The sequence below is a fragment of the Colwellia sp. BRX10-4 genome (assembly GCF_014077465.1).
Classification (GTDB): domain Bacteria; phylum Pseudomonadota; class Gammaproteobacteria; order Enterobacterales; family Alteromonadaceae; genus Colwellia_A.
The window spans coordinates 1-57671 of the sequence record NZ_JACGVZ010000019.1; the positions used below are offsets into that span (position 1 = coordinate 1).

At 36.9% G+C, this 57671-nt stretch carries 56 protein-coding genes, 1 other RNA gene and 1 pseudogene (1 of these 58 running past the window's edge); 24 read left to right on the forward strand and 34 right to left on the reverse strand.

Going from position 1 to position 57671, the window contains the following annotated elements:
* Positions 1-177 precede the first annotated feature (177 nt).
* Both H4J67_RS14205 and H4J67_RS14210 read left to right on the forward strand, forming a co-directional pair.
* Positions 178-4290 carry a hybrid sensor histidine kinase/response regulator gene (locus H4J67_RS14205; protein ID WP_182204088.1) on the forward strand — a complete coding sequence of 1371 codons (4113 nt, stop codon included), beginning with the start codon at positions 178-180 and terminating at the stop codon, positions 4288-4290.
* 55 nt (positions 4291-4345) lie between these two features.
* Positions 4346-4738, forward strand: coding sequence for a response regulator (locus tag H4J67_RS14210; RefSeq protein ID WP_182179237.1), 393 nt, complete (start codon positions 4346-4348; stop codon positions 4736-4738).
* A gap of 862 nt (positions 4739-5600) precedes the next feature.
* Here H4J67_RS14210 and H4J67_RS14215 read toward each other — a convergent pair.
* Positions 5601-5960 carry a recombinase family protein gene (locus tag H4J67_RS14215; protein WP_182204134.1) on the reverse strand — a complete coding sequence of 120 codons (360 nt, stop codon included), beginning with the start codon at positions 5958-5960 and terminating at the stop codon, positions 5601-5603.
* 716 nt (positions 5961-6676) lie between these two features.
* Between H4J67_RS14215 and H4J67_RS14220 the strand changes: the two are divergent.
* A pseudogene (locus tag H4J67_RS14220) lies at positions 6677-6994 on the forward strand (integrase core domain-containing protein); the annotation flags it as partial.
* Between the two features lie 248 nt (positions 6995-7242).
* Here the strand turns inward: H4J67_RS14220 and rnpB are convergent.
* An RNA gene (rnpB, locus tag H4J67_RS14225) (RNase P RNA component class A) lies at positions 7243-7676 on the reverse strand.
* An 80-nt stretch (positions 7677-7756) separates the two neighbouring features.
* The gene (gene rsmI, locus H4J67_RS14230) at positions 7757-8605 is read right to left on the reverse strand and encodes a 16S rRNA (cytidine(1402)-2'-O)-methyltransferase (RefSeq protein ID WP_182169325.1); all 849 of its coding nucleotides are present in this window, start codon (positions 8603-8605) and stop codon (positions 7757-7759) included.
* 76 nt (positions 8606-8681) lie between these two features.
* Between rsmI and H4J67_RS14235 the strand changes: the two genes are divergently transcribed.
* Genes H4J67_RS14235 through dolP form a run of 4 tightly spaced genes read left to right on the forward strand, consistent with a single transcriptional unit; the run spans position 8682 to position 12109 of the window.
* Positions 8682-10559, forward strand: a complete 1878-nt coding sequence (locus tag H4J67_RS14235; RefSeq protein WP_182204090.1) for a penicillin-binding protein activator — start codon at positions 8682-8684, stop codon at positions 10557-10559.
* Positions 10546-10920, forward strand: coding sequence for a YraN family protein (locus H4J67_RS14240; protein WP_259368613.1), 375 nt, complete (start codon positions 10546-10548; stop codon positions 10918-10920). The genes H4J67_RS14235 and H4J67_RS14240 overlap by 14 nt, the downstream gene beginning before the upstream one ends.
* 27 nt (positions 10921-10947) lie before the next feature.
* Positions 10948-11538 (forward strand): phosphoheptose isomerase, encoded by a 591-nt coding sequence (locus H4J67_RS14245; protein ID WP_070375790.1) that lies wholly within the window; start codon positions 10948-10950, stop codon positions 11536-11538.
* 4 nt (positions 11539-11542) lie between these two features.
* Complete coding sequence (gene dolP / locus H4J67_RS14250) at positions 11543-12109, forward strand: division/outer membrane stress-associated lipid-binding lipoprotein (RefSeq protein WP_182169362.1); 567 nt, start codon at positions 11543-11545, stop codon at positions 12107-12109.
* Between the two features lie 163 nt (positions 12110-12272).
* On the opposite strand, the gene H4J67_RS14255 is transcribed toward dolP, so the two are convergent.
* The 8 genes from H4J67_RS14255 to zapE form a co-directional block, all read right to left on the reverse strand.
* Positions 12273-12725, reverse strand: coding sequence for a ClpXP protease specificity-enhancing factor (locus H4J67_RS14255; protein ID WP_182204136.1), 453 nt, complete (start codon positions 12723-12725; stop codon positions 12273-12275).
* Between the two features lie 17 nt (positions 12726-12742).
* Positions 12743-13381, reverse strand: a complete 639-nt coding sequence (gene sspA, locus H4J67_RS14260; RefSeq protein ID WP_070375788.1) for a stringent starvation protein SspA — start codon at positions 13379-13381, stop codon at positions 12743-12745.
* 85 nt (positions 13382-13466) lie between these two features.
* Entirely contained in the window at positions 13467-14180 is a 714-nt protein-coding gene (locus H4J67_RS14265; protein ID WP_182204091.1) for a cytochrome c1, read from the reverse strand.
* Positions 14180-15445 carry a cytochrome bc complex cytochrome b subunit gene (locus H4J67_RS14270; RefSeq protein WP_182169317.1) on the reverse strand — a complete coding sequence of 422 codons (1266 nt, stop codon included), beginning with the start codon at positions 15443-15445 and terminating at the stop codon, positions 14180-14182. Before H4J67_RS14270 ends, H4J67_RS14265 begins: the two co-directional genes overlap by 1 nt.
* Complete coding sequence (gene petA / locus H4J67_RS14275; protein WP_182169315.1) at positions 15445-16035, reverse strand: ubiquinol-cytochrome c reductase iron-sulfur subunit; 591 nt, start codon at positions 16033-16035, stop codon at positions 15445-15447. Before petA ends, H4J67_RS14270 begins: the two co-directional genes overlap by 1 nt.
* A gap of 569 nt (positions 16036-16604) precedes the next feature.
* Positions 16605-16997 (reverse strand): 30S ribosomal protein S9, encoded by a 393-nt coding sequence (gene rpsI, locus H4J67_RS14280; protein ID WP_182169313.1) that lies wholly within the window; start codon positions 16995-16997, stop codon positions 16605-16607.
* A gap of 3 nt (positions 16998-17000) precedes the next feature.
* A complete protein-coding gene (gene rplM / locus H4J67_RS14285) occupies positions 17001-17429 on the reverse strand; it encodes a 50S ribosomal protein L13 (protein ID WP_070375783.1) in 429 nt (142 codons plus the stop codon).
* Positions 17430-18105: 676 nt separating this feature from the next.
* Positions 18106-19221 (reverse strand): cell division protein ZapE, encoded by a 1116-nt coding sequence (zapE, locus tag H4J67_RS14290; protein ID WP_182204093.1) that lies wholly within the window; start codon positions 19219-19221, stop codon positions 18106-18108.
* Between the two features lie 176 nt (positions 19222-19397).
* Here zapE and H4J67_RS14295 point away from each other — a divergent pair, with 176 nt between their 5' ends.
* The 3 genes from H4J67_RS14295 (at position 19398) to H4J67_RS14305 (ending at position 22476) form a co-directional block, all read left to right on the forward strand.
* Positions 19398-19853: a YhcB family protein gene (locus tag H4J67_RS14295; protein ID WP_182169309.1), complete on the forward strand. Its 456-nt coding sequence runs from the start codon at positions 19398-19400 to the stop codon at positions 19851-19853.
* Positions 19854-19944: 91 nt separating this feature from the next.
* A complete protein-coding gene (locus H4J67_RS14300; protein ID WP_182169307.1) occupies positions 19945-21300 on the forward strand; it encodes a Do family serine endopeptidase in 1356 nt (451 codons plus the stop codon).
* Between the two features lie 126 nt (positions 21301-21426).
* Entirely contained in the window at positions 21427-22476 is a 1050-nt protein-coding gene (locus H4J67_RS14305) for a trypsin-like peptidase domain-containing protein (protein ID WP_259368614.1), read from the forward strand.
* 321 nt (positions 22477-22797) lie between these two features.
* Here the strand turns inward: H4J67_RS14305 and H4J67_RS14310 are convergent, their stop codons facing one another.
* Positions 22798-23709, reverse strand: coding sequence for a diguanylate cyclase domain-containing protein (locus H4J67_RS14310; RefSeq protein ID WP_182204095.1), 912 nt, complete (start codon positions 23707-23709; stop codon positions 22798-22800).
* Positions 23710-23792: 83 nt separating this feature from the next.
* Positions 23793-29894, reverse strand: a complete 6102-nt coding sequence (locus H4J67_RS14315) for a response regulator (RefSeq protein WP_182204096.1) — start codon at positions 29892-29894, stop codon at positions 23793-23795.
* A gap of 193 nt (positions 29895-30087) precedes the next feature.
* Here H4J67_RS14315 and H4J67_RS14320 point away from each other — a divergent pair, with 193 nt between their 5' ends.
* Complete coding sequence (locus H4J67_RS14320) at positions 30088-30270, forward strand: hypothetical protein (RefSeq protein WP_182169301.1); 183 nt, start codon at positions 30088-30090, stop codon at positions 30268-30270.
* Positions 30270-30959, forward strand: coding sequence for an iron-containing redox enzyme family protein (locus H4J67_RS14325; RefSeq protein WP_182169299.1), 690 nt, complete (start codon positions 30270-30272; stop codon positions 30957-30959). Before H4J67_RS14320 ends, H4J67_RS14325 begins: the two co-directional genes overlap by 1 nt.
* Positions 30960-31005: 46 nt before the next feature.
* Here the strand turns inward: H4J67_RS14325 and H4J67_RS14330 are convergent, their stop codons facing one another.
* Positions 31006-32961, reverse strand: a complete 1956-nt coding sequence (locus H4J67_RS14330) for a RiPP maturation radical SAM C-methyltransferase (protein WP_259368615.1) — start codon at positions 32959-32961, stop codon at positions 31006-31008.
* 173 nt (positions 32962-33134) lie between these two features.
* Here H4J67_RS14330 and H4J67_RS14335 point away from each other — a divergent pair, with 173 nt between their 5' ends.
* On the forward strand, positions 33135-34112 hold the full coding sequence (locus tag H4J67_RS14335; RefSeq protein ID WP_182169295.1) for a C1 family peptidase: 978 nt from the start codon (positions 33135-33137) through the stop codon (positions 34110-34112).
* Positions 34113-34207: 95 nt separating this feature from the next.
* Here H4J67_RS14335 and H4J67_RS14340 read toward each other — a convergent pair whose 3' ends face one another.
* From H4J67_RS14340 to H4J67_RS14375, 8 genes are all read right to left on the reverse strand, one after another.
* A complete protein-coding gene (locus H4J67_RS14340) occupies positions 34208-34552 on the reverse strand; it encodes an OsmC family protein (protein WP_259368616.1) in 345 nt (114 codons plus the stop codon).
* Between the two features lie 180 nt (positions 34553-34732).
* Positions 34733-34933 carry a DsbA family protein gene (locus tag H4J67_RS14345; RefSeq protein ID WP_182169293.1) on the reverse strand — a complete coding sequence of 67 codons (201 nt, stop codon included), beginning with the start codon at positions 34931-34933 and terminating at the stop codon, positions 34733-34735.
* Between the two features lie 54 nt (positions 34934-34987).
* Complete coding sequence (locus H4J67_RS14350) at positions 34988-35470, reverse strand: DoxX family protein (protein ID WP_070375773.1); 483 nt, start codon at positions 35468-35470, stop codon at positions 34988-34990.
* A 2-nt stretch (positions 35471-35472) separates the two neighbouring features.
* Positions 35473-36300 (reverse strand): DNA-binding domain-containing protein, encoded by an 828-nt coding sequence (locus H4J67_RS14355; protein WP_182169291.1) that lies wholly within the window; start codon positions 36298-36300, stop codon positions 35473-35475.
* Positions 36297-37175 (reverse strand): DUF692 family multinuclear iron-containing protein, encoded by an 879-nt coding sequence (locus H4J67_RS14360; protein WP_259368617.1) that lies wholly within the window; start codon positions 37173-37175, stop codon positions 36297-36299. Before H4J67_RS14360 ends, H4J67_RS14355 begins: the two co-directional genes overlap by 4 nt.
* Positions 37176-37178: 3 nt before the next feature.
* Positions 37179-37463, reverse strand: a complete 285-nt coding sequence (locus H4J67_RS14365; RefSeq protein ID WP_070375771.1) for a DUF2282 domain-containing protein — start codon at positions 37461-37463, stop codon at positions 37179-37181.
* 30 nt (positions 37464-37493) lie between these two features.
* On the reverse strand, positions 37494-37811 hold the full coding sequence (locus H4J67_RS14370; protein WP_182169289.1) for a co-chaperone YbbN: 318 nt from the start codon (positions 37809-37811) through the stop codon (positions 37494-37496).
* Between the two features lie 24 nt (positions 37812-37835).
* A complete protein-coding gene (locus H4J67_RS14375) occupies positions 37836-38321 on the reverse strand; it encodes a YHS domain-containing (seleno)protein (protein ID WP_070375769.1) in 486 nt (161 codons plus the stop codon).
* 162 nt (positions 38322-38483) lie between these two features.
* On the opposite strand from H4J67_RS14375, the gene H4J67_RS14380 reads away from it, so the two are divergent.
* Positions 38484-39305: an AraC family transcriptional regulator gene (locus H4J67_RS14380; RefSeq protein ID WP_182204098.1), complete on the forward strand. Its 822-nt coding sequence runs from the start codon at positions 38484-38486 to the stop codon at positions 39303-39305.
* A 322-nt stretch (positions 39306-39627) separates the two neighbouring features.
* Positions 39628-40731: an aldose epimerase family protein gene (locus H4J67_RS14385; RefSeq protein WP_182204099.1), complete on the forward strand. Its 1104-nt coding sequence runs from the start codon at positions 39628-39630 to the stop codon at positions 40729-40731.
* Between the two features lie 59 nt (positions 40732-40790).
* Here H4J67_RS14385 and H4J67_RS14390 read toward each other — a convergent pair whose 3' ends face one another.
* The 3 genes from H4J67_RS14390 to argR form a co-directional block, all read right to left on the reverse strand.
* A complete protein-coding gene (locus tag H4J67_RS14390; protein ID WP_182204101.1) occupies positions 40791-41105 on the reverse strand; it encodes a helix-turn-helix domain-containing protein in 315 nt (104 codons plus the stop codon).
* Between the two features lies 1 nt (position 41106).
* On the reverse strand, positions 41107-41592 hold the full coding sequence (locus H4J67_RS14395) for a hypothetical protein (protein ID WP_182169282.1): 486 nt from the start codon (positions 41590-41592) through the stop codon (positions 41107-41109).
* A 207-nt stretch (positions 41593-41799) separates the two neighbouring features.
* Positions 41800-42270 (reverse strand): transcriptional regulator ArgR, encoded by a 471-nt coding sequence (gene argR / locus H4J67_RS14400; protein WP_070375764.1) that lies wholly within the window; start codon positions 42268-42270, stop codon positions 41800-41802.
* 492 nt (positions 42271-42762) lie between these two features.
* On the opposite strand from argR, the gene H4J67_RS14405 reads away from it, so the two are divergent.
* The 7 genes from H4J67_RS14405 to H4J67_RS14435 all read left to right on the forward strand — a co-directional run bounded on the left by H4J67_RS14405 (position 42763) and on the right by H4J67_RS14435 (position 48654).
* Complete coding sequence (locus H4J67_RS14405; RefSeq protein ID WP_182204102.1) at positions 42763-43626, forward strand: MipA/OmpV family protein; 864 nt, start codon at positions 42763-42765, stop codon at positions 43624-43626.
* Positions 43616-44086, forward strand: coding sequence for a DUF3019 domain-containing protein (locus H4J67_RS14410; protein ID WP_182169279.1), 471 nt, complete (start codon positions 43616-43618; stop codon positions 44084-44086). Before H4J67_RS14405 ends, H4J67_RS14410 begins: the two co-directional genes overlap by 11 nt.
* Before the next feature lie 31 nt (positions 44087-44117).
* Positions 44118-44813 (forward strand): response regulator transcription factor, encoded by a 696-nt coding sequence (locus tag H4J67_RS14415; RefSeq protein WP_182169277.1) that lies wholly within the window; start codon positions 44118-44120, stop codon positions 44811-44813.
* Between the two features lie 3 nt (positions 44814-44816).
* Positions 44817-46127, forward strand: a complete 1311-nt coding sequence (locus H4J67_RS14420) for an ATP-binding protein (protein WP_182169275.1) — start codon at positions 44817-44819, stop codon at positions 46125-46127.
* Positions 46128-46435: 308 nt separating this feature from the next.
* Entirely contained in the window at positions 46436-47536 is a 1101-nt protein-coding gene (locus H4J67_RS14425) for a phosphotransferase enzyme family protein (RefSeq protein ID WP_182169273.1), read from the forward strand.
* Positions 47537-47803: 267 nt separating this feature from the next.
* A complete protein-coding gene (locus H4J67_RS14430) occupies positions 47804-48217 on the forward strand; it encodes a FecR family protein (RefSeq protein WP_182204104.1) in 414 nt (137 codons plus the stop codon).
* The gene (locus tag H4J67_RS14435; RefSeq protein ID WP_182204105.1) at positions 48214-48654 is read left to right on the forward strand and encodes a FecR domain-containing protein; all 441 of its coding nucleotides are present in this window, start codon (positions 48214-48216) and stop codon (positions 48652-48654) included. The genes H4J67_RS14430 and H4J67_RS14435 overlap by 4 nt, the downstream gene beginning before the upstream one ends.
* A gap of 126 nt (positions 48655-48780) precedes the next feature.
* On the opposite strand, the gene H4J67_RS14440 is transcribed toward H4J67_RS14435, so the two are convergent.
* The 7 genes from H4J67_RS14440 to H4J67_RS14470 all read right to left on the reverse strand — a co-directional run bounded on the left by H4J67_RS14440 (position 48781) and on the right by H4J67_RS14470 (position 52251).
* The gene (locus H4J67_RS14440) at positions 48781-48939 is read right to left on the reverse strand and encodes a hypothetical protein (protein WP_182169269.1); all 159 of its coding nucleotides are present in this window, start codon (positions 48937-48939) and stop codon (positions 48781-48783) included.
* Between the two features lie 39 nt (positions 48940-48978).
* Positions 48979-49332, reverse strand: a complete 354-nt coding sequence (gene rraB, locus H4J67_RS14445; protein WP_259368619.1) for a ribonuclease E inhibitor RraB — start codon at positions 49330-49332, stop codon at positions 48979-48981.
* An 11-nt stretch (positions 49333-49343) separates the two neighbouring features.
* Positions 49344-50084, reverse strand: coding sequence for a 1-acylglycerol-3-phosphate O-acyltransferase (locus H4J67_RS14450; protein ID WP_220463151.1), 741 nt, complete (start codon positions 50082-50084; stop codon positions 49344-49346).
* Positions 50085-50264: 180 nt separating this feature from the next.
* Positions 50265-50954 (reverse strand): VacJ family lipoprotein, encoded by a 690-nt coding sequence (locus H4J67_RS14455; protein WP_182204107.1) that lies wholly within the window; start codon positions 50952-50954, stop codon positions 50265-50267.
* A complete protein-coding gene (locus H4J67_RS14460) occupies positions 50951-51229 on the reverse strand; it encodes a hypothetical protein (RefSeq protein ID WP_182169265.1) in 279 nt (92 codons plus the stop codon). Before H4J67_RS14460 ends, H4J67_RS14455 begins: the two co-directional genes overlap by 4 nt.
* A 206-nt stretch (positions 51230-51435) precedes the next feature.
* Positions 51436-51651: a hypothetical protein gene (locus H4J67_RS14465; protein WP_182169263.1), complete on the reverse strand. Its 216-nt coding sequence runs from the start codon at positions 51649-51651 to the stop codon at positions 51436-51438.
* A 204-nt stretch (positions 51652-51855) separates the two neighbouring features.
* Entirely contained in the window at positions 51856-52251 is a 396-nt protein-coding gene (locus H4J67_RS14470) for a hypothetical protein (protein ID WP_182169261.1), read from the reverse strand.
* Positions 52252-52619: 368 nt separating this feature from the next.
* Here H4J67_RS14470 and H4J67_RS14475 point away from each other — a divergent pair, with 368 nt between their 5' ends.
* Positions 52620-53282 (forward strand): hypothetical protein, encoded by a 663-nt coding sequence (locus tag H4J67_RS14475; protein WP_182169259.1) that lies wholly within the window; start codon positions 52620-52622, stop codon positions 53280-53282.
* Between the two features lie 247 nt (positions 53283-53529).
* Here H4J67_RS14475 and H4J67_RS14480 read toward each other — a convergent pair whose 3' ends face one another.
* A complete protein-coding gene (locus H4J67_RS14480; RefSeq protein ID WP_182169257.1) occupies positions 53530-55311 on the reverse strand; it encodes an acyl-CoA dehydrogenase C-terminal domain-containing protein in 1782 nt (593 codons plus the stop codon).
* Between the two features lie 229 nt (positions 55312-55540).
* Here H4J67_RS14480 and H4J67_RS14485 point away from each other — a divergent pair, with 229 nt between their 5' ends.
* A complete protein-coding gene (locus H4J67_RS14485) occupies positions 55541-56548 on the forward strand; it encodes a hypothetical protein (protein WP_182169255.1) in 1008 nt (335 codons plus the stop codon).
* A 42-nt stretch (positions 56549-56590) separates the two neighbouring features.
* Here the strand turns inward: H4J67_RS14485 and H4J67_RS21075 are convergent, their stop codons facing one another.
* Positions 56591-57671, reverse strand: the final stretch of a protein-coding gene (locus tag H4J67_RS21075) for an ATP-binding protein (protein WP_182204108.1). It continues 2204 nt past the right edge of the window; the window shows 1081 of its 3285 coding nt (coding positions 2205-3285); its start codon lies off the right edge, out of view; it ends in the stop codon at positions 56591-56593.

Below are 57671 nucleotides of genomic sequence, written 5' to 3' on the forward strand. Positions count from 1 at the left end.
TGGCGTGATGGTTACATGTGGCGTGATGGTTACATGTGGCGTGATGGTTACATGTGGCGTGATAGCATAAATGATGCTGCTAATATTGATGTTAACGTTTGGGTTGAAGACTAAATTAACCTTACACTTTAAACTTTAATATTTATTTAGAAATAAAATTATGGAACCAATAACTTATTGAATAACATAGTGAGGGTATTTATTAAGCTAATATTAAAATTCAGGTTTTCGCTTAAGTGTGACCTGAATTTATTACTAATTGCCTCACTATTTTTTACTACTCATCTTTACGCTAGCCAAGTTTTAGCAAACAATAACAATATTCGTTTTCAAAAATATTCCCTAAAACAAGGTTTATCTCAACAAGCTGTCTTTTCTATTCTACAAGACCGTCAAGGTTTTATGTGGTTTGCTACTCAGGAAGGTTTAAACCGTTTTGATGGTTATCAATTTCGCGTTTTTAGTCATGAAGCCAACGATAGTAATTCCTTATCTCATGACGCTATTTACACTATGTTTGAGGATCATAATGGTTTATTGTGGTTAGGTACTGATGGCGGTGGTTTAAATCGTTTTGACCCTATATCAGAGACATTTGAACATTTTAGTAAAAAATCTCATAACCTCAGTAGCGATAGAATTAATGTGATTTTTGAAGATAAAGATCACATTCTTTGGATAGGTACAGACGGTGGCGGATTAAATAGGTTTGATCCAACAACTGAAGTATTTCAATCCTTTTTACATGATACAAACAGCAAAGTAACGCTAAATCATAATAATGTTCGTTCTATTCACCAAGGCAAGCAAGGACAATTGTGGTTAGGTACAGATAAAGGCATAAATATATTTGATATTAATACACTGACTTTTACCAATTTTACATTAAAAGATAATATCTCAATAAAGCTGCATGATTACAGTATTAGAAGCTTATTCGTTGATGAACAACAAAGAGTATGGATAGGCACCTATCGCAATGGTTTAATCACCATTGATCAGCAAAATAATGTTACTCAGTATAAGTCTCAAAATGAAGATAAAACAAGCGTGTGTGCTAATACCATACATGATATTTTTCAGGACAATATTGATAATATTTGGCTGGCAACCGACAATGGCCTATGTCTTTGGCAACCCGCAAGTGATAATTTTACGCAATTTCGTCACGATGTTAAAGACTTATACAGCCTAGGTGATAACCGCACAAGAACATTATATCAAGACAATGGTGGTGTACTTTGGCTTGGTACCTTTGGAGGAATAAATAAATGGAGCCCCTCTGACTTTTCTCATTACCGTCAAACCCCCAACAATAAGAATAGCCTATCGAGTAACATCATTACGGCATTTAGTGAGCGTAACAATGGTGATGTTTGGGTAGGCAGTTATGATGGCCTTAATTTATTTAATCCACAAAAAAATACTTTTACCAGATTTAAAGTTGATGAGAGCGCTGCTTCAAGTTTGAGTGACAACCGTATTATGTCTCTTCACAGCGATGCTGATGACTCGCTATGGATTGGCACCCGTGGTAAAGGCCTTGACCACTATAATCCTAAAACAAACTTATTTACTCACTACACCCACAACGAGAAAGAAATAACGAGTTTAAGTGCAAATGGCGTCACTGACATATATCAAGATAATCAAGGGGTATTATGGGTAGCAACATATACCAGTGGTTTAAACCGCTTTGAACCAGCAACAAAAACTTTCAAACACTTTCGTCATGATGTCAACGATGATAAAAGTCTCAGTACCGACCGAATTTTGTCTCTACATCAGGGTAAAAATAATACTTTATGGTTAGGAACAGAGGGTGGAGGTTTAAACCTATTTGATCCTAAAACAGAAACTGTCACTCAATATCTTCATAATAGTAAAGACCCTGATAGTTTAAGTAATAATGTTGCTTGGTCAATACTAGAAGATCCCCAAGGCGATTTATGGGTAGGTACATGGGGAGGTGGTTTGAATCGTTGGGCTGCTGCAGATCGAAAAACAGGTAAGGTGCGCTTTAAACACTATGGAAAGAAACAAGGATTACTCAGTAATGTGATTTACGGTATTGTTGCAGATGGTCAAGGTTTTATATGGCTAAGCACTAACCGTGGTTTAACTCGATTAGACCCACAAACAGAACAACTGAAACAATATGATGTTTCTCATGGCTTACAAGAGAATGAGTTTAATCATAACGCAGCAATGAATAGTCGCCATGGGCAGCTATTTTTTGGTGGTTCTAATGGCTTTAACATGTTTACTCCTGCTGAAATTAAAGAGAATAACAATCAACTGCCCGTATTGTTAACCGGTTTATTGAAAATTAATAAAAAAACCAAATTTGGAGATGCTGTAGCAGGGCTTAACAATATAATATTTGATTACAAAGACTACGTAATAGCGTTTGAATTTGCAGGTTTAGATTACACCACACCAGAAAAAAACAACTATAAATATAAATTAGAAGGCTTTGACCAAAACTGGATCGAAATAGGTAAAGTTCATCGAACTACGTTTACCAACCTCCCTGCGGGCGATTATATTTTTCGGGTAAAAGGCGCTAATAATGATGGTATTTGGAGCGAAAAATCCTTAGCACTGAATATCAAAGTGACACCTGCACCGTGGGAGTCATGGTGGGCTTATAGCTTATACATACTGTTTGTCATTATGATCTTCTTTTTCTATATTCGTGCCTATAAAACCAAATTACACCAAAAAGCTGAATATAGTCGACATTTAGAAAAACAAGTTATACTAAGAACAACTGAACTCACCACCGCTAATCATGCACTTGAAATATCCCAAAAAGCAGCACAGGCAGGAAATCGTGCCAAGGGAGCTTTTATTTCCACCATGAGCCACGAATTACGGACGCCAATGACCTCAATTTTAGGATTTGCCGAAAGCATTTTACAAGATCCTATTGAACCTGAGGAAGAGCATAGAAGGATCAATAAAATCATCAGCAATGGTAATTACTTACTGCAACTAATGAACAATGTTTTAGATATTTCTAAAATTGAAGTTAATTGTTTAGATTTAGAAAATATTGCGGTATCGCCTGTAGAAATAATGCAAGAGTTGGAAGAACTCATTGGGCAACGAGCAACTGAAAAAAAACTGAATTTAACCATTAATTACCTACTACCTATTCCTGGCGTAATCCAAAGTGATCCGACAAGATTAAAGCAAATATTACTTAATTTATGTGGTAACGCGATAAAATTTACTGAAAAAGGTGGGATCACAATAAATATTTCCGCCGATCAGCAGACTAATTTGTTATCTTTCTCTGTTGTTGATACCGGAATAGGTATACCTGAGAATAAGATAGCGTCAGTTTTTGAAGAGTTTACCCAAGTTGACTCATCTACCACTCGTAAGTTTGGTGGTACTGGTTTAGGTTTAAGTATTTCTAAGGAGTTAACCCAAGCGATGGGCGGAGAAATGCACCTCACTAGCCAGGAAGGTATTGGCAGTCAATTTTCATTTAGTATTGGTATGGGAGCGGTTCAAGTGCTGCAATGGCTGAACGAACACTCAGCTATTGATAAAATAAAACATAAGCATAATGCCAAAGAATATAAAATTCCCACGCTTACAGGGAATATTTTATTGGCTGAAGATTGGCCTGATAACCAAGAGTTGATCCGCCTGTATGTTGAACGTACTGGCGCTAAAGTGACCTTAGTAGAAAATGGTCAATTAGCGGTAGAAGTGGCACTGAGTAATGACTTTGATATGGTCTTAATGGATGTACAAATGCCAGAAGTTGATGGTATTGAAGCAACTAAAATACTACGTGCTACTGGATTTTCTAAGCCAATAATCGCATTAACAGCAAATATTTCTAATAACGATATTGAACTTTACCTAAAATCTGGTTTTAGTGGGCATTTAAAAAAACCGATAGAAATCCAGACTTTTTATCAAACCTTAGCAAACATATTACCTACCGCATCAATAGATCTTGAACCGTCAGTAGCAAAAAATATTAAGCAGGTAGAACAACAACAAGTTTTAATCAATACTTTCATTGAAGGCTTGCCAACAATATTAGCTGAAATTCAACAGATGGCAGAAGAAAAAAATTGGTTAAAACTACAAAACTTGTTACATAATTTAAAAGGTTTAGGGGGATCTTTTGGCTTTCCTGAAGTTAGTCAGCAAGCAGATATACTTTATCAATCTTTGCTAACGAAGAAATATAGCCTCATTATTATCCAATTAGATACATTACAGCAAATAACAACTAAAATAACTGATGAAATTAATTTATAATTACCTAGTAAATTCCCGTTAAGCTTTTCCACATATATTCCAAAAAAGAGGTCATATGCCTGATAGAAAATTAAACATCTTGGTTGCCGATGATGAACCTTTGATGTTGAGCCTACTGAGTGAATATTTAACAACTTATGGTAATCATAATGTGATACAAGCATGTAATGGAAAAAAAGCCTTGCAGTTATTTAATACGAATAAAGGTAATATAGATGTTACTTTTCTTGATATTGAAATGCCATATATTAATGGTTTAAAAGTGCTACAAGCCATTCATAGCATCGAACCTTCAGCTTATGTAGTAATTATTAGTGGTTTGGGCAATTTACATAATGTGAAAACAGCGATTTCCGCTGGCGTTAACGGTTTTATTGTCAAACCCTATACTTATGAAAAAGTTGCTGAAGCACTAAATAATTATCTTCATGCTTACTGTACAGAATAATAATATCATCAGTTTTACAATTTACATGAGAGCCAAGTCAGGATTAGCCATTATCAAACTCTCAACTCATATCGAACTTCAGCAGACCAGTGAATTTATCTGAAAGGCGTTTTAGATAAACTACTCATTTTTCATAGTAGACAATAATATTGATGGCTGAAAATCCAAAAAAACGACCTGGAATACGATACCAACCGATTTGACTGGAAAGGAATTCAATGAATTTTTCTTACATATTTCTGACTATGAAGTTGTTACACCTGAAGAGGAAACTGCTGAACCTATCATTACAGATATTAAGTATGGCAGTGTCATTAGGTTCATTCACGAACACACAGGAGATAAAAAAGTACAATTTAATATTTGGTGAACTTATTACGCATGGCTATAATATTGATAAATATGCATTTAAATGGTTATATTCAATTATATCCACCTCTTCCTTCATTGTTTTATCATTAATAATTTACACGAATCATATGGTAGATAAAGCCATTATTTTTAGTATCCCTTTAAAACAAATTGCATTAGTTGTTTTCTTATTATTGTTAACGTTTAACTCTTTATTTTTTGTTACTTAAACTTGGGTAAAATCCGTGCATTTGCGTATGCTAAGAGATTAATAGCTGCTTGTGACCGAATAAACTAAATAAAATGTATTGTGTCATGATGAAGTTTTTCATACCAAATCATCACATACATTTAGCACTATCGCCTTTGGGGCAGAAGATAGTTAACTTAACTGCCCGTGTACGCTATTGCTAAAAATTTTATTCATTGTTGTATGACCACTTAGTCGGATCCAATGCCACTAACTCAGGCATTTAACATAGCCTTTATTGTCTCTATAAATCTTATAAACCTAATTCCTAAAACAACCAATCATATCGGCAATTTCTTGTTTAGTTAAATTAGTATTTTCATCATCAACGAGTTCAACAATACGTTTACGGTCTTTATCAGGGATCTGGCGAGGTTTGCCAAACTTAACACCTTTTGCTCTTACTCGCTCAAGTCCTTTCTGAACTCGCTCATTGATAATGTCTTTATCAAATTCAGCCAATGCACCTAACATGCTAAACATAAGTTTTCCGTTACTGCTTGAAGTATCAACTGCTTGATTAAGAACATTAAGAGTAGCACCTTTCGCTTCAATCATATCAACCAACTTGTGCAAGTCAGTTAATGATCTTGCAAGACGGTCTAACTTTGTAATGACAATACTATCCCCTTACCTTAAATAATCAATTGCACTATGTAACTATAGACGATCACTTTTAACGCTACTCAGTTTTTCCTTAAATATTTTCTCATAACCTTTAAGTTATTCTAGTTGATTATCTAAGTTTTGATTTTGAGTTGAACAGCGAGCATAAGCAATTTTAATACTGTACCTTTATCCCCAGGAGTTAGATTACAAACTTAAAATTAGGATAAAGGTTACACTTAATCGAGGTGATCATGCAAAAATACGGTTGGTAAAACACTGTAACCTAAACTGTAGTATTGATTACAGTGCTAGAGGTTGCCAGTTAGGAGACTAAGCAATCAATCTACCTATTCAAATAATCTGATATAATGTAAGAGTAAAAATGGTGAAAATGTTTAGGGCGCTAATGCCACATTTGAGGCATTTGTGAATAGACATCACTAGTGTAATTTCTAGACATAAAATGAGATTGAGACGTTTTATTTAATATTCACTATTGCCACAAAGCTGTCTAAATTTACGAGTAAAAACACCCCTGTTTATGTTCACTTTGATACGAAGCCAGACATTTCTTGTCTGCCAGCTAAGAAGCGCAGTTCCCAATTTCGGTCACTGGCTTTTTGGTTTTCTAAGCTGCAATATTGACCGTAAAGTGCGGATTAGAGACGTTCTAGCTAGCTTTTTTCTGATTCTATAATTAATCTATACAAGTGACAAATATCACTTAACACTCAGACCGAGGAACGCATTACACCAGCCGAAAGTTTAGGCAACGACTGTGGCGTTATCAAATCACACAAAGCATCAGCCGCCGCGGAAATTGTTGGGATAATGCCACAATGGAACGATATTTTAGAAGTTTAAAAACGCAATGGATACCTTTGATAGGGTATAAGAATTTTAATGAAGCCAAACAAGCAATCATTAATTACATCATGGATTATTACAATAAGACCCGGCCACATACGTATAACGGTGGAATAAGCCCAAATGAATCAGAAAGAAGAGATGAGTTAAGCTACAACACTGTGGCCAATATTACATGACCACTTCAGTTAAGTAAGTTTATGGGGGGAGCAATGACCTGTTACTCAAACCCATCTTTAAAAGATTTTCTTAAATCTAGAAATAAACACTAGGTTATCTTAATCATTACATAATATTTCAAGTTGATATTAATAACCTTTAACGCCAGCGTTATCACCATGTAGCTAACCGTGTAAAATTTCTTGAGCTTAAGCTGATATAAGTACAAAAAAAGCCCCTACATTACTGCAGAGGCTTTTTCTTGAATTAGTCGAGTTGACCGTATAAGCCGGGTTTTGTATCTCTTTCGAAAAAGAGTGACAATCATTCGTCTAGGCCTTAAATCGCTCTAAGGCTCAAGCAACCTACCCGGTTTCCACGCGAACCACGCTTATACTATTTAAACTTACGCTCGAACAGTCATGAAACCCTATTTGGTCTTGCTCCGGGTGGAGTTTACCCTGCAATTACTGTTACCAGCAATCCGGTGCGCTCTTACCGCACCCTTTCAGCCTTACCTGTGAAGTTCCTAAGAACAACCATCGGCGGTCTTCTCTCTGCTGCACTTGTCGTCGGCTCACGCCGCCCAGGCGTTACCTGGCACCCTGCTCATTGGAGCCCGGACTTTCCTCCCCCTCATACCTATATCTTCAGTTTACACATCTGATACAAGGATAAAGCAGCGATTGTCTGGTCAACTCGGCGCGCATTTTACCTTAATTTTTACCGATAGCCAATTGATAATATATTTAGTTACTGACCACTAATAAATAAAGCGTAAATTACTTCATTTCTAGGGCTATTTCATACAAAGCGTTCTTTTTTACTCCGTATATTTCAGCGGTGATCGCACAAGCTGTCTTTGGCTTCATTTCCGCTAACAGTAATTTCAGCGTAGCAATAGCCTTTGCTGGAATAGCGTTCGCATCAATTTTTTTACCTTCTATGATTAAAACCATTTCACCTTTCAGTTGATTTGGATCTTCTTTTAACCAAGCTAATAAGTTTTCAGCGGTATCAGAGTGAATAGTCTCAAACGTTTTTGTTAACTCACGAGAAATAACCACCTGACGTTCCCCCCCCAATACTTTGACAATATCTTCAACGGTATCAATTGCTCTACGTGGCGCATCATAGAACACCATAGTGCGTGGTTCTTCAAGCAAGTTCGCTAATGTTGCTTGCCTAGCACCGGTTTTTGAAGGTAAAAAACCTTCAAAAGAGAAACGATCTGTGGGTAAACCCGCGACAGATAGAGCAGCAATTGCTGCACAAGCACCCGGAATAGGAGAAACAGGTAAATTAAGTTGTCGGCAATGGCGAACCAAATGAAACCCAGGATCACTGATTAAGGGTGTTCCGGCATCTGAAACCAGTGCAATGCTTTTCCCTTCTTGTAAAAGTGTTGCAACATAGTCTTGACGTTGGCGTTCATTATGGTCATGTAATGATAGCGTTTTGTTTTTGATAGAATAAGCAGATAATAATCTTTGAGTATGGCGAGTATCTTCACAGGCAATAATATCCACATGAGTTAACACATCAAGTGCGCGTTGACTGATGTCGGTTAAATTTCCGATGGGTGTGGCGACGATGTAAAGCGTGCCTGATTCTACAAATACTGACGACATAATGAATACTTAAGTTGAGACTGATGAAGATGAAGTTTATTATAAAGCTAACTAATAAAGTACGGATTTATCGCTGGTGAGCCAAACTAATTTTTTGTTTTCTAAAAAAAGCACTCTTTATCGCATTACTACACTCTTTTCTGTCGCTCTACTAACAACGACATTATTGACAAGTTGCGGTACGTCCAAAAATATTGCCGACAATAAAGGCGCAATCGATTCTCGAAATCAACCATTAGAGAGTGCCAATAATAAAATAACCTCACAACAGTTGCTGTTGGCTGCGCAAACACAAGAGGTAAAAATAGCAACCGCCACACTTATTGATGCCAGTGAATTGCTGATTGGTGAGGAAAGTTATAATCAAGCACTATGGTTATCTCAGCAACTCACAGCACTAACTGACAATGCACAAGACAAGTACCGCTTAGCATTGGTAAGCGCAGATAGTTTACTTAAGCTAACTGAGGTTGAATTAGCCTTTAAGCAGCTTGAAGTTGCTAATAAAATTTCAACTGATAATAACGTTATTCATCGCGAAAACTACTACTTCTTACTGGCTGATATACAGCAGCGTAGAGCATTAGAAATTAGTGCGGTCAACGCTAAATTGCATTGGTTTTCCAGCAGTTCAAATACAGACGTTGATGATATCTATGAACTATGGCAAGCATTAACTTTACTGTCTACTTGGCAAGTCAGCCAATTAGCAGCGCTTGACCCGCCTTATATTAAAGGTTGGCAACAACTATTAACTTACGCGCATAAATTTGGTGGTGATATTAACCGTTTTGATGCTTACTTAAGTCAGTGGCAAGGTGATTTTTCTGCGCATCCCGCACAAGCGATTATTGAAACATTAAAAATAACAGAACAAAGCCCACAAGCACTTATTGAAAATATTGCGGTTATTTTACCCCTTTCAGGTAAACAAGCGTCTGCAGGAAAAGCTGCCCAGCAAGGGATCCTAGCCGCTTATAGTAATATTCCCGATAAAAACTTAACCTTTATCGATGCTGATACACTTGATTGGACCTTATTAAATGAGCAGCTAATCGCCTTAAATAGTCATTTTATTATTGGCCCTTTGCTTAAAAATAATGTCGATAAGTTCCTTGCCCAAGGTGAAATTTTGCTACCTAGCTTATTACTTAACACGCCAAAAGTTGAGCAACGGAGCACAGAGCAATTCATTCTGTCGATGCGCCCAGAAGACGAAGCTTACCAAGCAGCAACAACATTGAGTCGTAAAAATTATCGCTCACCAGTCATACTCAGCCATCAAGATACCGCCAGTAAAAGAATTGCCCGAGCCTTTAGCAAACAATGGCAACTGATTAACGGCTATGCTCCTGAAGTTGTTTATTTCGAAAAAGGCAAAATGATGCAAGAGCAACTCAAGGCTAGCTTAGAGGTCGATAGTAGCCAAGCGCGTATCAAGGATTTAAAAATAAGAGTAAAACAGAGTATCGATTCAGAACCAAGAAATCGCCGTGATATTGATATGTTTTACTTAGTGGGTTCACCGGCACAAACAAAATTACTAAAACCGTACATTGATGTTAATACCAGCCCTTTTGCTACTATTATTCCAGTTTATGCTAGCTCTCGCAGTCATAGCAGTAAACAAGATTCAAGTAAGCATAACGATCTTCGTAACCTTATTTTTACCGAAATGCCTTGGCTGTTAAGTAGCCAACAACAAAATGCTCAATTAGCTGATTTAAGTAAAACGCTTTGGCCAAGTCGCAGTGACTCTTTACAACGCATCTTTGCCATGGGTTATGACAGCCTATATTTAGTCGACAAACTGCCCCTGATGAAACAAAAACCTTATGTTCGTCATTATGGTCAAACCGGTATATTAAAATTAAACAGTAATAACACCCTAACGCGAAGCTTATTGTGGGGTATATATCAAGATGGTGAGGTCGCTGAAATTGCCATGGACTAAGCCAGTTACGACTAAAAAAACCGGTGATATTACCGAAAGGTACGCGGGAGATTTTTTGGTGGCACAAGGCTTAATTATCGAAGAAAAAAACTTCACCTCCCGGTTAGGTGAAATTGATATAATCGTCAAAGATGCTGACACTTATGTCTTTGTCGAAGTAAAATATCGTGCTTCGATGTCGTTTGGTGGTGCTATTTCAGCAATATCAACGAAAAAACAGCAAAAAATTAGGAAAACAGCTGCAATTTATCTGCAACAATGTGGTTTAAACGAATATAATACTTCTTGTCGATTTGATGTTATTGCTTTACAAGGTAATATAAACAATCTCGATATTACCTGGCTAAAAAACGCCTTTTAGAGTCAATAAACGGAGCTAATTTCATTTATGTTAGAACGGATCAAAAGTAACTTTACCGAAAGTATCCAAACCAAAATTGCCGCCAGTGAATTACTAGCAGGACCTATTGAGCATGCTGGTATGATAATGGTGCAAAGCTTATTGGCTGGTAATAAAATACTTGCCTGTGGTAACGGCGGTTCAGCGGGTGATGCACAGCACTTTTCAGCGGAGTTATTAAACCGCTATGAAACTGAACGACCACCTTTACCGGCAATAGCCTTAACGACCGACACTTCGACGATTACTTCTATCGGGAATGATTATTCCTTCGATGAAATATTTTCTAAACAAGTGCGAGCATTAGGTAATAATGGGGATGTTTTACTCGCTATTTCTACCAGTGGTAATTCTCGTAATGTCATAAAAGCGATAGAAGCAGCAGTATCTCGCGATATTCCTATTATCGCATTAACCGGCGGTGATGGCGGCGATATTGCAGGTTTACTGGGCGAAAACGATGTAGAAATACGGGTACCTTCTTCACGTACAGCTAGAATTCAAGAAGTACATTTAGTGGTAATACATTGCTTATGCGATATTATTGACACAACTTTATTTCCTCAAGATGCCAATTAATATGATGCGAAAAAAATTATTAATAACCCTAGCAAGTATTTTATTTTTGCAAGGGTGCGTTGCTGCTGCTGTTGTTACTATTGTCGGAGGAGCATCTGCTGCTACCGATGAGCGTAGTATTGGTACACAGTTGGACGACCAAAAAATTGAATTTGAGGCGAATGCTAAGCTTGGCAAACATCAAGCCCTCGCAGACAACACTAATATTCAAGTGATCAGTGTTAACGGTAGTGTCTTAGTTATCGGGCAAGTGCCCAATACCTATTTACGCGATCTGGCGATAAAGTCGATTAATGAAGTTAAACAAGTTGTTCAGCTACATAATCAAATTCGTATCAGTAATACCACTTCTATTACGACCAGAAGTAACGATGTTTGGTTAACGTCTAAGGTTAAAGCGGCTCTTTTTGGCAGTGACAACATCGATGCGACTAATATTAAAGTAGTTACTGAAAATGGCGAAGTCTTTTTAATGGGCTTAATAACACAAGCGCAAGCTAATGAAGCCGTAGAGATAGCCCGTAATGTAAGCGGCGTCAATCGTGTATTCAAAATATTTGAATACATTTAACGATAAGTTACTTACCATAGCGCTCATAAAAAAAGCTTCTCAAGTTAATACTTGTGAAGCTTTTTTATTATTAACCGCTTGCCATAATGACGACTGAAATAAATTTAAAACAATTTCAGCATAACAGCTAATATACCAACAACAGTTATTGTGCTTGTAGTAATTACTTGATCACTTTTAAGCTAGGCTTACCTTTCGCTGAGCCCTTTTCAGACTTGGTTTTTGAAGTGCTGCTCTTATCTGAAGAGACACTAGATAAACCTACTGGCTTTACTGGACTTATTTCTTTATCAAGTTCTGGTTCAGGGTGTTCAATCACAAGCGATGTCCCCGCACCATTTTCTTTTGCATAAATAGCACTAATAGCACCGTAAGGCACGACAAGTTGTTCAAGCTTACCGCCAAAACGTGCGCTTACTTCAATGGCATGATCAGCAAGAGAAATAGAACCAACGGCTGACATTGAAACGTTGAGCACAATTTGCCCATCAGTCACATAAGCTGTTGGAACTAACACACCATAGACACTCGTATCGACAGCAATATATGGTGTGAGGTCGTTATCAGAAATCCACTGATAAAAAGCTCTCACTATATAAGGCTTGTTAGAGGTCATCTCTGGAGATATCAAGGCTAAAACATACCTAAACGTATTTCACGTTCTTCTTCAGTTAACGATGCTTGAAATGACTCACGTTCAAATAACTTCAGCATGTAACCTTTAAATTCTTTAGAGCCTTCACCGTCAAGTTCAATACCTAAAGCAGGTAAACGCCATAATAGTGGTGCTAAGTAACAGTCAACTAAACTGAATTCTTCACTCATAAAGTAAGGCGCTTCATTTAAAATTGGCGCTACACTTAACAAACTTTCTTTAAGTTCTTGACGAGCTTTGCTTGCAGCGTCTGCTGGGCCACTCATAATTATTTTTGCTAGACTGTACCAATCTTGTTCTACGCGATGCATCATCAAACGGCTACGACCACGTGATACCGGATAAACTGGCATTAATGGTGGATGAGGAAAACGCTCATCTAAGTATTCAATAATAATTGATGCTTCGTATAATGCTAATTCACGATCAATTAACGTCGGTACTGTGCCATAGGGATTTAAGTCGAGTAAATCTTCTGGTAAGTTAGCCAAATCAACTAAGTGGATATCAACGCCAACACCTTTTTCAGCGAGTACGATGCGTGTTTGATGACTATACATATCATCAGCATGAGAATATAAATTCATCACTGAACGCTTGTTTGCTGCTACGGCCATAATGCCTCCAAAAATCTGTAATAAAAAACTAACAAAGGGGGCCAAAGCCCCCCATAAATAAAACGCTGTACATTAACAATAATTGTTAATGTACGTCCTTCCAATATTCAACTTTAAGTAAGTAAGCAAAAATAAGGAAAATAAATAAGAAACCTATTACCCAATATCCCATAGCTTCACGCTTAAGCTTACTTGGCTCACCGGTGTACTCTAAGAAATTGGCTAAATCACGAGCAAAGGCATCGTACTCTTCAACGGTCATAGAACCACCCGTTGCTTCACTGAGATTACCATTTTCGTCCATCGTACGAACACCTTGTAACCCCTGTAAAACATGCGGCATACCCGCATTTTTTAATACGGTGTTATTAACGCCAAAGGGACGTTCAGGATCAACGTAGAAAGAACGCAAGTAAGTATAAATATAATCAGGCCCTGGTTTTAAACGCGCCATTAGCGTTAAATCAGGTGGTGTATTACCAAACCATTTAGCCGCATCTTTTGCTGGCATAGTATTAGTAATATGATCACCGACTTTTTCACCCGTATACATATAATTAGCAATACCATCGGCTTCACTAATACCTAAATCCTCAAAAGTACGATTGTATCTTTGGTACTGTAACTGGTGACAACCTAAACAATAATTAATGTAAGATTGAAAACCACGTTTAAGTGACTCTTTGTCACTTAAATCATTACCCGCTTTGTCTAAATGAACACCACTGCTACCAGCAAGTGTGAGCATAGGCACAAGCGCAAAAATTCCAAAAATAAAAGCTCTAATAAATTTATTCATTATCCTGAAACCCTCTCTGGAACGGGCTTAGTTTTTTCGTTCTTACTATATACCCATAAGGCAAGAAAGAAACCAAAATAACCAAACGTAGCGATAGTACCAATTAAGTTGTAGATCGGTGTTGATGGCAACGTACCTAAAATACCCAAAGCAATGAAACAAATAACAAATTGCGATAAGTTAACCGTATGAGCCGTACAACGGAACTTAATAGATTTCACTGTACCACGGTCAAACCAAGGTAATAAGAATAAAACAATGATCGCAGAAAACATACCAACTGCCCCTAATAACTTATCAGGGATTACACGTAAAATGGTATAAAAAGGTCCAAAATACCAAACCGGTGCAATATGCTCTGGTGTTTTCAAACCATTTGCAGGTTCAAAATTTGGCGCTTCCATAAAATAGCCACCGCCTTCAGGGTTAAAAAACATTACCCAAGAGAAAATGATTAAGAAGATAACAATCGCCACTAAATCTTTAACTGTATAATAGGGGTGGAACGGGATCGCATCGACGATATCGTATTTTTTAGTATATTGCTCATGGAAAGTAAATTTACTGTGCTCTTCTAATGGCACACTGCCTTTAGGTTTTTTAATATTTGTGCCTTCAGGGTTGTTCGAACCCACTTCATGAAGTGCAAGAATATGTAAGAAAACTAATACAACTAAAACCAATGGCATTGCAATAACGTGTAAAGCAAAGAAACGGTTTAAGGTAGCACCTGATATAACGTAATCACCGCGTATCCAGAGTGTTAAGTCATCACCTATAATTGGAATAGCACCAAACAGAGAAATAATAACCTGCGCGCCCCAATAAGACATATTACCCCAAGGTAATAAGTAACCCATGAAAGCTTCAGCCATAAGCACTAAAAAGATCAACATACCGAAGATCCAAAGTAATTCACGAGGCTTTTGGTATGAACCGTACATCATGCCACGGAACATATGCATATAAACAACAACAAAAAACGCTGACGCGCCTGTAGAATGCATATAGCGAAGTAACCAGCCGTAATCAACATCACGCATGATGTATTCTACAGAAGCGAACGCACCTTCACCTGATGGTTCATAACTCATTGTTAACCAAACACCCGTTAACAATTGATTGACGAGTACGACACTCGCTAAAACACCAAATACATACCAAAAATTAAAGTTTTTAGGTGCAGGATATTGACCAGCATGCTTGTTTACCGCGTCGGTTAACGGTAAACGTTTATTAATCCACACCATTAAATTAGATAACATTATGCTTCTCCTGTATTAACACCAATTAATAAGGTGTCTGCTGTTGGGAATGAATGCTCAGGAACCACCAAATTTGTTGGTGCAGGAACGCTTTGAAAAACACGTCCAGCCATATCGAATTTAGAGCCGTGACAAGGGCAAAAGAAACCGTCTTTTACACCCTCAACAAACTCTTCAAAATCGCCTTGGTGGTGAGTAGGAGCACAACCCAAATGAGTACAAACGCCTAGAGCAACCATAAACTCAGGCTTAATTGAACGATATGCATTAGTTGCATAAGTAGGTTGTTGGGGCTCTTCTGAACCAGGGTCTTTCAATTGATCGTCATGCGCCGCTAAAGTTGATAATATTTCTTCAGTTCTTCGGACCACATAAACAGGTTTTCCTCGCCATTCAGCGCGAATTAATTGACCTGGTTCTATTTTACTAACATTGACTTCAACCGGAGCACCTGCAGCTTTCGCTCTAGCACTAGGGTTCCAAGAACCAATGAAAGGCACAGCCAAACCGACAACACCAACACCACCTACTACCGAAGTAGCAGCAGTTAAAAAGCGTCGACGGCCGTTATTCACGGGCGCATTGCTCATTTAAAATCTCCAAATAACATTGTTTCAAACAAATTCGAATTATTATTCTCACAGCTTCAGCGAGTTGCGAGAGAAAATACTTTCCAATTGTTCGCCAAAACTTGTGACAAAAATTTTTCTGATAATAAAGAAATAAGCACTTTTTTACAAGTAAAAATAAGCAAAACATCGGTTATATATCTTTATTTCACTGACTTTATCACTTTAGACACACAACTAAATACGAAAGATTATTATTCAAAAAAAACGCACAAAAAAATAGTTTCTCTTTCACTATCTGATAAATTATTTTAATACTTATATAGCTAAGTGTAATGGCTAACCAACAAAAAAGTGTTCAGTAAACAGCTTAATAGTAGGACTATTTTCACCCATATTATTTTTATTGCTGTTCATTGAAAGTTTACCATTTTATTGGAGCTCGCACTGTATTATTTATTATCGCCTAAGGTTATTTTAATGATAAAAAGCCCGCGATTTTACCTTTACTGCGGATGTTGATTTTTCTAAATAACAGATATAAAAAAACCGACATAAAGTCGGTTTTTTGAAAACGTATAAGGTAAATATTAACGTTTTGAAAATTGTGGCTTTTTACGAGCCTTGTGTAAACCAACTTTCTTACGTTCAACTTTACGAGCATCACGAGTTACGAAACCAGCTACACGTAGAGAACCACGTAAAGTTTCATCGAACTCCATTAATGCACGAGTGATACCGTGACGAATTGCGCCAGCTTGACCAGAAATACCACCACCAACAACAGTGATGTTAAAGTCAAACTTTTCTAACATTTCAACTAATTCTAATGGTTGACGAACAACCATACGAGCCGTTTCACGACCAAAGTATACAGAAATGTCACGCTTGTTAATTGTAATTGCACCGTTACCAGCTTTCATGAACACACGAGCAGTTGAGCTCTTGCGACGACCAGTACCGTAATATTGATTATCAGCCATTGCTTAAAGCTCCAAAAGTTGTGGTTGTTGTGCAGTATGCTTATGTTCAGTGCCCGCGTAAACTTTAAGCTTACGGAACATTTCACGACCTAAAGGACCTTTAGGTAACATACCTTTAACTGCGAATTCTAAAACACGCTCTGGAGCTTTTTCAATTAGCTTTTCAAAACTAATTTGCTTAAGACCGCCTGGGAATTCTGTATGCGAGTAGTAAATTTTACCCTTCGCTTTATTACCAGTTACTTTCACTTTCTCAGCGTTAATAACAACGATATAATCGCCAGTATCTACGTGAGGAGTATATTCTGCTTTATGCTTGCCGCGTAAACGGGTTGCAATTTCAGTAGCGATACGTCCTAAAGTCTTATCTTCGGCGTCCACTAAGAACCATTCGCGTTGTACGCTTTCTGGTTTTGCTACAAAAGTTTTCATTAAAAAACCCAATATTTATTATGTTACTTTAAATGATAAATGCTAAGAATTAGCATCACCGGTTAAAAAGACCACGCTCTACCCCTTCGAGTATCGAGTCCATCGCCACTACTTTTCACAAAAGTCAAAAACAGTAGGCATTTGTAACGCAGGGAGCGCGGATTATACAGAAGTTATCTGCTAAGATCACCTATAAATCACAATCAATTGCACTTTTTTTAAACTTTTATCACGAATACAATCGCTAGCTAATAATGAATCACATTTTGAATCGCTGTAATTTAAGCAAATAGCGCAATTGTCTAAGGAGGCTACCGATTTTTGATAACATTTTACACTTTGGCTTGCTGTGGTTGGAAAAGCTAATACCTCACTTCCCTCTTTAACTTTTATTGTTTCGCACTTTTTTCAATGTAGGCTTGCTGGTGGTTATCTTTTTCACTTGTTGGAAACTTAGCTAATGCCTTAAATGTGTTTCAATTTTTTCACTTTATTTATGGTCTATATTACCTATAAAAATAAATGACAAATCCAAAGCTCTACATACTGGATCAAGTTAAATAAAAAACACAACATATAGTTTACTCGCGTAATAATTCTAAAAATTGGCATAAAAAAATGCCGATCGCTAAATCGGCATTTTTATAATTATCTTTAAGTAGAGCCTACTATCTCACTAAGGTAAGTGCTTACTTGCTAAATAATCATGTGACTGCATTTCTTGTAAACGACTTAAACAACGGTTGAACTCAAATTCCAGTCCACCGTGGCTGTATAAATTTTCCATTTCGACTTCAGCGGAAATAATTAATTTTACATTACGCTCATAAAATTCATCAACCAAGGCAATAAATCGACGCGCCGCATCTTCACGATCAACACTCATTTGTTTGACATTGGCTAATAATACCGTGTGATACAAACGACTTATCTCCATATAGTCAGTTTGACTACGTGCGGATTCACACAACACCGAAAAATCAAAGTGTACAATACCGTCGGACTCTTCAATCGCCGATAATGAGCGATTATTTATTTTAACTTCAACATCTTTTTTACCTGGTTTGACCGACAATTGAATAAAATATTGCGCCAGGTTTTCGCTTGCCTCGGCATCAAGTGGAGCATGGTAAATCTCGGCTTGCTTTAGGGTTCGCAAACGGTAATCAATACCGCTATCGACATTTACTACATCACAATGTTTATTGATGAGTTTAATAGCTGGTAAAAAACGTTCACGTTGCAAACCATTACGGTACAAACCGTCAGGTATAATATTTGACGTTGCCACTAAAGTAACATTATGTGCAAATAATTCTTCAAACAAAGCGCCAAGAATCATTGCATCGGTAATGTCGGAAACAAAAAATTCATCAAAACAAATAATGCAGGTTTCATCAGCAAAACGTTTGGCAATTATTTTCAATGGGTCAGCTTGCCCTGTTAATGTTTTTAATTCTTGATGAACACGGTGCATAAAGCGATGAAAGTGAACACGCATTTTATTATCAAAAGGCAAACAATCATAAAAGGTATCAACTAAATAAGTTTTCCCTCGACCAACGCCCCCCCAAAAATAAAGTCCTTGTATGGTTTTAGTTTCAGATGAAGCAACAATGCGCTTCCAGCGATGAAGCACTTTCTTAAACCCTTCAACGGGTAAGGGTTTATTTTGAAGATCTTCATAGAGCCTCTGTAAGTTTTTTACCGCATTTTCCTGCGCATCGTCATGTAAAAAATCATCACGGGTTAAATCTTCATTATACTTATCTAGAGGTGAAAGCTTGATCATTTATTGGCCACTTATATTTTTTTTCACAAAGTCTTTACAGGACTAATGGAATATTTTCTTGAAATTAACAAATTCGCAATCATATTGATTAGGTAAGCGCGAACAGAAGCGCTATTATACAAAATAAGTTCCCATATTTTTACTAATTTTATTGAATATAACGAGGGTTTGACACTATGGATATAGTTTTAGCAATTTTTCTTTTATTAGTTGGTGCGGCAATAGGTTTTGTTGCTAGTCGTTTTTTATCTGCATCAGTCCAAGACAATCAAAAACTTAGTGCACGCGTTAGTAATAGTGAAGACGCTTTAGCACAATATAAACTCGATGTTGCAGAACATTTAGATGACTCAACAATACTGTTGGACAAAATGAATAGCACTTGCCAAACAGCAATGTTGCAAATGGAAAAAAGTACGCAATTATTAAAGCAAGCAACACCTTTAGACGTTGATGGCATGCCTTTTTTCTCAAAAGAAACACAAGAACAACTTGCACAAACGGTCTCATTACGTCATAACAGAGCCGAACGTAAGAGTGAAGAAACAAGCACTGAACCACCACTTGACTATTCAGGCCAAGCGAGTGGACTTTTTGTCGACAAGAAACAAAGTGTTACAAATGTAGGCTAATGTTCTTTGGAACTAACGCACACAGCAGAGGTCTTTAGTTGAGTATAAAATTACATTAATCATTTATGTTTATAAGAAGGTTGTCTCTTTTATGAAAAAACTGTCTGTTTTAGCAACAAATATTCTTCTTTCTAGCTCTATTGCCTTGGCAAGTTTGCCCGTTCAAGCCAATTTACCTTTTTCCGTTAGTGGTCAACAGTTGCCAAGTCTAGCGCCGATGCTAGAAAAGGTCACTCCGGGTGTCGTGCTAATTTCGGTTACCGGTACCCACGAAGATAAATCTACAGTACCAGATGCCTTAAAGTTTTTCTTTGGTAATCCTCAACAAAACCAATCAAGAAAGCGTGAATTTCGAGGTTTAGGCTCAGGGGTCATTATTGATGCTGCACAAGGCTACATAGTCACTAATAATCATGTCATCAGTGAAGCTGATGAAATTCAAATAACGTTAAAAGACGGTCGTCAAATCACCGCAAAAAAAATTGGCTCTGATGCCAGTAGTGATATCGCTTTACTACAAATAGACGCTGAAGATTTAATTGAAGTAAAGTTAGCTGACTCAGATAACATACGGGTTGGAGATTTTGCTGTTGCCATTGGTAGCCCTTTTGGTTTAGGTCAAACCGTCACATCAGGTATTATAAGTGCTTTAGGACGTAGCGGATTAAATGCACAGAATTACGAAGACTTTATTCAAACTGATGCAGCCATTAACAGTGGTAATTCGGGTGGCGCACTCATTAACTTACACGGTAAACTTGTTGGCATTAATACGGCGATATTAGGCCCTAATGGTGGCAATGTGGGTATTGGCTTTGCCATACCCAGTAATATGGTCGATAACATTGTTAAACAATTAATTGAGTTTGGCGAAGTTCGCCGCGGTGTCCTTGGCGTGTTAGGCCGAAGTGTGAATGGTGAAATCGCCAAGGCGCTAGAACTCGAGTCAAGCCAAGGTGGCTTTATCGAGCAAGTCATTGCTGATTCTGCTGCTGCCGATGCCGGTATTGAGTCTGGTGATGTTATTACCAAAGTGAACGGAAAAGTGGTGAAAACGTTTGCCGCCATTCGAGGAAAGATTGGCTCGATCGGTGCAGGCAAGTCTGTTGAATTAACGGTCATCAAAAAAGACGGTTCAGAAAAGACTTATGACGTTACGCTTAAAAAACAAGAAACAGCAAAAGTAGAGGCCGCAAGCATCCACAGAATGTTAGATGGGGCTGAACTTCAAAATAGTACGAATGATCAAGGTATTGATATTAAGTCAGTGGAAGAAGAAAGTCCCGCCGCCGCTATTGGCTTACAAAAAGGTGACGTGATCAGTGGAATAAACCGCACACGTATCAAGTCTATAGGTGAACTACGCAGCTATTTAAATGATAACAAAGGGGTTTTTGCTCTCAATATTGTCAGAGGTAATAGCACATTGTTCTTAATGATCCGCTAATACCACAGGGGTGATATTAGACTTATCTAAAGGCTCTTTATGAGCCTTTTTTATTTTTCAAACTATAAGATTAAAGCAGACCTATGCTATGCTAGCGATATTAAACACTCATCATAAAAATTAATTTTGAACATAATAAACCTAATAAAATACATTGTTCGTCCAGCCAGTTATGGCGTGATGATAGCTGTTACTCTACTTCTGTTAGTACCAGAGTTACGGAACAACACTTTACAAGTACTGCAAAACAATCAACCACAACAACAACCATTATCTTATGCAAGAGCAGTAAGTACTGCCAGTCCTGCTGTTGTTAACATCTATTCAGAAGATATAAGCACTAGCCCTGTCTATGGTGCAAAAGCAAGAAGGTCTACCCGCTTAGGTTCTGGCGTTATCATGGATTCTAACGGCTATATATTAACCAATTTTCACGTCGTACAAAATGCTGATTTAATAAATGTTGATCTGCAAAATGGCCAACGTTTTTCAGCAGAACTTATTGGTTATGATACTTATACTGATTTAGCCGTCCTTAAAGTAGACACGGCTAACCTACCGGTTATTCCACAGAGAGCTGATTTACAATCACTTGCTGGTGATGTGGTATTAGCGATAGGTAATCCACTGAATTTAGGACAAACAGTGACTCAGGGCGTAATTAGTGCCACAGGTCGTAGCGGTTTAAGTGTCATTAATTATTTAGAATTATTACAAATGGACGCGGCCATCAATGATGGTAATTCCGGCGGTGCGCTTATTAATACTAATGGCGAGCTGGTAGGTATTAATTCAAGAAAGTTCATTGATACAGAAAGGAATATTCAGGGAATATTTTTCGCCGTTCCTTATTCACTCGCCCATAAAGTGATGCGAAAAATAATTGCTAATGGTCGGGTAATACGTGGCTACTTAGGCGTAAGTATTAACTCGCTACCAAACAACTTTAAAGGTTTTACTATTGCTGGCGTTGAAAAGAACAGCCCTGCCTTTAGAGCTGGCTTGCAACCGGGTGATATCGTTTATCAGATTAATAATGTCGCCATTAGTTCATTTATACAAGCACAAGATATAGTGGCAGAAACTCAACCTGGCAGCGTATTACCTTTTAAATTAATACGAAAGAAACAGTTAATAGAAATATCTGTCACTATTTCTGAAAAGACAAAAGATTAACCCGTAATAAAATGATAATACCAAATATATTTTATTTCTTGCGCCAAAAGTTAACAAACATTTGGCACTGTTGATAAACAGTTTGCCTAGCTCGTTCAGCTCAGTTCAACAAGACAGTGATTAAATTATAACGCCATGGGTGTTTTATTTCTTGCGCCAAAAGTTAACAAACATTTGTCGCTGTTGATAAACAGTTTGCCTAGCTGGTTCAGTTCAGTTCAACAAGACAATGATTAAATTATAACGCCATGGGTGTTTTGTTTCTTGCGCCAAAAGTTAACAAACACTTGGCGCTGTTGATAAAGAGTTTGCCTAGCTCGTTCAGTTCAGTTCAGTAAGACAGTATTGATTACGGCCATTGTTTTTCGCCTGATAGAGTAAACTGTCCGCTTTTTGCATAACATTAGCGACAACAACAGACTGAGATGACTTAACCACCACAGCACCAACACTGACTGTTAATTGTGGCGACACACTAGAATACTGATGTTTAATTTTTTTATCTTTAATCGCTTGAGCAATATTACTGAGCATAATTTCGGCGCTCGCTTCATCACAATCAGGTAAGATAATAACAAATTCTTCACCACCATAGCGTGCGATAAAGTCTCGTGGTCGTACACAGATCTCACGAAGCGCCTGTCCGACTTGCCTTAAAGCAACATCGCCAGCGCCATGACCGTAACCATCATTATATTGTTTAAAGTAATCGATATCGAGAATTGCCACGAGTAGATTGGTATGCTCATATTTATTTGCTGCAACTTCATCTTTTAAAACAATATCCATCTTGCGCCGGTTATTAACCCCAGTTAAGGCGTCAATATGAGCAATTTCATCTAACATTTTACGTTGACGAATTAATTCTAAATGCATCATCACGCGAGCAATAACAATGTTAGGTTTAAAGGGCTTATATATATAATCACAGCCGCCTAAATTAAAACCACGCTCTTCATCATCATCATTAGCTAAACCTGTGATAAAAATAACCGAGATATTCATTGTCTTAGGGTCATTTTTCAAATAATCGATGACCTCAAAACCAGAAATATCAGGCATAACCACATCTAATAAAATAAGATCAGGAAGATGTTTTATAGCAAGTTCTCTGGCTTGTTTACCATTTTTCGCAAAAATAATTTTTGCTTGTTCCTGCAACAACTCTTTTAGCATTTTACGGTTTGCTTTATCGTCATCAACAATTAAAATGATTTGCTCTAAAGTTTTCATTTTCCGCTATCAACTTTTTCTTTTAAAACAGATAATAATCAAGCTAAACTTGACCCACTCATACTCACTTGCCCTTGAGCCGACTAATAGACAAGTTTATTCCTTAATGCTTCGATAAGGCTTAATGCGCTAGCGTATTCGATATCTTCAACTAATTCGACAATATTATCAACAAGTTCAACGAGGTCACTTCCTCGGGTATATTCGATTAACTGCGGTAATAAGTCTTCGACTTCTGCATCTTCTTTTTTAAGTAAGTCGACAATAGAATTTAACAGTACGAGAAGTAACCCTTTGTTAATGAACATTTTAGGCTCATCAGTTAATAACCTATCTGTATTACTATTAGTCAAGGTCGCTAAGGCTGATAATATCATCTGGTGTTCTGTTATTAGTTGTCTGATGAGTGATAAACAGTTCTCAGGTTGCTCTTTTATTTTCCCTTCCAGCTCTGCTGATAACTCAGCTAAACAGAAGGCACCAATATAAGCAGCATTAGATTTCAAAGAATGAATCATTCGATATAGACTTTCAACATCTTTATCTTGGTAAGCTTGCTCCATTTTTTGAGGGATTTTTAGGGTACTTTTATGAAAGTCGACAACGAGTTTTTGATAAATGTGCTGTCTGCCACCCATCGCCAGCAAGGCTTTCTTACTGTTTAAACAGCTCAGTTGTGCAATGCGATTCATTAATGTTTTTTCAGAGTTATCCGAGATTAACTCAGTAACATCAAGATTTTGCTCTTTAATATCGACAGATTTGTTTACCACGGCATTAATTTTATCACTTAAGTATTTTGCCATTAAACTAAATAACGCATTAGGGTCAATCGGTTTAGTGAAATATTCATTCATACCGGCTGCCAAACATTTATTGAGCTCATCTGGCATCGCGTGAGCTGTCATAGCAATAATAGGCAGTTTTTTAAATTGGGCTTGTTTTCTAATTTCTTGTGTAGCTGTTACCCCATCCATTTCAGGCATTTGAATGTCCATCAAAACCAAGTCATAACTTTTATTGGCTAATTTTTCTAGGGCGACAAGGCCATTCTCTGCAACATCAACATTCGCTTGGGTATCTTCTAAAAACCCTAAGACGACCTGTTGGTTTAACTCATTATCTTCAACTAATAATATGTCGGTTGTTGAAAAATCCATTAAACTTGCATTTTTTATACTGTAAAAGTCTTCATCTGGGGAGATTTTTAATACGTCCATTATCGCCTCTAATAGCAAGCTGGCATTAACAGGTTTCTCTAAGAAGCCATCAATACCTGATGAATGTGCTAACGGCATGGCATCACTTTTATCAAATGCCGTCACCATTAACACTGCTCGAACGTTATATTGATTTTTATCATCTTGTATCGCTTTAGCAAAAGAAATACCGTCCATTTTGGGCATACGCCAATCAGTAATAACCACATCATAAGATTTATTATTACTTTTTGCCGTTGCTAACAATGCTAATGCTGTTTCTGCGCTAGCTACTGCGGTAATTTGACAATGAAACTCTTGTAACAACTCAGTGATAACATTCAAGCAAAGCTCATTGTCATCCACCACTAATATATTAAGCCCTTTAATAGCGTTAATATTTATCAGCTCATTGCCCGGTAAATCGCTTTTTTCACAGACAATATTAAAGCTAAATTTACTGCCTTCTCCTAACGTACTTTCAACCCAAATCTCACCCCCCATTAAACCACTTAACTCTTTACAAATAGATAAGCCTAAACCAGTGCCACCAAATTTTCGGGTAATTGAACTGTCGGCTTGGGTGAACGACTGAAAGAGGTTATTCATTGTTGATTGTTCGAGACCAATACCGGTGTCACTCACACTAAATTCAAGCGTTAGCTGATTACGGTCATCAGCCATTAATGACTGTTTAGCCAGAGCGACTTCAATAAGGATATGTCCTTGTTCGGTAAACTTAATGGCATTACTCACTAAGTTCACTAAAATTTGTTGCAAGCGCACCGGATCAGACTTGATATGCTTTGGCACATCGCTATGTACTTTAACAATAAGCTCTAAATCTTTAGCATGAGCACGCAACGCACAAATATTATTGGTTTTATTAATTAAGCCCCCCATATTCATTGTTATCGACTCTACTGACATTTTACCGGCTTCAATTTTGGAGAAGTCTAGAATATCGTTAATTAGTCCTAAAAGCGCTTGAGAAGCGTCTTGAGTTTTGCTAATTAAGTCTTTTTGATGGGGATTTAAATCAGTTTTCAGGGTTAAATAACCTAAACCAATAATAGCATTCATCGGTGTGCGAATTTCATGACTCATTTTTGCCAAAAACTCACCTTTTGCTTGCATCGCATATTCGAGTTCAACGGTACGCTCAGCAACTTTCGTTTCTAAACTTCGGTTAATATCGAGCAAGGTTAAATGCGTTTCAACACGCGATAATAGTTCGTGTTTTGAAATGGGTTTAGTTAAATAATCATTACCGCCAGCAGAAAAACTTTCAACTAAGTCAACGACTTGGTTTTTAGCCGTTAAAAAGATCACTGGTAATTCATTCACTGAATATTTTTCTCGAAGTTTTCGACAGACTTCATAACCTGAAACTTTTGGCATCATAATATCAAGTAAAATTAAATCAAACGGACGTTCCCCCGCCAACAAGCCTTCACTCGCTTGTTCAATAAGCGCTAAAGCTTGTTCACCACCGTGGGCTTGAAAAAGCTGATAATCCAGTGACAATAAATAGTTATTTAACACTTGACGGTTAATCGGATCATCATCAACGATTAATACTCGAAAATCATTATTCTCCTTATTGGTCGTATTATCTTTTGGTGATAAAATATCAACAGGAAAGTAGTCAATAGTGTCATCTATGGCCTGTAATCGTGATAACTGTTGCTTAGTTTGCTCATGGTTTACATCCCCCACGGCGATAAGTTCACTTAATTCACTATCACTTATATCGTAAATCGGAAGCGTGAAACTAAATATGCTGCCTTTATTCTGTGTCGAGATTACCGTTATAGTACCGCCATGTAACTCAACAAGCTGTTTAGAAACCGCTAAGCCTAAACCTGTGCCACTTGCAGAACGTGTCTCGTTACCAGTAACTTGTTCAAATGATTTAAAAATAGTCGCCAAATTTTCTGTTGCAATACCAATCCCAGTATCACTAATATCAATACAAACAAATTGCTGTTCATCAGTATGGCTATTGCCCACTAATTGCGCAGAAATAGTCACGGTACCTGATGGGGTAAACTTAATGGCATTGCCGACTAAATTAAAAAGAATTTGCTGCAAACGGTCCTCATCAGCTTTGACCGCAGGGAAATCTTTAGCAATATTATTAATTAGTTCAATGTCTTTTGTTTTCAATGTAGCTCGAGATAAAGTAAAGACCACATCAACCATACTGTTAATATCAATTGCAGAGGTGTATATTTGTAAGCCATGATTTTTTAATTTCGAAAAATCTAAGATATCATTCACTAAGTTTGATAACCGTCGACCACTCGCCACCACCATAGACAAGTCATGATTCGCTTTTTCTGGCAACTGCCCAGCAACACCGTCAATTAATGACTCTGCTAAGCCAATAATACCGTTTAAAGGAGTGCGCAACTCATGAGAAGTATTCGCTAGAAATTCATCTTTTAATTTATCAACACGCGTTAAGCGAATATTAATAGCCTGTTCTTTTAAGCGTTGATAATTCAAACGATAAATAAAAGCGACTAATAAGCCAACACCGATAATAAAATAAAGGCTGAACGCCCACCAAGATAGCCAGGGTGCAGGTAATACGGTAACGTTTAACGACTTTCCTTGTTCGTTCCAATAACCGTCGCCGTTACTGGCTTTTACTCGAAAGACATAATCGCCTGCCGGTACATTGGTGTAAGTAGCACGGCGGTTTTTTGCATCGGTATAAACCCATTTCTCATCAAAACCATCAAGTGTGTAAGCATATTTATTACTCATCGGCTCAGAAAAGTGGAGAGCTGAAAATTCAAAAGTGATCAGTTTTTCAAGGTGAGTTAACGTTAGTTGTGTTAATTCATTGATGACAGCATCAAGCATAAATGGCTGTTCAGTTTTATTACTACTTTCTTCATATGAGCCTACTTTAACCGTTTCATTATGTACCAAAAAATTGGTTAGGACGATATTTGGTAACCTGGTGTCGTCTTTAATATCTTGTGGATAAAAATGGTTATAACCATTGACGCCGCCAAAGAAAAACTCACCCGATTTACTTTTGTAATATGAAAGCGTGGCAAACTCCTTTGATTGAAGTCCATCAGTAACATCATAGTTTTTAAAGGTTTCTGTTTCTGGATTAAAGCGTGACAAGCCATTGGTTGTACTCAACCATAAGTGACCTTGTTCATCTTCTAAGATGCCATAAATAGTAGTACTGGCAAGACCATCTTTTTCTTTATAATGGATGAACTTTTCTGTTAATGGGTCAAATTTATTTAAACCATTTGAAGTCCCCAACCATAAAATACCGTCGCTCGTTTGATGGATTGCATCAACAAATTGATTACTAAGGGTATTGTCATTTTTTGGGTCATGCTGAAAGTGCGTAAAAGTCTTCGTTTTAGGGTCAAACTTATTCAGGCCACTAAACATGGTGCCGAGCCAAAGAAAGCCTTTATCGTCTTTATGTATCGCCCATATATTATTACCTGACAAAGAATTTATATTGTTAGGATCGTGCATAAAGCGAGTAAACTTTTTAGTGAGCGTATCAAATTTATTGAGACCACCGCCCCAAGTACCTATCCATAAAGTATGCTCATCCTCTTCAAAAATAAATAATATATTATTATGACTAATACTGTTTGGATCATCAGGGTTATGCATAAAGCGGGTAAAAACTTTTGTTTCAACATCAAAAAGATTTAAACCACCACCAACAGTACCCAGCCAAACACCTTGTTTTTCGTCATTGATTAACCAAGTAACCGTATTCGCTCCTATGCTATTATTATTGGCCGGATCGTGTAAATATTGATGATATTGGCCAGTCGTTTTGTCATATTCATTTAACCCTGATTGATACGTTGAAATTAATAATTTATCGGTAGAGTGTTCCAAAAAATGAAAAAAAGCACCGCCTTGTAAGTGATTTTTTTTTGTTACATCTTGTACTTTATGGTTAAATTGTTCTCTAGATACGTCATATTTATCAATACCATTGATATATGTACCTATCCATAAGTTATTGGCATTATCATTAATAATGGCCCTGATATCATTGTCGATTAGGCTATCAGGTTTTTTCTTGTCTGATTGCAGATGCTCAATACTTTTGCTGATGAGGTTATAACGATAAATCCCCTTATTCCTAGTCGTTATCCATAAGTCATTATTATTCCGTAGTAAAAATGAGGTAATATAGCTACTAGCAAGTTGATTAATTAATGTTTTGTGCTCACTAAGCAAACCGTTTTTCTTGTGGTATAAATACAAACCATTTTCAGTGCCCAACCATAATGTATTATCGTCATATTCTAAAAGGCTGGTGATACTTTGCTCTTTAAGATCTACTTTCACAGCGTTCAGCGTCTTAGCTTTCACATCAAAAAAACTAAGTCCACCTTGCGTACCCAGCCATAAATCATTGTTGCTATCTTCTAGAATAGCTAGAATATTGTTACGTAAGGCATTATTTTCTTCACTCTGGTGGGAGAATAGAGTAAAGCTTTCCCCATTAAATTTATTTAATCCATTTTTGGTGCCAACCCATACGCTACCAAACTTATCAGCAGTCAATGTTTGAACCATATTGTTACTCAAACTATTATTTTGCTTGTTGTCATGTAGAAATGTAGTAAATGACTCCGTACTTTTATTAAACCTATTTAAGCCGCTTACTGTTCCAAACCATAAATTTTCATTGCTGTCTTGGGTAATCGACAACACATTATTATTAGATAAACTATCAAATTTATCGCTATTGCTGCGGTACACTGTAAATTGATAACCGTCAAAGCGATTAAGACCATCAGTAGTTCCAGCCCAAATAAAACCTTGTTTATCGTGATATAGAGCTTGTACTGATGCTTGTGATAACCCTTGGTCACGAGAGAAGTGATCAAAACTATACTGCGAGTTTTCTGCATAGCTGTGTAGCGACGTAGCACATAATATGATGAGGGAAAATAATTGAATTAAGCCGCGCATTTGTTTCTTCTTTTTATAAATAATGATTCAAGTAAGCTGGTATGTAGCTTAAATATAAAGTGTGACATCAACAAGTTATAATTAAAATTATCACTTGACAAGAAATTCAATTAATTACTATGCTATCGCAACTTTATTTCAATGTACTGGTATAAAGTAAGGTAAATAATACCTCTAATTTAAGGATAAAAATATGTCTAATAATAAAAGTAACGTAGATCAACTTCATGACGCTGGAGTTGTCAACAAAGCAGAGCTAAGTGATGAACACCTAAAAGCGATCGATAGTTTATCAAAAGAAGAAGTTGCGCAATTAGAATCTATTCATAAAAGTGCGAACAAAGGCAATGATAAGCCTGTTGGCGTTATTGTTTAATGGAAAAAAAGAATACGTTAATGCATTACCAACGTTTAAATACAAACCTTTTGTTAATGAAAATACGAGCAGGTGCTGTAAATAGTACCTTTACTCAACTTGCTTGTTACCCTGATGTTTGCATAGAACAAGCCATCGTAAATTATAAAATATCAACGACATCTACAGAATTGATGAAAGAAGTTATTCGTTGCGCTGAATTACGTCCTAAAGACCCTATATCAAAACCCCTTATTGCTTACATGGAAAAACATATTCCTGAAGAGCTTAATCATGACGAGTGGTGCTTAGAAGATCTAGAAGTACTTGGGGTACCCAGAGAGTCTGTTATCAATAAAATACCTTCAACCAATTTAGCCGCCTTAATTGGTTCACAATATTACTGGATCCGCCATGCTGACCCGATTGCCTTTATGGGATACTTGGCCTGTTTAGAGGTGAACCACCCTACCGTTGAATATGTTGAAACATTAATTGAAACTTCAGGCCTACCGGCAGCAGGCTTTAATAGTTTAATGCATCATGCCAAAGTTGATCTACATCATAAGCAAGACATTATAGACACAATAAACGCTTTACCATTAACGCAAGAGCAATATAAATTGATGGAACTCAGTGCTTTTCAGACTTATCGCTATGTCGCTTTAGTGATGGAAGATGTTTGTCGGGTAGCACCTGTTCAACAATAAACGAGTACTTAATATCACGATTCGTTATTATTCTTTTGATATCCACTCACCCGATGACAACCGCCTTTACTGCTTTGTCTAAATTCAAATACCCTGAAGGATAATCTTTTACATCGGGTAACTTCGGCGTTTGCCCTTTTAATGCAAGTGCTAAATAACAGTGACTCAATGAGAGCAACAATTTGTTTTTTATCAGTATTGCTAATGCTTTATTCACGTTGATGTCATCATTAGGGAGTGCTAACGCGGCTAACTTACTGATTAAGCGACTTTTTGATACTGGCTCTTCACATAATCTGTAAATACATGCTGTTAAACCTGATAATTGATGGGTAACGTTAGTGGCCACTTTACGGGTGTCAATAACAACAATGTTTTCGCCTTGGTCGCTCATATAAAGTAAAGGTACTGAGCTACCACTCCATTGCTGTGACCATAGCGTAACTTGCTCTTGTAGTAACTTATGGCCCGCTATATTGTGAACATTACCAACCGTTAAACTAAAAATAGCTTTATCTTTTGTTGATTTTTCATCAAAAAAATAGGCGATATTAGCAAGTTCATTTTCTGTTAAAGGATAAATATACTGATAACTTTGTAATGGTTCAAGCGTTAAACCGTACTTTTCAGGGGCTTTAAAGTAAGGGCTAAAGCGCGGATAGCGTATTTTAATCAGCTCATGATAAGGTGGTTGTAAGTGCATAATAAGCGGCAGTATTTCTGCCATTTCATCATACCAATGGTCTTTTTCGTTTGGCGCTCCGCATAACAAATTCCATGAAACTCTCACACCAAAATTTAAGCTCCATTTAAGTGCAGAAACATTTTGAATACCGGTAGCACCTTTAGCAACGAGCTTTAAAAAATCGTCGTGCAAACTTTCAAAGCCAGGTTGTATCCATTTAACCCCAGCATCTGCAAGTTGAGCGACATGCTCTTTTTTCAGGTTAGACTTTGTTTCATAAAAGATATTATATTTTTGCTCCTTACTTAATGCAGGTAGCACTGTTTTCATGTATTCCATCGGTAAAATATTATCGACAATTTCTAATTTATTAATGTTGTATTTTTGATGAAGCTCCTCAAATTCAGCTAATACTGCTGACGAAGACTTTGAACGATGCGTCATGCTAACACCGTTTAAGCCACAAAAAGTGCAATGCTTTTTGGCTCCCCACCAGCATCCTCTCGAGGTTTCAGCTAACAAACCCGGATGAATACTTGCCGTTAAACCTAAATTATTTAACGTACTAAAATAGCTGTCGTAAATGGGGGTAGCCACCTGAGCCATATCTTCAATATAGCCACGTGGTGGCTTAGTAGACACCTTGCTTTGTGAGAGTAGTAAGTCATTATTTTGTTGGCAAATAAAACCATATGGTAAGTTATGCGTGCCAATAAATTCATTACGCATCAGCTTATCAATGAACTTACCGATAACATCGTCACATTCACCTGAAAAAACGTAATCAACCCACGGAAAAGACTCACTAATGGTTTGACCCATAATACTTTCACAGTTCGCTCCTCCCATCATTGTTACTACATTGCTATTTTTTTCTTTGATCATGCGTAGTAACGCCAAAGAGGCACAATTTTGTTGAAAGGTAGAAGTACAGGCAACGACTTTGGGTGAGTTTGCTAGGATGCGATCAGCTAACTCAGCAATATATTGTTCAGCTTTATTCCTAGTGGATAAAAGTTGCTGTTTTATGGTGTCGGTCAAATCAGTAAATAGCCCAAAGAAACCGTCGTCATCAGGTTTTTTTTCTGGAAAAGCACCACGAGAAAATGTCCATTCGCCAATGAGATGTTCAAAAAAAGAGTTGTCTATTTGATCATAAAGTTCAAGGCCAATTTTTGTCGAGAATTCAACATTGCCATATATTGTTTCTACTTGGTGACCATATTTATTAATATAATTTTCAATGAGCCCCAGTGCTAGAGAAGGCCGAGTAATTGAAGAATACGGCATATTGATCAAGTAGATAGTTGAAAGCATGAAAGAGACAGGTCTGATTAAATTTAATTGATCGATATATTAACAACTAAAATTATTTTTCGCTTCCTTTAATCTCTTTGGTATAAAGGACAAAGTTCATACACTCTTATCGACCTAACAAAGCAAATATTGTATCTTTAGTCATTGTTATTGTTTATAAAATTGAAAAAGACATGGAAGCCTTGCATAAAAGAACCATACAACCTGATATCAATGATCATCGTGATCACCAATTTTGTCTGCATCACGGTGACAAATCGCCCCAGTACAACCATATAACTTGCCCAGTTAGATTAAAAGAGCAAATGGCTGAAGATATTCTCCCTAGGGTAGATTTACGCAAAAGTCTTACCTCAGAAATAATTAACCAAGGCTTACTTAATTCATGCTCAGCCTGTGCTATTGCCGTAGCGGCTGAACTTTATTTAGTCAAAGATAATCAGCCTTTTATTAACGAGAACATCAGTAATATCGATGCTTCACAAATGTTCATTTACTACAATGAACGGGTAATAGAAGATAAAGTTGATTTAAATGCCCCCGTTTTTATTCGTAACGGAATTAAATTACTGTTTAAAAACGGTATTTGTTCAGAAATCTCTTGGTCTTATCCTGAAACAACATTACCCAAAAGCATTAAAGATATTATTAGAACAGGCAGCGTTGCAGAAATTGCAGCAGCGATAGCAAAAGCACTAAAAGACAATGAAACCGAGTTACATGCTGCTATTTCACAAAGCCCCTCTGTGCAGGCACTCACACAAGCAAAAAAACATATCATCACCCGTTATTGCAAATTAACCCTAGATAACGGTTTACTCGACCTAAAATTATCTTTGTCGAAAGGCTTTCCCGTTATTTTTAGCATGATGGTGCCGAGAAGTTTTTACTTAACACCGGCGAGTGGTATTTTTACTATGCCAGCCCAAAATGAAGTTATGCTCGGTGGTCATGCCTTACTAGCCGTTGGATATAATGATGCGGCACAGCACTTTATTGTAATAAATTCATGGGGTAAAGAATTTGGTGACCAAGGCTATTGCTATATACCTTATGATTTTTTTATTGGTAAATATAACACCAATCAAATAAGTCAGGCTGAAGAGTCACAAGATAACACCTTTAGCTTTTGGTGTTTGACTCATGACTAATTACTGAGTAACAGGTTATGAGACACAGGGGTGACCATTTAATGGCATTAATCTCAGGTAGAGAAACTTAGCTATATAAACTTAGATACGTTGGCCTAACCATCAATCAATACCGTTAATATTTGCGGATTATTGTGCAATGTTCGATGTACAGGACAACGGTCAGCTATTTCAATTAATTGTTTTTTTTCATTATCACTTAACAGCCCAAACAACTGAACTTTGTGGAGTAATGATTCTATCTTTTGATCATGCTCTGACGCTTTGTCTACATCATTTAAATAATGACGCTCGTGGGATAAAGAAACTTCATCGTGCTGAAGCGATATTTTTTTATGGTCGGCGTACATACGAATGGACATTGCCGTGCAAGTGCCTAAAGCAGCAAGTAAATATTCATAGGGATCTGGACCTGAATTCTTCCCACCTGACTGAGTCAATTCATCTGCATACCAGTGATCAATCAATTTAATTAAATTAAATTAAATCATAGTGAGACTTATGTAAAAACTTATCATTATAAAATTGTACTTGTCGCTCAAATATTAATTCTTTTAAATCATAAGCTTACTTGCGCCACCCTGTGCTAATGCAAATAGCCCTAAACTCATATCCCAAGCCTATCGGTGATTATTCAGGGTGATTAAATGCACTCTAAGACTAACAGGCTTATCTTTATAATGTTCAGACACTGCCAGTAACGTTGGCCAGGTAGTGCGAGAATGTGGGCATTGAATATCAATAAAAGCATCAAGAGTAATGAGTGCCGCTGCATCACCGAGAAGGAAGCCGCTCGGGCAATGAGAAATAGGTATCGTCATTACAAATATTTCCCTGTATGACTTATCATTGATGATTATAGTTAAATAAATTACCTATGAGACTGTTGAAACTTTGCCATTGAATAACTGTTTTTCAACGAGTCGGTCTAACGCAAAACGCCCACCATTAAAGATAACAACCAATGCGAGTAATACTCCCCATAATACATGTTCAGCATAAGCAACTGGCGCAATATCTTCTAAACTTATCACAGCAACAATATTAACAAAAAACAAACCTAAAGCAGAAAATCGACTCGCTAATCCAGCCATTAATAACAAAGGTAAAATAATTTCTGCACCGGTACCTAAATAAGCGGCTAATTCAAACGGTAATACAGGTACTTGATATTCATATTCAAATAACATCAGTGTACTCTCCCAATCTCTGAGCTTTGTTAATCCCGAGGCGAAAAAGGCCCAAGCAACATAAAAACGCGCAGCTAACAATGCGACGGGTTCTAACATACTAATTTTACTGGCAACATTACGATAAAAAAGGCTGGTTTGTAAAAATAGATTTTGTAAAGTATCCATGGTTATTTCTCTTTAAAATAATAAATTAAGTTACATTCAATAGCACTAATAAGCCATTGTTCAAATGAAAATTCGTTGTCATGATTAACCGCATTAAGGGCTTGTTCTAATGATTTACCAGCCAGTAAGTCATTGATAAAACGACCTTCATTTATAGTTAATGTTGTTACTTTGGGCTGATATTCGGGACGGTAAACCATCACAAATTGTTCTAAAGGCTTTACTGATAGTGCTTGCTTTGCATTATTCATTGCCATTTTTCGTTGCTGTTCATCTTCATGATGGTGTGCATAAAAAATATCTTCTAATGGAAATGCTGTTTTCAACACGCGCACATTCTGATTAAATTCAATAAAAATATGCTTAGGTTCACTTTCACCAAGCACTTGCAATGACGTTTGTACCAAGGTCTGATCACGACCATTTAATGCACAATGAATGTGCCAATCTAGAGTGGAACAATCAGAAATATAAGGATAAATCATAGCTATTTTTGTTGTTTCTAAAAAGTGAGAAAAATTTTCTCCCCATAGAGCCCAGTCGCCTTGGTCTGGTGGCGATTTCCTTAAAAATTGATAAACTAGGTCTTCGCCAATATCACTATCTAACAATTCAAATACTGTTGGAAAACTAATCGTTAATGCTCGTTGAGCGTTAGCCAGTAAATTTCGTCGATAAATGTTAATACCTTTAGCATCAAAACCACATTGTTCTAAAACAGTTGAACCTTCATGCCAAATAACGTCTAGCAATATTTGCTGAAGACTTTTATTGAGCTCATTTTTACCTGGTTCATTAATGCATAGTTCAGTTTCAGATTGTTCACTCATGTGCTCTTTCTCACTAATACCGCATCGGCAATATCACGCGCTTTTTTAGCTTCAGCAACCAGTACTGACCACTCGGGCAAGTCGCTATCCCATTCAATAAGTGTCGGCAGTGCCCCAAAACGGGTTAGCGCTTTTTTATAGCCTAACCAAACTTCATCAGAAACAGGGCAAGCATGATCATCAATGGTCAACTCTCCCACCAAAGGTATGCTACAACCGGCTAAGTGAATTTGTGCCACACTCGCCACGGGTAATTCATTAATATAATCAGTGATAGATTGCTGAATATCGCTGTTATCAAAGTTCACACTATTAACGGCAATGTTATTAATATCTAACAATATTTTTGCCCCCGTACGTTGATAGAGCTGCGCTAAAAATTCAGCCTCTGAAAGATGGCTTTCATCAAACTTTATATAAGCAGAAACATTTTCAATAATAAGTTCCCGCCCTAAAAAATCTTGTACTTTTTCAACTTGTTCACACATCGTGGCTAACGTCTGCTGAGTATGTGCAATCGGTAACAGATCACCACTGTGAATAACTTGCCCTTGTTGCTGTCCCCAAGTAAAACAGGCATGTTCAGACATAAGAAATGGGTCAATATTTTCCGCTAATATTTTCAAACGATCCAAGTAATGCTGCGGAATATTCTGTACAGAGCCAAGCCCCATTGACGTTGAATGCAAACTGACTGGGTATTTTTCTCTAACTTGTTTAAGTACAGATAACGCAGCTCCGCCTTGGCCAAAAAAGTTCTCCGAATGTACTTCAATAAAATCAACCTGTTTGGGCTGAGTTAATATGTCGGTAAAATGAGGGTGCCTTAGACCAACGCCTATCATTACATTACTGTTTAATACCGACATACTCATTATTTAAGCGCCTTTCGTTGCTTTATAAAGCTTTTTAGCATCTGCTTTTGAGAGTCCGCCAAGTGTTGAGCAAGTGCCTTTTGTTACTAGCTTCCATTCACCTTTATCATTATCTACTTTTGACTGACCGGCACATGAATGGGTACCTGCTAAATTTGCACAATCGTTTTGTGCCGCTTTTGCTACGCCATAACATTTTTCTTTCTTATCTGCTGCTTCTGCTGGTGCAACAATACCTGTCGAAATTACTGCAGCTAGTGCTGCACTTACTAATAATTTATTATTCATGATTTATCCTATTATTGTTTAAATGAGCAACTAGGTTTGTTGCTCTAACCATTGTATTAATTCTTGTGGTGGTAACCCACCTACACGTTGTTCAATAATGACACTATTTTTCACCAACATCAGCGTTGGTACACTACGTATACCATAATCAGCAGCTACACTTGCCATACTATCGACATCAATTTTAATCGTGTTAAATCTATTCTTCATCAGGTCAGAGGCTTCTTCAACGATGGGATCCATTGTTTTACATGGCCCGCACCATGAAGCAGTAAAATATAACAGTGAATATTGATGCTGAGATAATAGATCATCAATTGAGTCACCTAATGCTAGTTTTTTAATCATCAATCCTTACCTAATGGGTGAGTATTAGTCGTAAATCTTTTCAATTTGCGCTTCTGTTAACCCTTTAATATCGGTCCAATTAGTCTGAGCTGTTTCAATGTAACCCGGAATATCTGTTACCCATTTTTTTTGTACGTCTTTATTGAGGTTTAAATATAATTTGTCACCACGGATATGCCAGGCCATAGGATCTGTATCAAACTTTTTATTCATCGTAACGCCAAAGGCACAGAAACCACCGTACTGTGGTGCATATTTACTGGGCTCAGATTTAAAAAGATCACGGTTATCTGCCGTAGAAAACTGATAAATAGCGCCGTTGTAAGCTGCTGTGAATTGATCTGAGCCTTTCGTTGGTGAGCCTTTAGTAAAATAAGATACGGTATCATAGCCTTTAATCGCTAAATCATTACCATTGGCATTTACTTCAATATTCGCCGCAAAACTTAAACTGCTAACTAATAATGCAGAAGTTGCGAAAGTAGATTTTATCAATGTTGAAATTTTCATTTTGTTGCTCCAGTATTTAATTTTACTGTGTCATGTTCAAGGTTTGTTTATTAATAAGGATGTTTCCTTGATTGATAATATAGGCCTTTCAATTGCCTAAAAGGAATGAGATAGTCCTAACTTTGAACCCAATCGTCCAGAATAGGCATAAAGAGAGATAAAATGGATCAACTTTCAGTCATCTTGCAACGCTTTTCGATGAATACTGAGGTTTTCTTTGCCGGAAATTTATGTGGTATTAGTCATTTTAATCGCGAGCAAAATCAGGGACACCTGCACTTACTTCGCAGTGGAGAGTTAACGCTGATTGATGAGCGAGGTAAACCTCAATTAATTAATGAACCGACCGTGTTATTTTTCCCAACACCTCATGCTCATCGTATTATTGGTAGTGAGCACAATCCCCCTGAATTAGTTTGCGCTAACATCATCTATAACGAAGGCTCCTCTAACCCCATAGCTAATGCTCTGCCTGCGAGAATGCTCTTTACACTTGGCGAAGACGAAAAACTGAAAAAAACTGCAGATTGGTTATTCGAAGAAGCATTTCACGAACGATGTGGACGACTTCCTATGATTAATTCGTTAACCAATATCTTTCTTATTCATGTACTTCGCCATGTACTCGATAATAATATTATGCAGCATGGATTACTCGCAGGATTGGCCCACCCTCAAGTCTCGAGGGTATTATTAGCTATTCATAATACGCCACAGCAACAGTGGAGCTTAGAAGAAATGTCTGAGCTTGCAATGATGTCCCGTTCAAAATTTGCAGATATTTTTAAATGTACTGTTGGTCAAAGTCCAGGAGATTATTTAATTAATTGGCGTATTGTTGTGGCTAAAGGCTTACTAAAACAAGATAAATCTGTGGCATTAGTGGCTAATGCCGTTGGTTATGAAAATGGCTCGGCATTAGCACGGGTATTTAGAAAAAAACTGGGAATATCCCCAAAGCAGTGGCTTGAACAAACACGCTAACTTAATTTGACTATGTGACAGGACTTATTTTTTGGGCAACCAAAATTTGCTGCTATTAACGAGAGAAAGATGATGGAGTGTAAGTGAAGTTTATTGTGTTTTAATAACAAAATACTTTAGCGCTACTAATGAAGTTATCTTTAATAATAAAACCAGCTATTGAAAAATAGATTATAAATAATAATTTATGCAATACTGATGTTGTTTTTATTTAACCGCCAAACCGTAAACTAAAAAACATTACAATTTTTATTTGCTTAAACATTTAGCTTCAATATGATCTATTGATGAGAAGATAGCGGTATATGCAGGGAAATTTTTGGTGAAAGAACATTTAGTCAATAAAAGTAAGGTTAGACGACTAACAAACGCTGATTTTGGTCAATTATCCACGGGTGAATCGACACAACTTTTTACCCTACAAAACAACCTTGGTACTCGGATCAGTATTACTAACTTTGGCGGCATAATTACCGCCATTAACACGCAAGATAACAAGGGTATGATTGCTGATATCGTTTTAGGTTACGATAACATTGAAAGCTACGAACACGACCCTTATTATCTAGGCGCCGTGATTGGTCGCTTCGCTGGTAGAATTGAGCAAGGGACTTTCAGTATTGCTGATGAAACTTTTCAGCTGGCCTTAAATGCTCCTGACAGCCAACTTCATGGAGGAAAAAAAGCCCTTAACAAGCAATTATGGCAGGCCAATAAATTTCAAAATAACAGCTCGGCAAGTGTAGCGCTCACTTATACTAGCCCTGATGGCGAAGAAGGTTTTCCCGGCACCGTTAACTTCAAAGTAATTTATACTTTAGATGACGATAACCAATTCACCCTTGAGTATTTTGCCAGTACCGATAAAGCCACCTTAGTTAATTTAACGCAACACAGTTATTTTAATTTAGCGGGACATAACAGTGGTAATATTTTAGATCATCAAGTTTATATTAATGCTGACCATTTTTTACCTATGTGTGAACGTGTCTATCCGACAGGTGAAAAAAGACCGGTTGCTGGAACGGTTCATGATTTTACCAACGCTACAGACTTACGTACTTTGGGCGATGAAATAAACGGTGAAGATGAACAAATAAAAATTGGCTTGGGTTATGACAATTATTGGCTTTTAAATAAAGAATCTTTAGCGGGGGAAGTGCTTGCAGCACAAGCTGTCGAAAAATACTCTGGGCGTTGCCTAAGTATTTATTCAGACCAACCTAGCTTAATTTTATATACCGCCAATTATATTGACGGTAGCCAAGTAGGTAAAGACCACTGCCGATACCAGTCACGCGCTGCACTTTGTTTAGAAACCCAACGCGCTAATAGCTTGCACAAAGGTTGCTCTATCGACAATGTGCTATTGACCCCTGAAGCAGATTTTTATAGTAAGACTCGCTGGGTTTTTTCTTGTCTTTAGCGTCAAAAGGATAAGCATAGGCATAGAAAGAAGCTTTAATCCTTTCTATGCCTGCTAGCTTATTTAATAATAAACATAATCAAAGCGCCAGCCATTGCACCAAAGATCGCAGCAAAAAATACTTGCTTATTTTGACCACTCCCCTTTTCTACTCCACCGACAAGATCTACTTCAAGCGCTTCAACAACAATGATATTGCTTTGTGCTGTTTCAAAAACTGACGATAGACCAAGTACCGTATCTTGGGAGGCATTCCCGTAACGCTCTACTCGTTGAACCGTTCGTAAACTAATAGCGCAGGCATCGGCTAAATGTTGTTGTGTCCAACCTTTGGCCGTACGTAACTCTTTTATTTTTTTAGCGTTAACGTCCATATTATTTACCAAACAACATAAAGAAGACTTTTGCCAATAAAAATCCCAACAGCCCTCCCGCTAAGAAACAATATGGGATGTACCACCAGAGCTTATCTTTACTGAGTTGGCGACTTTTCTTTAAGGCTTTTTTTATGGTTTTTACATGGACATCATTTTTTATCAAGGTACAGTGAGTTTCACCGGTAAACATATTAACAACATGTAATTCAACTTCATAAGAGTCTGCACCAATAGAAAAATGATGAATTGATTTACGTCTAAACGACCATTTTCCAGAGACCAAGACATCATCAACATAAAGTCGCTCTTTACCATTAACCGCTGAGCAATTTAAGTAAACAGTATGGTCACCCTCAATAAAGCTATAGTTGAAACCTTCGCGAAAACTTATCGTACCTTCCAAATCTTGTTCAGCTGTTATCGTATTCGGCGGTATATTTTTTTCTGTGCTTTTCTTTGTCGTGTTTTCTATATTATTTTCCATAATGTTGCCTTAGTTAGTCTTATTTGTGTGAGGCCAGTAAAACTTTTTTCAGTAATAAAGTCTGCGTCATTGAGGTGACAGTACCCCTAAATGTCATATGACAACATCAGTGTCACAGAAACTAACGTATTGAAAATATTAAACAACACAAAATAAAAGAGGGCAACATAATTGTTGCCCTCTTTTATGCTAAGTCAACCTAGTTAACTATACATCTAATAAATCTTTAATTTGTTGGGTGATTTCATCGATTCTATTAATATCTATCGGGGCAATAAAGATAGTATCATCGCCAGCTAATGTGCCTAAAATTCCGGCGGGTTCACCTAAACTGTCTAGCATTCTCGAAATCAATGGCGCACCACCAATACCGGTTTTCAAAATTATTTGCATATTATTATGCTTAACACTGACCACAACCGACTGAATAGATTGCTTTGATTTAGGTACTGCAAGCTCATCAGGTAAAATATAAACAACTTCAGTATTGGCGTTACGCATTTTAACTGCGCCAAGTTTTGACAACAAACGAGATATTTTCGCTTGTGACATGTTTTTAAAACCTTGCTTATCTAAAGCTTCAGCGAGCTGACTTTGTGAACCGTAGCATTGATCTTTTAATAAGGATTTAAATGCTAAAACTAATTCTGCTTCATTTTTTTTACGGCTAGAAATCATATCTTCGCTGGTACAGTAATTATATTATTTTTTATTTTAAGCGATTAACACTATATTCACCTAGACAAATTTATAAAAACTAGTGTTAACTTGGTATTTTCTCTAAAGAAATAACACCTAAGGATATAACGCCACATGAATCAAGCCTTAGCCCAAAACAAAAAAAAGTAAAAACTGGGCAATAAACAGCTGAATTTAATAACTTTTACGATAGTACTTCGCGAGGGTATACCCTTCTTTTATTCGATTAGTATCCGGGTTTACCCTTCGTTACTTTTGATTTACTGCTGATACGCTAAGCAGCAATTTTACTTTACTTGATAGTCATACATATTTACTTGCTTACAATTTTTAAACATTTTTCAAACGCATATGTCTGACAAAACTTGCTTACATTTGTTAACATTTAGTTATATAAAAAATAATAAGAATTTATCGAAGAATCATGAACAATTATCTTTCAATGACCCATCGCTTAATAGGCTGCAAATAATGTTGAGTAAAAACTTAATAAGAAGTACCTATCAACTGTTGTTTTTATTACTGACATTTATATCAGTACCCGCTTTATCTGCTGATCCACAACATGAAAATGAAACTACGGTATTTGATAAAACATTCAGCTGGCAAGCTATGGGTGGGATCTCAGGTATTTACCAACAGAGTCAATTAATGGGGGTTGAGCCATCAGAATTTGAAGATTACCTTAATATTTCACTGTTACTTGATGTTTATTACAAAGGTTTTTTTATCCAATCAAATCATCGTCGCTCTGATGCTGTCACGCTAGGAGGTGAAATAGGCTACGAACTCATTGTTAAAGACAATTGGGAACTCGATATTATCACCAAAACTTATGTACAGGGTTATCAGCCTAAAGAATTAATAAAAAATAGCGACTCTGGTATCTCCACCTTACTCGGTTTACAAGAAAGAGACTCGGGTGAAGGGTTAGGCTTTCGTTATTCCCACTTTTATGACGATGCTATTTTATCGGTCGATGTCGCCGCACTTATCACCGATGGCTGGGTGGCTGATATCTTTTATAGCAAGTTGCTTCCCTATAGAAATTGGGACATTTATCTTGGCGCAGGTCTTACCCACTATTCATCACAAGTGACTGATTACTTTGTCGGTGTTAATAAAAATGAAGTTTCAGATATGCGTTCTTTTTATAAACCCGGTAGCAGTTATAAAGCACAATTAGAAGTATTTGCTCGCTACCCTATCTCTCAAAAGTGGTCGTTTAATGGTGGTGTAACTCAAAGTTATTATTCTGCTTCTTATAATGACAGCCCTCTAATTGGCCAGCAACACTTAACACAAGTGATGTTAGGGGTACTTTATGTCTTTTAAATTTAGCAAAGGACTTGCTAAAAAGTGGTTATTACTAAGCTGTTTATTCGCAGGGTCGACGTCTAGTGTCGCCGCAGAAATAACACAGGAGAAACAAGTTCAGCTAGTCGAAAAATCGCCAGAAAATCACGTGAGCTTTTCAGCACAACCTGCGAACTGTATTGCTTTGCGATATGGCAGAACCTGTTACGCTAACGTAAAAATAAACTGGTCTAGCGATATTAAGCAAGATTATTGTCTGTTGATTAAACCAGAAAAAACAGCACGAACAGTTCAGCAAAACATAAAATGCTGGAAAAGTAGCAATGGCAACGAAATTATTTTTAATTTTGAATCAAATAATAAAATTGAATTCCAGCTGATGTCCTCTAAAGACAAGCAAGTTATTGCAGAAACCGCAGTAGAAGTAAGCTGGGTGCACGAAGCAACCCCAAGAAAACGTCGCTGGCGTATATTTTAATGCTAACGTCAGATGTAATAAGGATAAAAAAATGACCAGTCGAATCTTATTAGTAGAAGATGATTTAACCTTAGCTGATTGGGTTTGTGAGTATCTTCGCGAACAAAATTTTATTGTTGATCATGTCGCTCGTGGTGACTTAGTCATGGCCGCCATGGCAAAATTTCAACCACAATTGGTATTGCTCGATATTATGTTACCTGGTTTGAATGGTATTGAAGTATGCCGATTGATTCGCCAAGAAAGTCAGTTACCGATAATAATGCTTACCGCTAGAGCGGATGAGTTTGATGAAGTTATAGGCTTAGAGGCCGGCGCTAATGACTATGTAATAAAACCTGTTCGTCCACGTGCCCTACTAGCGAGAATAACGGGTGCGCTTAAGCATAGCGCGCCAACCGAATCATCTACGCAAATAATAACCTTCGGTTCACTCATTATTAATGGTGAAGCTAAGCGAGTCACCTATAAAAATGAAGAGGTGGAATTATCGACCAGTTTATTTGCCTTTTTAACTTTTCTTGCTAGCCATGCTGGCGAAGTTGTTGACAGAGACACCGTATTTAAAGCGTTAAAAAGTCGCGAATATGACGGACAAGATCGCCGTTTTGATGTGATGCTTTCAACACTACGGAAAATATTTAAAGACGATCCACAAAAACCACAAAAATTTAAAACTGTTTGGGGTAAAGGCTATTTATTTGTGGCCGATGCGTGGGCTGAATAAAAAATGAAACGCTTGTATATCAGTATGGTAGTTGCCGTGTTGGGGGCATTATTCATTATAAGTTGGGGACTAGATAAACTGGTCGCAAAACAAGGTAATGAACATGAAAATACAGAGTTAGTGGTTTACCAGAAACTCATTGATGGTTTTGAGCAACAGTTATCAAGCATAAAAGCTGATGAATTATTGGAAAAAACCAATCAATTAGCAAAGAACTTTCAAGTCAATGTTTCACTTGAAAGTACCGATAACATTGCTCTGCCACCCTCTTTACTGGCACAACTCTCACAATCAGGTGGTTTATTACTCGCTTCTCAAGATGATGCTTATTTATTAAGAAAGATATCCTTGTATCCACAAACGCTGATACATTTACAATTACCACCGATGGTGCCAGAAAATGAACAAGAAAATCTACTTTTCACCTTGATCCTCTATCTAGGCATTTGTGGTATTTTACTGCTCTGGCTGTTGCCATTAACTCGTCGCCTTTATTTACTGACATTTGCCGCTGCTAAAATTGGCGCTGGCGATCTATCAATACGTGTTCCTTATAACCGTTTATCTTATATAAACACCTTAGAAAGCAGCTTTAATAATATGGCGGCGCGCATAGAGAAATTGGTTGCTGACAATAAAATTCTTGCCCGCAGTATTTCTCATGATATTCGCACACCTATGTCATGCCTGCGATTTGGCGTTGAAGCAGCATTAGACTGTGATGATTTAAACAAAAAAAATAACTATCTTTTACGTATGGAAAACGAATTGACCCGCATGGAAGATATGACAACTGCTTTTCTTGACTATGCGGGTATGGAACGACAGAGCTTTCATTTAAATACCGAATTAATTGATGTCAATAACCTCATTGAGCTCGTGACCAGCGACTGTCAATCATTAGCAGAGCAACATAATATTAAATTAACTTGTCAGTCGTTAAGCATAGAGAAATTCTATTCTTTAGACTTTCATTGGTGTTATCGCGCCGCATTAAACTTAGTCAGTAATGCTATTCAGCATGCCAATTCACAAGTCATATTATCGGTAGAGCTAACCCAGCAGGGGTTTTCCATTGCGGTAGAAGATGACGGTAAAGGTATTCCAAAAGATAAACGAGACGTCATTTTTTCACCTTTTATAAAACTTGATAGTTCACGTTCACGAGAGCAAGGACACTTTGGTTTAGGGCTTGCTATTAGCGCTAAAGTGATGGATTGGCACCAAGGAACCATTAAAGTCATTGCAGGTCTTCATTTATCAGGGGCACGATTTATTCTACTCTTTCCGGCGCAGAGCCAAATAGAAAAATAATAATCATTTACAATACTTTGTAACAACACAAGGTGTGATCATAATAAAATGAGTATGCTATTATCGTTATCATTTACAGAAAGAATGATTAAGCGGCGACTGCAATTTTGTATAAGTACCCTATTAAGTTAATTACCGTCCCTACTTACGGTAAATATGGGTAATGCTAAAGCTTTAACTTCCTATATTTATAACTTTCTATTAGTATACCGCCTGATTTCATCTTGATAGAATTAACTAAACCCTTTTAAAATAAAGGACTATTTTGTTTTTTATTTTTCAAAACTAAACACTAGCAGTAAATAACTATGAGTAAAGTTGTTAATAACAACCTCCTAAAACAAGTGCTAACGAACTATCGGTGTTCTGTTGATCAATGTAGCGTATCTCCTTTAGGGAATGGCTTAATTAATAGCACTTACTTGGTGTGGAATATTAACGATAATTTTGTTTTACAACGAATAAACAAAAACGTTTTCAAAAAGCCAGAAGACGTCATTAATAATGCCGAATTGATTAACCAACATTTATTAGCAAAAAAGCAGCAGAATTTATATTCTCTATCGCCAATATGGCAAATACCGACTATCGATAAACAGCCTTTTGTTATTGATGAACACAAAGAGTATTGGCGTGCTATTGGCTACATACCCAACTGTTTTACTGTTGAAGAAGTTGAAAATCCCTTACAAGCACGACAGGTCGGCTCAGCTTTTGCTAAGTTTACAGCAGCATTAAGTGATTTTTCTGCAACGTCATTAACCGAAACCATTCCTGACTTTCATAATTTATCTAAACGAATGAATGATTTAAAAACGGTAATTGAGACCAATGCTAAGCAGCGTTTATCTTCATGCCAAGCACTTGTTGATTTTTGTTTTGCACAGCAAGTTTTTATTGATGAAGTCACGAGCCTTACTCAACAACTTCCACTGCAAGTTACCCATAACGATACTAAAATTAACAATTTATTATTTTGTGCTAAATCCAACCAACCGCTGGCTGTCATTGATTTAGATACCTGCATGCAAGGATATCTTATGCATGACTTTGGTGACATGGTAAGAACTTGCTGTTCAAATTTACCTGAAGATGGCAAAGATTTAACAAAAATGGCTGTTAGATTTGATATTTACAGCGCGCTAGCACAAGGCTACATAGAAGCTTTTGGTGACAAAATGTCGACACTTGAAAGACAAAGCTTAACGATTGGCGCACAATTATTACCTTTTATGCTCGGCGTTCGATTCTTAACTGATTATCTAGATGGCGATAATTACTTTCATGTTAAGCATCAAAATCATAATCTAGAACGTGCTAAAAATCAGCTTAACCTTTATCAGTTGTTACATAAAGATCGTGAAAAACTGAATGAAATAACCACTGATTGTGCCCTCGCTATAAATTAACCCCTGCTGTTGCCTTTGGTCAGACTTATAAACGGGGTAGAGATAAAGTTGTTACTTATATTAAAGGCGACACGACCGGCTAATCAATCACCTTTCCCTTCTTTATTGCCTGTTATTTTGCCACTTTTGCCACTTTTGCCACTAGAACCCCAAGTTATAATGTGTGAGGAATACGATAAAGTACTTTATAGTCGACTAATTTGACCTTATTGTCATTGTATGTTTTTTAACCTACACTGTTTTCAAAATATAATAATAAGAATAATAATGGCTCGCTATAATAACGTCACTCCAAGGTTTATTAAATACGCCATGTTAGTAAGCCTTGCATTTATATTGATAATTGCCAGTAACTTAGTTAATAACATCACAACATTTACTCAAAACGATAATGAACAACAATTTGCGGAGGTAAGCACATTGCAAACCAGCATTGGTCAGCAAGCTCGATTCTCGCTTTCTGATGGTTCAAAAGTTAAGCTCAACACCAATAGCCTAGTCAAAGTCAGTTTTTCAAAAAAAATGCGCTTATTAACGCTTATAAAAGGCGAAGCAAGCTTTGATGTTACTAAAGATAAAAGTCGACCCTTTATGGTCAGGGTGGGTAAAAATTCGTTTACCGCTTTAGGGACTATTTTTAATATAGAAAAAAATCAAACAAAGATATCGAGCTTGTTGTGACCGAAGGCCGTGTTTTAATTAGTGAGTCATACCAGCCTATTGATCAATTAGTGAAACAACAAACAAGGTTAACAACAGACCGTTTACCTGGTGTAGTAATTGCGTCAGGTGAAATTGCCACCATAGAAAATAGTGCCTACACCGCGAATAAAAGAATGTCTTTTGAGCAAATTCAGCGAGTACTCGCTTGGCAACAAGGTATGTTAGTTTTTAATGGTCAACCCTTAGATGAAGCTTTAACTGAAGTTAGTCGTTATACCACCATAAAGTTTGAAATCATTGATAGTATACTCACCCAAACAAAGGTTTCAGGTTACTTTAAAGCGAACGATATCGATGGGTTGCTTGAATCTTTAAAAAACAACTTTAATGTTCAATTCGAAAAAGTAAATAATAACATCATTCGCTTAAGCCTAAGCAATAAAAAAAATCACTAAAGCGGTTATTTCTAGGCTGGCGCCGAAGACCTTTTTTAAAATATTATCTCATTTACTAAAAAAGCAAAGTACTAAGACCTTGCTTTTTATTAGGTTTTACTGTTAATAATATTAAATTTCTTAATATTAGCTATCAGGATCAAGACCCTGCTTAATTTTTTCTATCCGCTCTTGGTGTCTATGATGCGCTTTCAGTGCATTAACAGAATAAGCGCCAACAATAGCAACAATGGGGATTAATAATGCTAGTGTCGCCGGATTAAGTAGTCTTTCTAACCATCCCATCAGTAAGTCCTTGTAAAATTATTAATGTAGCTTTAACGGTTATTCTTCGAAATAAGTTCCCCAACCATCATAATCAACTTTACAAAGATCGGCTAACTCAAACATTTTTTTAGTCTCTTCGAAAATAATCTCTTCATCGAGCGGTTGTTCAGTAATAATATCAAAAGCGAAAACTTTATCACCATTTTCTAGCTCAGCTTCTTCAGGGTCTTCTATTTCTAAACCCATTTTAAAAGCGGTAATAGCCGCTTTTTCTAGCAGATCAAAATCTGTACTAGAAAAATGATGCTCAATAGTGTGATGTACCTCTTCGTTGGTACCATCTTCGATAAGGGCATTCACTAAATTATTGGTGTGATCTTGCCATTGTTGCAAATCTTCATCTATCATCATGATCTCTATTTTTAAACTTTATTTTTTAGGATTAGCTCGTTTCCAGACTCTTTACTGAGCTCAGCAATTTTCACAAGCATACTTTTATGGGCGGTGTTAGCGACTTCTCTAATACTTTCTTTAGCTTGGTCATTAAAATATATAGGCTCTAATAGCTCAATAATCAATTTACCGTTGTTCCAACGACCTAATTTTATCTTGCCATGTAAATTACTGACACAAACAGGAATAATAGGTACATTTGCTTGTTGTGCTGTTCGAAATGCGCCGGTTTTAAAAGGCAGCAAACCTTTACCATTACTTCTAGTTCCTTCTGGAAATAACCACACCGACAGCTCTTTTTCAGTAATCTTTTTTGCAGTTAACGCTATGGTATTAATAGCTTTGCTTGAATTTGAACGATCAATTAAAATGTTACCCGTTAACCAATACATTTGGCCGAAAAAAGGGATCCACTTTAAACTTTTTTTACCAACGCTAACAGTAGAAGGCTGAACAGCTGCACTAACAGTAAAAATATCGTAGCTATTTTGGTGGTTACATATATAAACTGCTGGCCCAATATCTTTAATACTTTTGGGTATTCTAACCTCGATAGTTAGCCCTAAAAGTGTCGAAACCTTACTCAAATAATGCGAGGTATGAAAGACATTATTACGATGAAAGGGTCGTAAAATACTATAAATACAAGCAGCACAACAAATAAAGACTAAAGCTAGTGTCATGACAATAAAACGAATTATGGCTAACAAATTTACATCCTAATTATTATATATCGGCGCAGTATACCTTATAGATGTTCGACTACAAAACTCATTTTTATTAACCCAAATTGGGGTAAACAGCTATTATTTATCTAATGGAAATTATCGGGCTATTTGAATTTCTCTATATTTCATATAAAGAACTTTTAAACGCTCATACTCGAAAGCTCAACCTGAAGCATAATACCTAAAGGGTAAATTAGCGCGCACATCAATACTGCGTAAAAAAGTCAATAATATCTCTTCATTACCACTAACACCTAATTCATCAATGAGGATTTGCAAGGCAAGCATATCAACTCCTACCCCAAAATCATCACGTAACGAAGATGGCCCTAGTATAAGCAAAATTAAATAAGGCCCTGGGGTAACGTCCCATACACCGAGTGTTTGACCAAAATCTTCATTTTGTTCATCTAGACCTATTTTCGTTGCCACATCAAATACACCAAAAAGACCAAGAGTGGTATTTACCGCAAAACGGCCAAGAGTTTCAACGCCAACACTAGGTTTACCTTGTAAAAGTGCGTTGATGAAAACAGTAAATTCTCCTAGGTTTCTAAAAAAATTACTAACCGCTCTTTCAACAAAGTCAGGTGTTATCGCTTTATAACCAGCAACAACAGGTAAGAGTATGTATTCATCTGCTTTTGCATTAAAGTAATACATACGTCGATTAAACCCTTCCCAAGGATCGTCATATTGATTAGTAACGGCTACTTTTTGATAGGCTAAAGACAACTTCACTAGAGGCACTTCCACATGACCTTCTAACTTAGGTACTGATGAACAGCCGTAAAGTAAACTAACCAAGATAATGGCGCTATTTTTTATCAGTGAATTATAAAACGCTATCATTGTTGAATACCTTGGAATTGGCTATTCATGTAAGCAACAAAACTTGCTCTATCAATGTTTCCACAATGTCCGCTGCGCGGGAATATTTTTGCCCTTGCGCCAAAAACGTCTTGTAAATACTCCACTTCACCTTCAGCTAAAATAATGTCATCCGCATTGGTTACTAGACTTATTTTTGTGGAATTACGTAAATAACTTTCTATATTTATCAGTCCCAGTCGTGCAATAAGTGCCTCACGCGTTAAATCAGTCTCACTTTCTTGTTGCCAAGGCACGAGCACTTTTTCAAAGTAGTCCTTAAAGTAATAACACTGGCTCGATACATAGAGTGAGTAATACTTTCAAATTTATCAATTTTATGATTTTTATGATTTTTATGATTTTTATAAATAATACCGCCGACGTTATAACTAACATCTAATGCAAACAGCATATCCGTCGACGACATCCTAAATGATGCACCGATTAACAGTTTTAATTGTTATTCTGATAACTGAGCATCTTTGAATAAAGCATAAATAGCGCTTTGCGACAACGAAGATGATTCTTGTTCTGCATAACTATTAGCAAAACCTAAAAATATATCATCAAGCGTAGTTTCCGCAGCATCAGGACCATTTTCTTTTAAATTTAAATTTAAATAGCTATCAAGAATGTTAACTGAATTATATAAACTTACGAGTGGATTTATTAGCACAACTTTTTCAAAATTAAAAATCTGCTCACTTTCATCAAGTTTAGCAACATAAGCTGAGTGAACCCCCTAGACTATAGCCAGTTAAAGAGAATGTCGTTGCGACAACCTCATTTTCAGTGATGACTTGTTGGTAAAATTTTTGCACGATGCCATAAAGGTTTTTAGCATCTTGTTCTAACACCCCAGGAAAATCTGTAGATGAGTCTAAATTAATAATAAAGTTAGAATATGTCGGCGAAGAAAGCGAAATAACATGATAGCCTTGTTGAAACAAAGTTTTTGTAAACTGATCATCTTTTCACTGTTATAACTTGCGCCAGTGCCAGCAATCACAAAAACTAGTGGTGCTTGTTCGGTTTGCTTTATCAGCGAGTATTTCATCTTAGTGCTATACCAAAACACCTGAGGGATTGATGTAATTGAACGCAATGCTATCGATTTTTCTATGGTTGGAATTTCTAATGGTAATATTGCTTCGCTTTCTTGGCAATATCCGGTAACTGTTGCTTGATACCTTGTGTAGTCTATATCACAAGTATTGGCTTTTACTTCCAATTCACCTTGGTCATTAGCACTACATGCTGTGCAACAACACAGCATGTATACTTAAAAATCGCACAACTTCCCTTACTATTTAACATTATATGATTAAATCTATTGGCTGTAATTATAACTGACTAATGATCAGGCTCCTAAAGAACAGCCATTATTATCTTCAATAACATACATATAAATAAGGTCATTAAAGCCAATTATTTCACACGTAATATTTTATTAAGCTGAATACTCACGGTGATTTTTATACAGTGTTGAATAAGTTTAATTCTTCGACTAATCAAATATTAAGCGATATAAAGTAGTATTTAAGCTAAATATAACGTCTTTTTTTCAATACTTACCTATAGTTAATATCTAGTAAAGGTTAATTAAAATAATAAAAACATTAATTTTTTGGAATAGGTTATCTCATGAAAATATTGATAAAATGGATGCTATCACTACTATTTACCTTAAGTGTATTACCTAATGCACAAGCCTACGACGATGAAAAAAAAATACCAAGCGCCATAGAGGGATCCTTAATTAGTGGCTGGGCCAATTCGGCGGTAATTTTTGAGGCTTTAGATAAAGGTTATGATTTAGAAGCCATAGGGTTCCCGCTGACAAGCAAAGCCACTGGGCCATCTGAGACACGATTAATTAACAAATCTGAAACTCACCAAATAGCGATCGTTTTTGATAATAAAGCTTTTAGTGCCCAAAGTGGTTTTTCACATCAGCGGCTTGATCAAATTAATGAACAGACTTTTTTTATTCAAGGCAGTTACCGAGTACTACAACAAGAAAATTTTGCCTTACTTGTTACTGCAAAAATAGAGTCTTTAAGTGATCACTCAATCTACCAGTTTTACAGTAATGACTTTGTTTCAAGCGAAGTATCTTCCAGAGATATTAATGGCGCAAAATCCTATGCTAGGTTTGGTATTCTAGGTCAATATTCAATAAACAATAACTGGTATGTGAGCGGAGGGTTAACATCAACAGCCCATGAAGATTCTACGAACAATTTACCTATTTATACTATTCAAAAAGAACAAGTAGCGATATTTGGCACCACCTACACTTTTTAATCTTCGGTCGCTATAAAACCAATAGAATGACGTCATCACAGAAGGGGGGGGCTAAAAAATCAATAGTATTTCGTCATCACCAAAGGGTCACTAAAAAATCAATAGAATGTCGTCATCACAAAAGGGGGGGGCTAAAAAATCAATAAAATGTCGTCATCAAAAAGAGTCACTGTAAGATCAATAAAAAAGCGCTATCATAAAATGATAGCGCTTTTTTTTTCGTACTATTTAATGTGACTTTAGCTGGCTAGAATAAGCTTTCATCAATATCAAACAAGGTATCACAACCAGCTTTTATCGACGCGGCCAAGGACAAACGACGTGGTAACAAACGTGCGAAGTAGTAGCGCGCTGTTTTTATTTTACTTTCATAAAATTCATCACTTGAACTTTCTTTAGCCAAAGCTGATTCAGCCATTTTAGCCCAAACAAATGCCATTGCTGTGTAACCAAATACATGAAGGTAATCGTTAGCTGATGTTCCTAACTCTTCAATATTCCCTTGCGCAGCTTTAAGGATATGCTGAGTTAATTCAGCTAAATCAATATTGGCATCTTTTAAAGGTTGAATAAATTCTTGCATGTTATCGGCAGAGGTTTGTTCAATGTAAGTGTTCACTTCATTGATAAAAGTCTGCATTAACTCGCCCTTACTAGCGGCTACTTTTCTTGCTAATAAGTCCATCGCTTGAATGCCATTAGTGCCTTCGTATATTTGTGCGATACGAACATCACGAACCAGCTGCTCTTGTCCCCATTCACGGATATAACCATGACCACCTAAGACTTGTTGACCTGCAACGGTATTATCAAGACCTAAATCGGTAAAAAAGGCTTTCGCTAAAGGAGTCATTAGAGCGGATAAACTCTCACCCTTAGTTTTTAATTCGCCTTCGCCATAGGTTGCCATATCCAGTGTCATTGAAATGTACGTAGACAATGCGCGTGAACCTTCAGTTAATGCCTTCATGTTAAGTAACATACGACGTACGTCACCATGAACAATGATAGGATCAGCGGCTTTCTCTGGATATTTAGCGCCTGACAATGAACGACCTTGTAAGCGTTCTTTTGCATATTCTAAAGCATTCTGGTAAGAACGTTCTGCCGCACCAATACCTTGAATACCAACACCAATACGTTCAAAATTCATCATAGTGAACATGCAGGCTAAGCCTTTATTCTCTTCGCCAACTAAGTAACCTTTTGAGCTATCAAAATTCATGACACAAGTTGCTGAAGCGTGAATACCCATTTTATGTTCAATAGAACCACAGCTCACATTATTAAAATCACCTAATGATTCATCGTCATTGACTTGATATTTAGGGACTAAAAATAGTGAAATGCCACGAGGGCCAGCTGGTGCACCGGGTAATTTCGCCAATACTAAATGGACAATATTTTCAGTGATATCGTGTTCGCCAGCAGTAATAAATATTTTTGTACCACTAATAGCAAAGCTGCCATCGTCTTCAGGAACAGCTTTAGTGTAAATCAATCCTAAATCAGTACCAGAATGAGGTTCAGTTAAACACATGGTTGCCATCCAATCGCCTGCATACAGACGTGTTAAATAGCGCTCTTTCAATTCATCTGTCGCATGCTTAGCAATCGACAAGCCAGCACCCGCTGTTAGCCCTGGATATAATGAAAAGGCGATATCTGCTGAACAGAGCATTTCTTCGTGCAATGCCGTGATCACTTTAGGCATCCCCATACCACCAAAGTCAGGTTCGCCACCTAAGCTTGTCCAACCACCATCAGCGTAAGTTTTAAACGCTTCTTTATAACCTGGAGCAGTTGTTACCTTACCTTCATTGAAACTTACGCCAATTTCATCACCTTGACGTGAAAGCGGTGCAATTTCTTGCTCAGCAATTTTGGCACATTCTTGTAAGATGGCTTGCGCGGTCTCGCGATCGACATGCTCTGATAAGGTAGGCATTGACTGCCACATTGCTTCCATTGAAAAAACATCATATAACAAAAAATTCATATCTTTTAATGGTGCTTGATAATCAGCCACGGTATTCCCCTAATATTGTTAAATGTTACGACAAATAACATTGTAATTTAACTTTTGAAACAATCATTTCAAACATGTGTTTGAATATAGCAAAATCTGCTTAAAAGTAAAGCATCAACGATAAATATTAAGTCATCTTTTGTCGATTGGTATGAAAAGTAAAAATGCGTTAATGTTAGCATAGGTAATATCTTTGCTAGTGGTTTGAATATCTTTGATGACTTCTCCTATGTTAACTAAATTTTTATGTATAACGCTTTGCGGTTTAATTCCCTCTTTGGCCTTAGCCGAGCAACTCGCTTTTTCGAAAATAGAAAAAGGAGATAATTACCAATTTAATTATCAATGGCTTGATTATCAGGGTGAAACACAAAGCCTACAATTTTTACTGGCTAAAAAATCAATATTCGATCGTTTTAGAAACTTCAAAGTATTTAAAGCTGATATGGCAAAATATTCAATTAATAATGCCCTACAAAAGAAGTTACGTGCAGAACCCATCCGCGGGGTAATGATTGATTTTAATAAAAATTCCACAAATGATGAAATTGTCATAAAAGGGCGAAACAACCAAACAATCAATGCCGCTTACACTAGAGTTTATAAGTTAAAGCAAACGTTAAGTGATCAATATTTAGCAGATAATTACTATCATCAATTTATAACTCATGATCAAATTAACGCGGTAAAACCAAACCATGGACGATTTGCAAATATCGCCAGCATTGATTTAAAGCCGGTTAAGCCTATTATTCTTACGAAGTTTTCAATAAAAAACATTCGAAAAGTTACCGACTATGTTTTAGGATTTATACAAACTATTCCCTATGCAACTTTAGAGTCAAGAGTAACTGCCTCTGGAGCAGGTTTTAATCCGCCATTAAAGTTATTATGGGAAAACCAAGGTGATTGCGACAGTAAAGTCACATTAACAGCGGCAATTTTACGTAGCCTAATGCCACGTATAAAAATGATTTTAGTCTTTATTGATAATCACGCTTTACTCGGTATTCAAGTACCTGTGCAAGCAAATGATCAAACAGTTGTTATTGATGGCATATCGTATGTGCTAGCAGAGCCAACAGGGCCTAGGCTTTTACCTTTAGGAGAAATAGCTCCCGCTTCAGAGTTGGCGGTAGGTAACGGACATTACACAGCAGAGCGGTTCCATAAAAAGGTAAAGCGAGCATTAAAAACTGACCTTAAGAATACGACTGTGGCGGGTAAAGAACCATAACACTAAGTCGTGGTTAATGTGAATAACGATGAGTAATTGCAACTAATTAAGTACCTCTAAAATACTCGAAAGTAGTAATTCAGCACTGATAGGTTTTGCCATATGCTTGTTCATACCCGCTGCTAAGCTTCTCTGCTTGTCTTCTTCACGGGCGTGCGCCGTCATCGCTATAATGGGTAAGCGATGAAATTCTTTTTGTTGGCGTATTTGTCTAGTCGCTGTTAAACCATCCATGATCGGCATTTGAATATCCATAAGTACCACATCAATATTGTGCTGTTTATCGGTCAATATTTCCAACGCTTCTTTACCATGACCCGCAATAATGACATTGGCTTGCATTGTTTTTAATAGCTCTTTTGCCACCAACTGATTAACTAAATTATCCTCAACCAATAAAACATTAATACCTTTTAAATTATCAACGTCTTGCGACAGGCTTTGCAAAGGAATCGATTCGTCAATGGCTCTTTCAGCCGCAAGCTCTCTAGCTGTTATGACCGAAAATAGTTTACTGATAAAACTTCGATAAAGTGGTTTTTCTAGCAAGATATAAGAAAGTTTTAATGCCTCAATACGTTCAATGATTTCACTGGATATTCCTTTAGCCATTGGATGACTTATTGCTAATAAAATCTGGTTATTAAGACAGCTTTGATATATTTTTTCTGGATGTTCATTAATGCTTTGTTCGTCAATAATCAGCGCTACATTTTCATTGTTCTTATATTTGTCGAGTTCCGATAGCGCCGTGATATTAACATGGCTTATTTGAGAGCCCGCTAAATGATCTATTAACGATTCAGATAATACGTGAGAATAACTGCACAAGGTCAATGCTGATTTTTTGCTTAAGGCCTTATTTTCAGCAAGGTTAAAAGGTAAAACAAAAGTAAAACTGGTGCCTTTACCTAAGTCACTTTTCAAGGAAATGTCACCCGATAAAAGATTGATAATTTGCTGACAAATAGATAAGCCTAATCCTGAACCGCCATACTCGCGGGTCATCGATTCATCTGCTTGACGAAACGCTTCAAATAAGTGACCTTGTTTTTCTTTAGCTATACCTATGCCGGTATCAGCAACGATAAAGCGTACTAATACCGGTGAGTCATCAAAGGTG

Coding starts and splice junctions, on each gene's coding strand:
- H4J67_RS14210 (WP_182179237.1), top strand. CDS start 4,346: ATGCCTGATAGAAAATTAAACATCTTGGTTGCCGATGATGAACCTTTG.
- rsmI (WP_182169325.1), bottom strand. CDS start 8,605: ATGTCGTCAGTATTTGTAGAATCAGGCACGCTTTACATCGTCGCCACA.
- H4J67_RS14245 (WP_070375790.1), top strand. CDS start 10,948: ATGTTAGAACGGATCAAAAGTAACTTTACCGAAAGTATCCAAACCAAA.
- dolP (WP_182169362.1), top strand. CDS start 11,543: ATGCGAAAAAAATTATTAATAACCCTAGCAAGTATTTTATTTTTGCAA.
- H4J67_RS14255 (WP_182204136.1), bottom strand. CDS start 12,725: ATGACCTCTAACAAGCCTTATATAGTGAGAGCTTTTTATCAGTGGATT.
- sspA (WP_070375788.1), bottom strand. CDS start 13,381: ATGGCCGTAGCAGCAAACAAGCGTTCAGTGATGAATTTATATTCTCAT.
- H4J67_RS14265 (WP_182204091.1), bottom strand. CDS start 14,180: ATGAATAAATTTATTAGAGCTTTTATTTTTGGAATTTTTGCGCTTGTG.
- H4J67_RS14270 (WP_182169317.1), bottom strand. CDS start 15,445: ATGTTATCTAATTTAATGGTGTGGATTAATAAACGTTTACCGTTAACC.
- petA (WP_182169315.1), bottom strand. CDS start 16,035: ATGAGCAATGCGCCCGTGAATAACGGCCGTCGACGCTTTTTAACTGCT.
- rpsI (WP_182169313.1), bottom strand. CDS start 16,997: ATGGCTGATAATCAATATTACGGTACTGGTCGTCGCAAGAGCTCAACT.
- rplM (WP_070375783.1), bottom strand. CDS start 17,429: ATGAAAACTTTTGTAGCAAAACCAGAAAGCGTACAACGCGAATGGTTC.
- zapE (WP_182204093.1), bottom strand. CDS start 19,221: ATGATCAAGCTTTCACCTCTAGATAAGTATAATGAAGATTTAACCCGT.
- H4J67_RS14295 (WP_182169309.1), top strand. CDS start 19,398: ATGGATATAGTTTTAGCAATTTTTCTTTTATTAGTTGGTGCGGCAATA.
- H4J67_RS14300 (WP_182169307.1), top strand. CDS start 19,945: ATGAAAAAACTGTCTGTTTTAGCAACAAATATTCTTCTTTCTAGCTCT.
- H4J67_RS14310 (WP_182204095.1), bottom strand. CDS start 23,709: ATGAAAACTTTAGAGCAAATCATTTTAATTGTTGATGACGATAAAGCA.
- H4J67_RS14315 (WP_182204096.1), bottom strand. CDS start 29,894: ATGCGCGGCTTAATTCAATTATTTTCCCTCATCATATTATGTGCTACG.
- H4J67_RS14320 (WP_182169301.1), top strand. CDS start 30,088: ATGTCTAATAATAAAAGTAACGTAGATCAACTTCATGACGCTGGAGTT.
- H4J67_RS14325 (WP_182169299.1), top strand. CDS start 30,270: ATGGAAAAAAAGAATACGTTAATGCATTACCAACGTTTAAATACAAAC.
- H4J67_RS14330 (WP_259368615.1), bottom strand. CDS start 32,961: ATGCTTTCAACTATCTACTTGATCAATATGCCGTATTCTTCAATTACT.
- H4J67_RS14335 (WP_182169295.1), top strand. CDS start 33,135: ATGGAAGCCTTGCATAAAAGAACCATACAACCTGATATCAATGATCAT.
- H4J67_RS14345 (WP_182169293.1), bottom strand. CDS start 34,933: ATGACGATACCTATTTCTCATTGCCCGAGCGGCTTCCTTCTCGGTGAT.
- H4J67_RS14350 (WP_070375773.1), bottom strand. CDS start 35,470: ATGGATACTTTACAAAATCTATTTTTACAAACCAGCCTTTTTTATCGT.
- H4J67_RS14355 (WP_182169291.1), bottom strand. CDS start 36,300: ATGAGTGAACAATCTGAAACTGAACTATGCATTAATGAACCAGGTAAA.
- H4J67_RS14360 (WP_259368617.1), bottom strand. CDS start 37,175: ATGAGTATGTCGGTATTAAACAGTAATGTAATGATAGGCGTTGGTCTA.
- H4J67_RS14365 (WP_070375771.1), bottom strand. CDS start 37,463: ATGAATAATAAATTATTAGTAAGTGCAGCACTAGCTGCAGTAATTTCG.
- H4J67_RS14370 (WP_182169289.1), bottom strand. CDS start 37,811: ATGATTAAAAAACTAGCATTAGGTGACTCAATTGATGATCTATTATCT.
- H4J67_RS14375 (WP_070375769.1), bottom strand. CDS start 38,321: ATGAAAATTTCAACATTGATAAAATCTACTTTCGCAACTTCTGCATTA.
- H4J67_RS14380 (WP_182204098.1), top strand. CDS start 38,484: ATGGATCAACTTTCAGTCATCTTGCAACGCTTTTCGATGAATACTGAG.
- H4J67_RS14390 (WP_182204101.1), bottom strand. CDS start 41,105: ATGGACGTTAACGCTAAAAAAATAAAAGAGTTACGTACGGCCAAAGGT.
- H4J67_RS14395 (WP_182169282.1), bottom strand. CDS start 41,592: ATGGAAAATAATATAGAAAACACGACAAAGAAAAGCACAGAAAAAAAT.
- argR (WP_070375764.1), bottom strand. CDS start 42,270: ATGATTTCTAGCCGTAAAAAAAATGAAGCAGAATTAGTTTTAGCATTT.
- H4J67_RS14405 (WP_182204102.1), top strand. CDS start 42,763: ATGTTGAGTAAAAACTTAATAAGAAGTACCTATCAACTGTTGTTTTTA.
- H4J67_RS14410 (WP_182169279.1), top strand. CDS start 43,616: ATGTCTTTTAAATTTAGCAAAGGACTTGCTAAAAAGTGGTTATTACTA.
- H4J67_RS14415 (WP_182169277.1), top strand. CDS start 44,118: ATGACCAGTCGAATCTTATTAGTAGAAGATGATTTAACCTTAGCTGAT.
- H4J67_RS14420 (WP_182169275.1), top strand. CDS start 44,817: ATGAAACGCTTGTATATCAGTATGGTAGTTGCCGTGTTGGGGGCATTA.
- H4J67_RS14425 (WP_182169273.1), top strand. CDS start 46,436: ATGAGTAAAGTTGTTAATAACAACCTCCTAAAACAAGTGCTAACGAAC.
- H4J67_RS14430 (WP_182204104.1), top strand. CDS start 47,804: ATGGCTCGCTATAATAACGTCACTCCAAGGTTTATTAAATACGCCATG.
- H4J67_RS14440 (WP_182169269.1), bottom strand. CDS start 48,939: ATGGGATGGTTAGAAAGACTACTTAATCCGGCGACACTAGCATTATTA.
- rraB (WP_259368619.1), bottom strand. CDS start 49,332: ATGATGATAGATGAAGATTTGCAACAATGGCAAGATCACACCAATAAT.
- H4J67_RS14455 (WP_182204107.1), bottom strand. CDS start 50,954: ATGATAGCGTTTTATAATTCACTGATAAAAAATAGCGCCATTATCTTG.
- H4J67_RS14470 (WP_182169261.1), bottom strand. CDS start 52,251: ATGCTGTGTTGTTGCACAGCATGTAGTGCTAATGACCAAGGTGAATTG.
- H4J67_RS14475 (WP_182169259.1), top strand. CDS start 52,620: ATGAAAATATTGATAAAATGGATGCTATCACTACTATTTACCTTAAGT.
- H4J67_RS14485 (WP_182169255.1), top strand. CDS start 55,541: ATGTTAACTAAATTTTTATGTATAACGCTTTGCGGTTTAATTCCCTCT.